48 protein-coding genes are annotated in these 57,671 nt (G+C 40.6%); 24 read left to right on the top strand and 24 right to left on the bottom strand.

Annotation, left to right across the window (positions count from 1 at the left end):
* Positions 1-49: 49 nt before the first annotated feature.
* The 7 genes from H5180_RS16715 to H5180_RS16685 form a co-directional block, all read right to left on the bottom strand.
* A complete protein-coding gene (locus tag H5180_RS16715; RefSeq protein ID WP_182758659.1) occupies positions 50-1,969 on the bottom strand; it encodes a transcriptional regulator in 1,920 nt (639 codons plus the stop codon).
* Positions 1,970-2,315: 346 nt separating this feature from the next.
* Positions 2,316-3,194 carry a TraB/GumN family protein gene (locus tag H5180_RS16710; protein WP_145238356.1) on the bottom strand — a complete coding sequence of 293 codons (879 nt, stop codon included), beginning with the start codon at positions 3,192-3,194 and terminating at the stop codon, positions 2,316-2,318.
* 46 nt (positions 3,195-3,240) lie between these two features.
* Positions 3,241-4,689 (bottom strand): sensor histidine kinase KdpD, encoded by a 1,449-nt coding sequence (locus H5180_RS16705; RefSeq protein ID WP_182758658.1) that lies wholly within the window; start codon positions 4,687-4,689, stop codon positions 3,241-3,243.
* The gene (locus H5180_RS16700) at positions 4,670-5,344 is read right to left on the bottom strand and encodes a response regulator transcription factor (protein ID WP_145238362.1); all 675 of its coding nucleotides are present in this window, start codon (positions 5,342-5,344) and stop codon (positions 4,670-4,672) included. Before H5180_RS16700 ends, H5180_RS16705 begins: the two co-directional genes overlap by 20 nt.
* A gap of 59 nt (positions 5,345-5,403) precedes the next feature.
* On the bottom strand, positions 5,404-7,368 hold the full coding sequence (locus H5180_RS16695; protein ID WP_182758657.1) for an LTA synthase family protein: 1,965 nt from the start codon (positions 7,366-7,368) through the stop codon (positions 5,404-5,406).
* On the bottom strand, positions 7,359-7,733 hold the full coding sequence (locus tag H5180_RS16690) for a diacylglycerol kinase (protein WP_182758656.1): 375 nt from the start codon (positions 7,731-7,733) through the stop codon (positions 7,359-7,361). The genes H5180_RS16695 and H5180_RS16690 overlap by 10 nt, the downstream gene beginning before the upstream one ends.
* Positions 7,726-9,393 (bottom strand): phosphoethanolamine transferase, encoded by a 1,668-nt coding sequence (locus H5180_RS16685; RefSeq protein ID WP_182758655.1) that lies wholly within the window; start codon positions 9,391-9,393, stop codon positions 7,726-7,728. The genes H5180_RS16690 and H5180_RS16685 overlap by 8 nt, the downstream gene beginning before the upstream one ends.
* A gap of 567 nt (positions 9,394-9,960) precedes the next feature.
* Between H5180_RS16685 and ilvG the strand changes: the two genes are divergently transcribed.
* The 7 genes from ilvG to can all read left to right on the top strand — a co-directional run bounded on the left by ilvG (position 9,961) and on the right by can (position 18,483).
* Positions 9,961-11,610: an acetolactate synthase 2 catalytic subunit gene (ilvG, locus tag H5180_RS16680; protein ID WP_182740395.1), complete on the top strand. Its 1,650-nt coding sequence runs from the start codon at positions 9,961-9,963 to the stop codon at positions 11,608-11,610.
* A complete protein-coding gene (ilvM, locus tag H5180_RS16675) occupies positions 11,607-11,849 on the top strand; it encodes an acetolactate synthase 2 small subunit (protein ID WP_145238377.1) in 243 nt (80 codons plus the stop codon). Before ilvG ends, ilvM begins: the two co-directional genes overlap by 4 nt.
* A gap of 115 nt (positions 11,850-11,964) precedes the next feature.
* Entirely contained in the window at positions 11,965-13,821 is a 1,857-nt protein-coding gene (gene ilvD, locus H5180_RS16670; RefSeq protein WP_145238380.1) for a dihydroxy-acid dehydratase, read from the top strand.
* A gap of 2 nt (positions 13,822-13,823) precedes the next feature.
* Positions 13,824-15,374, top strand: coding sequence for a threonine ammonia-lyase, biosynthetic (ilvA, locus tag H5180_RS16665; protein ID WP_182717671.1), 1,551 nt, complete (start codon positions 13,824-13,826; stop codon positions 15,372-15,374).
* 189 nt (positions 15,375-15,563) lie between these two features.
* Positions 15,564-16,598: an ABC transporter substrate-binding protein gene (locus tag H5180_RS16660; RefSeq protein WP_404936348.1), complete on the top strand. Its 1,035-nt coding sequence runs from the start codon at positions 15,564-15,566 to the stop codon at positions 16,596-16,598.
* Between the two features lie 32 nt (positions 16,599-16,630).
* Entirely contained in the window at positions 16,631-17,824 is a 1,194-nt protein-coding gene (locus H5180_RS16655) for a methyltransferase (RefSeq protein WP_182758654.1), read from the top strand.
* The gene (can, locus tag H5180_RS16650; RefSeq protein ID WP_145238393.1) at positions 17,824-18,483 is read left to right on the top strand and encodes a carbonate dehydratase; all 660 of its coding nucleotides are present in this window, start codon (positions 17,824-17,826) and stop codon (positions 18,481-18,483) included. Before H5180_RS16655 ends, can begins: the two co-directional genes overlap by 1 nt.
* 109 nt (positions 18,484-18,592) lie before the next feature.
* Here can and H5180_RS16645 read toward each other — a convergent pair whose 3' ends face one another.
* The 4 genes from H5180_RS16645 to H5180_RS16630 form a co-directional block, all read right to left on the bottom strand.
* Entirely contained in the window at positions 18,593-19,390 is a 798-nt protein-coding gene (locus tag H5180_RS16645) for a helix-turn-helix domain-containing protein (protein WP_182758653.1), read from the bottom strand.
* Between the two features lie 14 nt (positions 19,391-19,404).
* On the bottom strand, positions 19,405-20,190 hold the full coding sequence (map, locus tag H5180_RS16640; RefSeq protein ID WP_182758652.1) for a type I methionyl aminopeptidase: 786 nt from the start codon (positions 20,188-20,190) through the stop codon (positions 19,405-19,407).
* On the bottom strand, positions 20,183-20,389 hold the full coding sequence (locus H5180_RS16635; protein WP_149982600.1) for a ParD-like family protein: 207 nt from the start codon (positions 20,387-20,389) through the stop codon (positions 20,183-20,185). Before H5180_RS16635 ends, map begins: the two co-directional genes overlap by 8 nt.
* Before the next feature lie 112 nt (positions 20,390-20,501).
* Complete coding sequence (locus H5180_RS16630) at positions 20,502-20,774, bottom strand: ubiquinone biosynthesis accessory factor UbiK (protein WP_145238407.1); 273 nt, start codon at positions 20,772-20,774, stop codon at positions 20,502-20,504.
* A gap of 113 nt (positions 20,775-20,887) precedes the next feature.
* On the opposite strand from H5180_RS16630, the gene rep reads away from it, so the two are divergent.
* A complete protein-coding gene (rep, locus tag H5180_RS16625) occupies positions 20,888-22,906 on the top strand; it encodes a DNA helicase Rep (protein ID WP_145238754.1) in 2,019 nt (672 codons plus the stop codon).
* Between the two features lie 47 nt (positions 22,907-22,953).
* On the opposite strand, the gene H5180_RS16620 is transcribed toward rep, so the two are convergent.
* From H5180_RS16620 to elbB, 3 genes are all read right to left on the bottom strand, one after another.
* Positions 22,954-25,527 carry a diguanylate cyclase domain-containing protein gene (locus H5180_RS16620; RefSeq protein WP_392352781.1) on the bottom strand — a complete coding sequence of 858 codons (2,574 nt, stop codon included), beginning with the start codon at positions 25,525-25,527 and terminating at the stop codon, positions 22,954-22,956.
* Between the two features lie 193 nt (positions 25,528-25,720).
* On the bottom strand, positions 25,721-26,113 hold the full coding sequence (locus H5180_RS16615; RefSeq protein WP_145238413.1) for a cytochrome c5 family protein: 393 nt from the start codon (positions 26,111-26,113) through the stop codon (positions 25,721-25,723).
* A gap of 191 nt (positions 26,114-26,304) precedes the next feature.
* A complete protein-coding gene (elbB, locus tag H5180_RS16610) occupies positions 26,305-26,955 on the bottom strand; it encodes an isoprenoid biosynthesis glyoxalase ElbB (protein WP_182735055.1) in 651 nt (216 codons plus the stop codon).
* 567 nt (positions 26,956-27,522) lie between these two features.
* On the opposite strand from elbB, the gene polA reads away from it, so the two are divergent.
* Positions 27,523-30,258, top strand: coding sequence for a DNA polymerase I (gene polA, locus H5180_RS16605; RefSeq protein WP_182758651.1), 2,736 nt, complete (start codon positions 27,523-27,525; stop codon positions 30,256-30,258).
* A 136-nt stretch (positions 30,259-30,394) separates the two neighbouring features.
* On the opposite strand, the gene H5180_RS16600 is transcribed toward polA, so the two are convergent.
* On the bottom strand, positions 30,395-31,204 hold the full coding sequence (locus H5180_RS16600; RefSeq protein WP_182758650.1) for a lipase secretion chaperone: 810 nt from the start codon (positions 31,202-31,204) through the stop codon (positions 30,395-30,397).
* A gap of 3 nt (positions 31,205-31,207) precedes the next feature.
* Entirely contained in the window at positions 31,208-32,128 is a 921-nt protein-coding gene (locus tag H5180_RS16595; protein ID WP_145238425.1) for a triacylglycerol lipase, read from the bottom strand.
* A 437-nt stretch (positions 32,129-32,565) separates the two neighbouring features.
* On the opposite strand from H5180_RS16595, the gene H5180_RS16590 reads away from it, so the two are divergent.
* Both H5180_RS16590 and H5180_RS16585 read left to right on the top strand, forming a co-directional pair.
* Positions 32,566-33,153, top strand: a complete 588-nt coding sequence (locus tag H5180_RS16590) for a YceI family protein (RefSeq protein ID WP_145238428.1) — start codon at positions 32,566-32,568, stop codon at positions 33,151-33,153.
* Entirely contained in the window at positions 33,153-33,674 is a 522-nt protein-coding gene (locus H5180_RS16585; RefSeq protein WP_145238431.1) for a DUF1285 domain-containing protein, read from the top strand. The genes H5180_RS16590 and H5180_RS16585 overlap by 1 nt, the downstream gene beginning before the upstream one ends.
* On the opposite strand, the gene yihA is transcribed toward H5180_RS16585, so the two are convergent.
* Complete coding sequence (gene yihA / locus H5180_RS16580) at positions 33,675-34,337, bottom strand: ribosome biogenesis GTP-binding protein YihA/YsxC (RefSeq protein ID WP_145238434.1); 663 nt, start codon at positions 34,335-34,337, stop codon at positions 33,675-33,677. It lies immediately after the preceding gene.
* Between the two features lie 295 nt (positions 34,338-34,632).
* Between yihA and H5180_RS16575 the strand changes: the two genes are divergently transcribed.
* The 3 genes from H5180_RS16575 to H5180_RS16565 all read left to right on the top strand — a co-directional run bounded on the left by H5180_RS16575 (position 34,633) and on the right by H5180_RS16565 (position 37,118).
* Positions 34,633-35,265, top strand: coding sequence for a cytochrome c (locus H5180_RS16575; RefSeq protein WP_182735060.1), 633 nt, complete (start codon positions 34,633-34,635; stop codon positions 35,263-35,265).
* A gap of 756 nt (positions 35,266-36,021) precedes the next feature.
* The gene (gene yihI / locus H5180_RS16570; protein ID WP_145238440.1) at positions 36,022-36,606 is read left to right on the top strand and encodes a Der GTPase-activating protein YihI; all 585 of its coding nucleotides are present in this window, start codon (positions 36,022-36,024) and stop codon (positions 36,604-36,606) included.
* Positions 36,606-37,118, top strand: a complete 513-nt coding sequence (locus tag H5180_RS16565; protein ID WP_220493132.1) for a DUF2489 domain-containing protein — start codon at positions 36,606-36,608, stop codon at positions 37,116-37,118. Before yihI ends, H5180_RS16565 begins: the two co-directional genes overlap by 1 nt.
* A gap of 61 nt (positions 37,119-37,179) precedes the next feature.
* On the opposite strand, the gene hemN is transcribed toward H5180_RS16565, so the two are convergent.
* Positions 37,180-38,553, bottom strand: coding sequence for an oxygen-independent coproporphyrinogen III oxidase (gene hemN / locus H5180_RS16560; RefSeq protein WP_182758649.1), 1,374 nt, complete (start codon positions 38,551-38,553; stop codon positions 37,180-37,182).
* A 110-nt stretch (positions 38,554-38,663) separates the two neighbouring features.
* Positions 38,664-40,694 (bottom strand): methyl-accepting chemotaxis protein, encoded by a 2,031-nt coding sequence (locus tag H5180_RS16555; protein WP_145238449.1) that lies wholly within the window; start codon positions 40,692-40,694, stop codon positions 38,664-38,666.
* A 126-nt stretch (positions 40,695-40,820) separates the two neighbouring features.
* Between H5180_RS16555 and H5180_RS16550 the strand changes: the two genes are divergently transcribed.
* Positions 40,821-41,594, top strand: coding sequence for an NADP-binding protein (locus H5180_RS16550; RefSeq protein ID WP_182735061.1), 774 nt, complete (start codon positions 40,821-40,823; stop codon positions 41,592-41,594).
* Here the strand turns inward: H5180_RS16550 and hutH are convergent.
* The 3 genes from hutH to hutC all read right to left on the bottom strand — a co-directional run bounded on the left by hutH (position 41,591) and on the right by hutC (position 45,610).
* A complete protein-coding gene (gene hutH / locus H5180_RS16545) occupies positions 41,591-43,123 on the bottom strand; it encodes a histidine ammonia-lyase (protein ID WP_182758648.1) in 1,533 nt (510 codons plus the stop codon). The two genes, H5180_RS16550 and hutH, sit on opposite strands and share 4 nt — an antisense overlap.
* Positions 43,124-43,125: 2 nt before the next feature.
* Positions 43,126-44,799 carry a urocanate hydratase gene (gene hutU, locus H5180_RS16540; RefSeq protein ID WP_145238458.1) on the bottom strand — a complete coding sequence of 558 codons (1,674 nt, stop codon included), beginning with the start codon at positions 44,797-44,799 and terminating at the stop codon, positions 43,126-43,128.
* Positions 44,800-44,902: 103 nt separating this feature from the next.
* Positions 44,903-45,610 carry a histidine utilization repressor gene (gene hutC, locus H5180_RS16535; RefSeq protein WP_145238461.1) on the bottom strand — a complete coding sequence of 236 codons (708 nt, stop codon included), beginning with the start codon at positions 45,608-45,610 and terminating at the stop codon, positions 44,903-44,905.
* A gap of 109 nt (positions 45,611-45,719) precedes the next feature.
* On the opposite strand from hutC, the gene hutI reads away from it, so the two are divergent.
* Both hutI and H5180_RS16525 read left to right on the top strand, forming a co-directional pair.
* Positions 45,720-46,967 carry an imidazolonepropionase gene (gene hutI / locus H5180_RS16530; RefSeq protein WP_182731683.1) on the top strand — a complete coding sequence of 416 codons (1,248 nt, stop codon included), beginning with the start codon at positions 45,720-45,722 and terminating at the stop codon, positions 46,965-46,967.
* A 130-nt stretch (positions 46,968-47,097) separates the two neighbouring features.
* Positions 47,098-48,753 carry a GGDEF domain-containing phosphodiesterase gene (locus H5180_RS16525; protein WP_182758670.1) on the top strand — a complete coding sequence of 552 codons (1,656 nt, stop codon included), beginning with the start codon at positions 47,098-47,100 and terminating at the stop codon, positions 48,751-48,753.
* A gap of 7 nt (positions 48,754-48,760) precedes the next feature.
* Here H5180_RS16525 and H5180_RS16520 read toward each other — a convergent pair whose 3' ends face one another.
* Together H5180_RS16520 and rraA are read right to left on the bottom strand one after the other, a co-directional pair.
* Positions 48,761-49,807, bottom strand: coding sequence for a formimidoylglutamase (locus H5180_RS16520; protein ID WP_182735063.1), 1,047 nt, complete (start codon positions 49,805-49,807; stop codon positions 48,761-48,763).
* A gap of 3 nt (positions 49,808-49,810) precedes the next feature.
* The gene (gene rraA / locus H5180_RS16515) at positions 49,811-50,308 is read right to left on the bottom strand and encodes a ribonuclease E activity regulator RraA (protein WP_145238473.1); all 498 of its coding nucleotides are present in this window, start codon (positions 50,306-50,308) and stop codon (positions 49,811-49,813) included.
* Between the two features lie 218 nt (positions 50,309-50,526).
* Here rraA and H5180_RS16510 point away from each other — a divergent pair, with 218 nt between their 5' ends.
* The 7 genes from H5180_RS16510 (at position 50,527) to H5180_RS16480 (ending at position 57,264) form a co-directional block, all read left to right on the top strand.
* The gene (locus H5180_RS16510) at positions 50,527-51,066 is read left to right on the top strand and encodes a phosphatase PAP2 family protein (protein ID WP_145238476.1); all 540 of its coding nucleotides are present in this window, start codon (positions 50,527-50,529) and stop codon (positions 51,064-51,066) included.
* Positions 51,063-52,091: an MJ1255/VC2487 family glycosyltransferase gene (locus H5180_RS16505; protein WP_182758647.1), complete on the top strand. Its 1,029-nt coding sequence runs from the start codon at positions 51,063-51,065 to the stop codon at positions 52,089-52,091. The genes H5180_RS16510 and H5180_RS16505 overlap by 4 nt, the downstream gene beginning before the upstream one ends.
* Before the next feature lie 115 nt (positions 52,092-52,206).
* Positions 52,207-54,087, top strand: a complete 1,881-nt coding sequence (locus H5180_RS16500; RefSeq protein WP_145238482.1) for a methyl-accepting chemotaxis protein — start codon at positions 52,207-52,209, stop codon at positions 54,085-54,087.
* Between the two features lie 207 nt (positions 54,088-54,294).
* The gene (locus H5180_RS16495; RefSeq protein WP_182758646.1) at positions 54,295-54,735 is read left to right on the top strand and encodes a hypothetical protein; all 441 of its coding nucleotides are present in this window, start codon (positions 54,295-54,297) and stop codon (positions 54,733-54,735) included.
* A gap of 373 nt (positions 54,736-55,108) precedes the next feature.
* Positions 55,109-55,498, top strand: a complete 390-nt coding sequence (locus tag H5180_RS16490) for a hypothetical protein (protein WP_182735066.1) — start codon at positions 55,109-55,111, stop codon at positions 55,496-55,498.
* Between the two features lie 144 nt (positions 55,499-55,642).
* The gene (locus H5180_RS16485) at positions 55,643-56,335 is read left to right on the top strand and encodes a hypothetical protein (protein ID WP_182758645.1); all 693 of its coding nucleotides are present in this window, start codon (positions 55,643-55,645) and stop codon (positions 56,333-56,335) included.
* Positions 56,336-56,778: 443 nt separating this feature from the next.
* Entirely contained in the window at positions 56,779-57,264 is a 486-nt protein-coding gene (locus H5180_RS16480; RefSeq protein WP_182731692.1) for a hypothetical protein, read from the top strand.
* Positions 57,265-57,671 lie beyond the last annotated feature (407 nt).

Here is a 57,671-nt window from a genome sequence, read left to right as displayed (position 1 = left end):
ACCCTTACTAGCTCGATAAAAAAGAGTAAAAAAATTTTAAATAGCGTTTTTAAAGATTAAGCGTAAGTAATTTATCTTTATTATAACGTCGCCAATTCTCACCCGCATGCTCAGTAATATATTGAGAATAGAAGTCGTAATTTTCAGAGTCATTGTTATCACTACATAATAACAACGCAACATCCAAACTCAGGTTTCTGTGACCAGAAAGTTGCGCTTGTTCAAAGGTGCGTTTTGCTAAGCGATTAAAGTCCTTTGTTTGTTTACTGGCTTGGGCAAATAAAGTTTTGAGATAAGAGTTTTGTGGACTATCAATAGATGTAGTCGTTACAGATAAATTATCAATCAATGCCTTGGCTTCCGCCAAGCGATTTTCATCAAGGTAATATTGTAGCAAACTCTTGCGGCTACTTTGCGCAACCCAGTGGTCAGGCGTTAATTTGGTAAAGTCGAGTACTTGTTTAAAATGAGGTTCTTTGTCTGCTGGCGTTTGGGCAAAAATAGCATAATGAAAGGGGATTTTAGCAAAGTGATATGGTGGCAAGTTATACGCTTTCATTTTACGTTCAGCTTGTTGTAAATAAAGGTATTGGTCTGTTGCTTGCTTATTTTTATAAGCTAAAACTGAAAGGTAAGTGAGAGCATCTAATTCACGCAGTATATCGTTAACCTGCAGTGATAATTGCGCGGATTTGAGCAAACTTGCTTTCACCGCATTGTAGTTTTTATTTTGGTGATCTAACCAAGATTGAGCAAACCAGGCATCTGCTAGGCGCTTAGCATCATTAATCTTTTTGAATTGAGAAATTGCGCTGGCGAGTTTTTCTGAACTGAGCTCAAACAATTCTTTTCTTGTTAAAATTTCACTTTGTAGTAATAGGGCGTTACCTAATTGTTGTATGTTTTGTGCTTCAATAGCAAAATTAGCAAGTTTATCAGCCATTACCATGGCTTTTTCAAACTCTTCCATTTGAATATAGAGCATCGCCAACTTGCCTAAGTTAATAAAGTCGTTAGGTTTGCTTTTATGGGCGATAGATAACTTAGCCAGCCTTATTTCAAGTGACTGTGGTGACATTAATAAGTCATAAATGTAATATTGTGATAAGTGCTGTTTTAGCTTGCTTATCACTGCTTGATTGGAAGAACCTGTTAATTGTCCGCGCCAGTCCGTAATAGGACCTTTCAAGATAAAATCTAGATAGGTGAGTGAATTATAGGTACGTACGTTGGCGGTTAGTATCAGTGGATGCTTATCAGCAAGCTTTGGATATTCACTCTCAATCGATGTTTCAAAGTGCAAAGGGCTTAGTTGGGGTAGTTCTGTAAAATCAAAAAATTCATCATCAGCGAGCTTTATAGTGTTGTTACTAAGGCTTTGAGTAAAAGGTATATAAGCAATGCTAATTGCAGCAGGTGCGGCGACTTTATCAGAACTATGTGGGAATAGGATTAAGATTGCTGTGGCGAAAACAACCAGTAAACTTGTGAGCAAAGCATAAAATCCCATAGGCTTTTTTTCTGTAGGGCCAACTTTAAATATATCGCTTGAGTTTATGTCAGACGTTGCGTTAGTACCGATTTTTTGTGTCAATGGCATAGTTGCTATTGGCTTAGCTTTAATTGTAGTAGTCGTAATGTTTACAGATCGAGGCTCAGTTATTACTGCTGTTTGTATTTGGCTTGTATTCAATTGCCATTGATAACCTCGCTTAGGGAAAGTTTTAATCGCGCTATTACCAAAAACAGCTCTTAGATGGCTAATATTTTGAAATACAGCCTGTTCAGACACCACTTTATCGTGCCAAACCTTAGTTAAAATAGCATCTTTACTAAAAACTTGTGTGGAATCAGAAAGCAGTAACGCCAATAGCTTAGCTTCATTAGGACGAATATCAATATCGTCGCCATTTTTGCTGAGTATTAAGTTGTTACTGTCGAATTCAAAATCTAAAAAAGTATATCGCATTATTTAAAGTATTTAGTTTGCTGCTACTATAATCCAACATCATCTTAACCGACCTAATGTTTAAAGGGGAGTATTTATCAATAGCGTGATGACAAGATTAACAGTTACATCATCATCAGCCTCAACTTATCTATGTATTCAAATAAAAGCCTTACCCATTTTGAATAAGTGCATGATTGCGACATGTTGAATTCAGAAATGAAAAAAATGTTCCTACATTTATCAACCAAATAGTAAGGTCAGATATCAGCTACACAACCTTAGCAGAAAGACCTGTCTATCTGCTAAGGAAGTTATATTTACTAATACTTAACAAGCAGCAAAAATAAATTGAGTATCTCTCTATTTATAAGCGAGTTACGCTAAATCCCTGATCTTGAAATTGCTTTAACAAACCGTGTTGTTCTGGCAAATGCAGGGCGCCTACGGCGATAAATAGTTTTTCTTTACCGATGCGAGGCGTGAGCTCTCTTACCCAATTATTGTTACGTTCAATCAGCATTACTTGTTCGCTGATCTCACCGTAGTTGCTGTCGTCAAAGCTTTCATTGTAATACTTAGTTAAGGTCGCCATATCACCATTTTTCCATGCATTAACTAAGCTAATAAAGTAGGTTTCAACGTCGGCAAGCTGTTCAAACGTTTCTTCAATCATTTCGTTACTTAACAACGATAGATTATTAAACATCTCCATTTGATATTCGAGAGTTTCTAATTCGCCAACTGGTATATTGTTGGTTTTTGTATAGGCAAGTACTTGCTTATCAATGCCATATTGATCGGAAAAACCAATATTTTGAAATTCGATTTGCAACATAGTAACCATTACGGCCCATGGCGCCATATTGTTAAACATCGCAATATCAATTGATTTGTTGCTGAAGTATTGGTCAAGCTTCTTATAGTTTTGTTCCGAAAGCTCAGTTTGCAGTGTTTTGCCATTTTTTAGCATCATAAAAGGCATTGAGCGGCGCTGCATTTCCATCGGGCTAATTGCACTAACATTGACTTCAACAATTACTTTATCACTGGCATCAAGCGCGTCGGTTACTTTTTTAGGTAGTCCTTTCATGGTGGCATCACCGACATGCACAGTGCCAAACAAATATGATTTAACACCATTTTTTTCTAATTGCCACAACCCAGGTTCACTGTGGCTAGCAAAACTAATACACAGTAAAAGGGATAAAATAAAGTAACTGCTAATACGCTGAGTGAGGTTCATAATTGTCCTTATTGGTTGGGTATATATCCATATTAAACCAATACGCTTAATTGGGTAACGTTAAAATTAATGCTAAGCGAGAGTTTGGCTTGTTTTTTGCGCTGATGGTAAAGTTATTGAGATTACATAAACTGTTCACTATCGCTAGTCCCAAGCCGTGGCGTTGGTTATTCGTTCGTGAGCTATCAAGCTGGTAAAGGGGGGCAAAAATAGCCTCTAGTTGTTGTTCACTTAAAGGCTTAGCTAAAGCGTTACATAGCGTGATTTTGGTGTGATATTCAGTTTGTTCGACCTGTAAGTTGATAGGTTGGGTGCTAAGCCCATAAAACAATGCGTTATCGAGCAAGTTAGATAAAATGGTATGCAGGCAAAATCGATCCGCGGTGATCATCAGCTCAGTTGCAACATTTAGCAGTAAGCGCTGCTTAATATCGGCATGTTTAAACTGCAGTTCATTGCTTAATTGCGTAATAAAGTCACTTAAATTAACGCTTTCTAAATTGAGCTCTACAGCGCTACTACTAGCGCGCTGTAATAGCAGCAAGTTATTGACGATGGTTTTCATACGCTGAGATATAGCCAATATATCGCTGGTATATGTGGCGCTAATACGCTCATCATCAGGGTAGCGCAGTGCCACTTCTGACAAGCTGATCAGCTCAGAAATTGGCGTTTTCAATTCATGGGCGATGTCGCTGGTTAGGCGTTTTTCATTTTGATAGAGCTGTTGATTGGTGGTAATAAATTTATTCAGCTCATTACGAATAGGTTCAATTTCCTCTACCTGAAAGTCACTTTTGATAGTTTGTGAGGCGCCAGTGATATCGAGTAATTTTATTTGTTCATTTAAGTTGTTCAGTGGAAAGAGGCCACGATTAACGATTCGAGTGACTAAATAACGTACTCCAAAAACTGCGATAATGCAGGTCAGAATAAAAACCACATCAATGATCAGCAATACTTTATTTAATGATGAAATAGGGGCTGCGATAGTTAAAACCATGGTCTTAAAATGACCGCTGCCGCGTGCTGCTTCGTCTTCTTGCTGGGCAATGAAGTGGCTGATCATGGCGCGACCCTCCTCACCGTTAGGCAAAGTGTAATCAATAATTTTAAATTCGTTAATGGGGATAGCGAAATTGGGTAAATCAATATTTTGATATAGTTGCAATGAATCTGATTTTTCAAACGTCTGTTGTTCGTGCCATAGCTGATAAAATTCGCTGGCATTAGCCTGCTCATATTCAGACATAAATTCGCCAGCAAAATCAAACTCTAGTTTGCCATTATGATCTTTTACTAAGGTTTTTAAATAATTAGATTTATTAGTTAACGATTGATGAAATTGGTTTTCAACCCAAGAATCAACGCTCAAATCGACAGTTAAAAAAATAGTAACCAGAATAATCGACAGTACGGCACTAATATTATTGACGAGTTTACGCTTGATAGAGTGACGTTTAGTTTTTGGCAACTCAGTTTTGAGAAGCGACATAACCAAATCCACGTTTATTCTTAATTGGTAGTTCGCCGCCTAGTAGTCGTACTTTTTTGCGGATCGCTGAAATATGTGCTTCTAGGGCATTTTTTGACAGCATATCAAATTGGCCGACCACGGCTTCGCTGATCATCTCAAGGCCTAACACCCGTTCTTTGGCACTAAATAAGCACTCAATGATTTTATATTCGTTGCGAGTAAGGTTTATGGGGTGCTGCTGATAATGCAGTGTTTTTAAGCTCAAATCTAACACGCATTCACCTACACAGAGTGTGTTTTGCTGGTTTTGTAATTGGCCTCGCCGAGACAACGCCAGTACTCTGGCATGTAATTCTTCAAACGAAAACGGTTTCGTTAGATAATCATCAGCACCTTTCATTAAGCCGTTTATTTTGTCTTGTGCTTCAGAGCGAGCGGATAGAATTAATACCCGAGCTTGACTCGAGCTGCTACGTAGTGCTTTGAGAATACTCATGCCATCAACACTTGGTAGCATTAAGTCGAGAATGATTAAATCATAGTCGCCACACAGTGCCATGCTTAAACCTTGTGAACCATCACCGGTACCGTCCACGGTAAAACCGAGATTATTAAGGCCTACGTCTAGGCTGCGCCTTAGCGGTTCAGAATCTTCGATTACGAGTATTTTCATGATCTTAACTTAATTAAATAACACGGTTTGCCTTGCTGCTTTAGCAAGGCATCAGTGCGCTAATGATACCAACCATTTTGATAGGCTAAGTTACCTAAATTGGCATGTGCCAGTGCTTTTTTCACCAATTGTGGGTCGTTGCTGGTGGGCACTAATTTATCTTGTGTGTATATATAAGTGGTTGCTGGTTTTTGTGGTTGTAAAATTACGACCTTATTACCTTGACCACTATTACCGGTTATGTAGGCAAAGTTTTTATCGTATTGCATCATTGCGCGTTGTTTGTTATCAGCGATTGGCTGCGCAAGATCGCGACCTATCATCGGATGTTCACCACTGGCTCCAATTAAGGATAATAATGTTGTCGGAATATCAAGTTGGCTGGCAAGCTGATGGTCACGCTTGGCATTGATACCCTTGCCAAAAATAACCGCAGGAATACGAAAGTGCTCAATCGGCACTAAACTTGCGCCCGATACGCGCGAATCATGATCGGCAATCACTATAAAGACGGTATCGTCCCAGTAACTTGATTGCTTTGCTTTTTCGATAAAGGTGCCTAATGCATAATCGGCATATTTTGCCGCATTATTGCGAGTTTGTTTTTGCTTATCGTATAAGGTGATTTTATTATCTGGAAACTCATAAGGGCTGTGATTAGAGCTGGAAAATACCAAGCTAAAAAAAGGTTTACCTTGTTGTTGTAACTTAGTCAGTTCAATATCTGCTTGGTTAAAGAGATCTTCATCAGAGGCGCCCCATGAGCCATTAAAATCAATATTGGCAAAGTCATTACTATCTACAATGTGTTGAAAGCCATTACCCAAAAAGAAGCTTTGCATATTATCAAAGTGACTTTCACCACCGTAAATAAATTGGGTGTGGTAATTTTGTTTACTTAAAAAGTCAGCAATGGTAAAAAAATCACGTTGCGATTTATCAAGCTTTACTACTGCGCGAGAAGGCGTCGGGGTAAAGCCAGTGATAACCGCTTCTATACCACGTACTGAGCGTGTGCCTGTGGCGTATAAATTATCAAACCCCCAACCTTGCTGATAGAGCTTATCTATATTAGGAGTTAAAGGTAAACCGCCTAAAGTACCTACATAGCGAGCACCTAAACTTTCTTGTAAAATGATGACTAGATTTTTGGGTTTCCCTTGATACGCCGCTTGATGAAAGGTTTTGGTTGGAGCGCTGGCATCGTTAAAAACAGCTTGTTCATTTTGCATACTCGCGCGCACTAAGGCTAATAATTCCTCTTCTGGTATTGCACCATAAAAGTCTTGGCTTGATTTTTCGTTACCGAGTTGTTTAATTGCAAAGGCCACGCTATACAATGAGTTAAGGCTAAGATCATTAAGTAAATGATCGGTTGAAAATGCCACCATTGCAGGGTTTAACGGTCGATGACCTAGTGAGTTACGTGCACCTAGAACGGTTAAGCACAGTAGGCTAATCACCAATAAGGAGTGTTTTATGATTGGCAACTGACAGTGGCTACGCCATTGGCTGGTAAAAACTTTTGTAGCCAGTTTTACTCCGACGATCAAGAATAGTAAAGTGGCGAATACTTCTATTTTATACCCTGCAAAAATCATTCGAGAGACTTCTTTTGGGTATATTAAGTATTCAATAAATAAGCGGTTTGGACGCAAATCATATTCATTAATAAAGGTCGCAGTGATCACTTCAAAGAAGATCAGCAACGCGGTCATTAGCAGTAAATAGTATTTAATAATGCCACGGATAAGGTGCTGTTTAGAGATTAATGTGCTGATAATAATCAACAACAATGCCGGCATTAAAATATAGCTTAAGGTAGCCGTATCAACGCGCAAGCCGCCAATAAAAATATTTAGCCAAGCATGAGAGCTAAATACTCGCTCACCTTGCCATACACTTAAGCTAAAACGAGCCAGGGTTAACATAGTTAGCGATAAGCTAAAAAATGTTAGCAATACCCAATATGGACCGAGTTTATTTTGTAGTTGCGCAACACTAAATTTATCAGTTATGCCCATAAAATAGCCCACCAAACCAGTGTGCTAATCATCATTGCTATAAATACACTGGCAGAGGCAATATCTTTAGCCAGCCCAGAGAGTTCATGATGTTCTGTACCAATACGATCAACCACCACTTCAATCGCGGTATTGACTAACTCGGCGAATAGTACAAACAGCAAGCTGGCAATTAAAATAAGTTTATCGCTGGTGGGAATATTCGCCAGCCACGCAAACACTCCAAGTAATAAAAATAGCGCGAGTTCTTGCTGAAATGCAGCTTCAAATCGCGTCATCCATTTTAAGCCATTAAAAGTATGGCGTAAGGTAAATAAAAGGCGTAGTAGTCCTTGGCGTTTGATTACCGTTTTCGAATTATTCATTATTGTTTTTCACTTTTTTATTAATTGTTTTACAGTTACTTACTAAATCTAAAGGTAGTTCATAGGTTTTACTTTTGATGCCTATTAGACTTATTAATGTATGGAATATATTGTCGTGAGAAGCTGCTTGTTGTTGATCAACACTCTTTAAGCAACTTTCTGTAATACGTTGATTACCTTTGGCAGCCCACATATACATAGGGACATGGGTTTGGCCACTAGGAGCAAAGCTATACGGAAAGCCATGTAAGTAGGCGCCGTTTTCGCCGAGCGACTCACCGTGATCTGAAATATATACAAAGGTTTTATCAATATTGTCAGGTAAGTTATTCAGTTCGGTTAACATTAATGAATTTACGTAGTCGCTATACGCTATGGTGTTGTCGTAAGTATTAACTAACTGCTCAGTGCTACAGTTTTGTATATCACTGCGGTCGCAGGTTGGTGTGAATTGCTTAAATTGATCTGGGTAGCGTTGGAAGTAAGTGGGTCCGTGAGAGCCCATCATATGCAATACAATGACCGTATTGGCTTGGCTTAAATTAGCTAGTTTACGTTTAAGTGGTGCTAGTAACGCTTCGTCATAGCAATGCTGTTGTTCACAAAGTGCAGAGTTATCTACCTTGATGGTAATGTTGGTGACGCGATTACAGACATTTTTACAGCCACTGTTATTATCAATCCACAACACATCAGCGCCAGCGCTTTGGGCAATGTCGAAAATGTTTTGCTGGTTATCAGCTTCGTTACGTGAGAACTCAGCTTGGTTTTGTTGTGAGAACATACAAGGGACCGATACCGCTGTTGCGGTTCCACAGGACGCTACATTGTTCAGGTACGTTACTTTGAAAGGTCGAGTGAAACGGTTGGTATCGCGTGTATAGCCTTGGTAAGCAAAGTTTTCAGCACGTGCTGTTTCACCTACCACGATAACGGTTACTTGCGTGTGTTGTGATGCACTTAGTACTGGCGCTGGGTCTAAAATTTGAAATGGTTCGTCAGAGACCAGCCATTGATCGCGAATATATTTATAGCCACTGCTTAAATATTGGAATGGAATTAACTCTTTCTTTAATAATTGATTGTTACGTCCGGTAGCGGCGTAGTCGGCATAAAAACTCAATACAATTACGGCGATTAAGGCAAAGCAGCCCAGCAGCAGTTTACTCCGGCTCACCAATTCATTGGTAACCAGACGAAAACGAACCTTAGTTTTAATTAAAATCAATAGCGGTAGTAAGGCAAATAAACAAAAGAACATGATAAATTGCAAGTTAAGATAGCTTGCCGCTTCATGACCGTCAGTTTCGAAAGTGTTTTGAATCATCGAATAGTCAAATACCACTCCATAATTTAAAGTGCCGTAAAGAGCGGCGCACGAGCTTAACAATAATATGTAATTAATTGGTTTGAGTAGCCAGCGGCTAGATAATATTGAAAAGAAAATAATTAATAAGCACAGCAACAGTAACGGCACTGAGAGTAAAAATAACCACGAAAAAGAGGGCAATGTGGTGATTGCGTTAAATGCACCATGCATAAAAGGAATATTGATTATTAAGCAGTAATAACATGCTAATGCGATGATAAAAGTATTGGCGCTACAGGTAATGTAGAAGCGCTTTTTAAAACCTGTGCTGAGAAATTGGCTTACCAACATAAATTGAGAACTCAATAATAATAATTTAATACCTGCATAGTAGAGTCCAAGACTTAAGAAACACTTAAGGCTAACTAGTCATTTCCTGAATGAGGTGATTTAAAAAAGAATGATTTATTGTGATTTCGTCAAAAATTAATCAAACCAGTAATTGGTTATAACGAGGTATGAAATATCAATAGCTTCATATATTAGGAAAATTAATCTATTTAGGCTTACATATTGGATTTTTATGCCTTTAAAATTGATTGGTGAGTGTTTTTTTAGATTGATTTTAAGGTTGACTTAGCACTCCCATCGCGGTACTAATATAAAAAGACAGCGGGGGAGTTGCAATTCCTTCGTAAATTAACAAATTTTGGTATTTATTACATGCTTACAAACGCACTAAACCTAGTCCTTATTAACGTCGTGGTGATTATTATTACCGCGGGGGCTACTTAGTGCTTTAAAAATACGTAAAGCATTATAAAAGCCCCCCGCACTTAACCAGTCGGGGGGCTTTTTAGTTTCAGGGTTTAGCAATAGTTAAGTATAGATATGTCACTGAGGAATGAGGATTATTTAATGACAGGCGCAGAGTTAACAATTGATTTATTAGCCAAACACGGCGTAAAAGAAGTATTTGGTTACCCTGGTGGGGCAATCATGCCAATTTACGATGCGCTGTATGGTGCGCCGGTTAAACATTATCTCACTCGTCATGAGCAAGGTGCAGGTTTTGCTGCTGTTGGTTTTGCTCGTAGCACGGGTAAACTTGGGGTGTGTTTTGCGACTTCAGGCCCTGGGGCTACTAACTTAATCACCGCGCTTGCTGATGCGATGATGGACTCAGTACCATTACTTGCGATCACAGGCCAAGTACCAACTGCTGCCATTGGCTCTGATGCGTTTCAAGAGATTGATGTATTAGGTATGTCATTATCCTGCACTAAGCACAGTTATATGGTTGAACGTCCTGAAGATTTAGCCGAAATACTGCAAGAAGCCATGCATTTAGCGCAATCAGGTCGTCCAGGCCCTGTGTTAGTAGACATACCAAAAGATATTCAAATGGCGCAAGTGCCTTTTCATCCTTGGCTTGCGGCTGATGATTACTTACCGATGTTAGATTTAAAGCAAGTGGCTATTGCTAACCAACTATTAAGCGAAGCCAAACGGCCTGTTGCCTATGTTGGCGGCGGTGTACAGGCGGCTGATGCGCAAGTGCAGCTAATGCAATTTTTAGAAAAAACCCAAATGCCTGCGGTTTCAACGCTAAAAGCATTAGGCAGTGTATTACCTGATTACGAATATAACTTAGGTATGTTAGGTATGCATGGCGGCCAAGCTGCAAATTTAGCGGTACAAGAGTGTGATGTTCTAGTATGCATCGGTGCGCGCTTTGATGACCGTGTAACAGGCAATTTAGGCAAGTTTGCGGCTAAAGCAAAAGTGATCCATTTAGATATAGATGCTGCTGAAATTGGTAAGCGTAAACCAGTTAAAGCATCATTAGTTGCTGATTTAAAAACCTCATTGCCGCAATTAGAGTGCTTTGTAACTGAACAAGCATGGCGTGATCATGCCAAAGAGATGATGATTGAACATGCATGGCGCTATGACTATCCGGGCGAAAAAGTATATGCCCCGTATTTATTAAGCCAACTAAGCCAGCGGATGCCAAGTACAGGCGTTGTGTGTTGTGATGTAGGCCAGCACCAAATGTGGGTGGCACAACATATGAAGTTTAGTCATCCAAGCAACCACTTAAGTAGTGGTGGTGCAGGCACTATGGGCTTTGGTTTACCTGCGGCCATTGGTGCGCAAGTAGCTCGACCAAATGATTTTGTGATCACTGTTTCTGGTGATGGTTCAATCATGATGAACATTCAAGAGTTAGCCACTATTCGTCGTAACAATTTACCGGTAAAAATATTAATTTTAGATAACCAACGTTTAGGTATGGTTCGTCAATGGCAAGAGTTATTTTTTGAAGGGCGTTATTCTGAAACTGATTTATCAGATAACCCTGATTTTGTGCAATTGGCTGCCGTATTTGGTATCGCTGGGCAAACGATCACCCACGCTAACCAAGTTGATGATGCAATTACAGCATTAGTGAATAGTAAAGGTCCTTATATAGTACATGCCTGTATCGACGATAAAGAAAATGTTTGGCCGCTAGTACCGCCAGGTGCCGCGAATGACGAAATGATGACGGAGAGTGGAAAATGAAACACAGTTTAACAGTCGCTTTAAAAAATCAAAGTATCGCCGTTGAGCGCTTTTTGCGTGTAGTTCGTCATCGTGGTTTTGATTTAACCCATTTTCAATTGAATATGGATGATGGTCATTACCATGTGGCTATGACGGTCGACAGTGATAAGCCAATTCACTTATTAACCACGCAGCTCAATAAGCTGGTGGACGTTAAGCAAGTAACACTAGAAAATTTACAACAGCAAGCAATGTAGTTTGCTGTAAAAACTAAATCAACAGGGCTATTGGGTCTTTTCCCCTTAGCAATAAAAATTTAAGAATGAGGATGTCAGTTACATATTATAAGTAACTGCAAACACTGAGGTAACTATGGCTAAATTAAGAAGTGCAACAACAACTGAAGGTCGAAAGCGCGCAGGTGCTCGTGCATTATGGCGTGCAACAGGAATGACAGATAGCGATTTTGGCAAACCGATTATTGCGGTTGTAAACTCATTCACGCAATTTGTACCGGGTCATGTGCACCTTAACCAACTCAGTGAGCTTATGGCAGAAACCATTACTCAAGCGGGTGGTGTGCCAAAAGAATTTAATACTATCGCCATTGATGATGGTATTGCCATGGGCCACGGCGGTATGTTGTATTCATTACCATCGCGCGACTTAATTGCTGACTCAGTTGAATACATGGTAAATGGTCACTGCGCCGATGCAATGATCTGTATTTCTAACTGCGACAAAATCACCCCAGGAATGATGCTGGCGGCACTTCGTTTAGATATTCCAGTAATCTTTGTGTCTGGTGGCCCAATGGAAGCCGGTAAAACTAAGCTTGCCAATATTGATATCAAACTAGATTTAGTTGATGCCATGGTAAAAGGTGCTGATGAATCAGTAAGTGATGCTGACTCAGAGCAAGTAGAGCGCTCAGCATGTCCTACCTGTGGCTCGTGTTCGGGCATGTTTACCGCCAACTCAATGAACTGTTTATTAGAAGCAATTGGCCTCGCACTACCTGGTAACGGCACTACACTTGCGACTCATAAAGATCGTAAACAACTGTATGTTGAAGCCGGTGCACGAATTGTTGATTTATGCCGTGAGTATTACCAAAAAGATAATAAAGAAGTCTTGCCGCGTGCTATCGCTAATAAAACCGCGTTTATGAATGCCATGGTGGTTGATATTGCTATGGGTGGCTCGTCAAATACCGTATTGCATTTACTTGCCGCCGCGCAAGAAGCCGGTGTTGATTTTGATATGTCGCACATTGATGCGTTATCTCGTAAAACACCTTTCTTATGTAAAGTCGCGCCTGCAACCGCGCAATACCATATTGAAGATGTGCATCGTGCAGGTGGCATGATGGCAATAATTCGCGAGCTTGGCAAAGCGGGCTTAGTGGATCTGTCGGTAAACCATGTTGCTGGTATGACTATGGCAGAGCTAGTTAAAAAATGGGATGCCACTGATCCAAACAACGAAGCCGCACAAAAGTTTTATCGAGCGGGACCTGCAGGTATTCGCACCACCAAAGCAATGAGCCAAGAATGTCGTTGGGATGAAGGCGATAATGACCGTGAACATGGTTGTATCCGTAGCGTTGAACATGCGTTTCGTCAAGATGGTGGCTTAGCCGTACTATCGGGTAATTTAGCTGTTGATGGTTGTATTGTGAAAAGCGCGGGTGTGGTTGATGAAATGCTACACTTTGAAGGCACCGCCGTGGTGTATGAATCACAAGACGATTCAGTTGAAGGCATTTTAAATGACGAAGTAAAAGCCGGTGACGTAGTCGTTATTCGCTACGAAGGACCGAAAGGCGGACCTGGCATGCAGGAAATGCTTTATCCAACCAGTTACTTAAAATCAAAAGGTTTGGCTGAGCAGTGCGCACTTATAACCGATGGTCGCTTCTCGGGCGGTACGTCAGGTTTATCAATTGGCCACGTTTCACCAGAAGCGGCCAGTGGCGGTGCCATTGCTTACGTTGAAAACGGCGATAAAATTATTATCGATATCGCTACCCGCGAAATCACGTTAGCGTTAACAGATGAAGAACTTGAAGCGCGTAAGCAAAAGCAACTTGCTCGTGGTAAACAAGCGTACAAACCACTCGATCGTGAACGTTATGTATCATCTGCGCTAAAAGCGTATGCGCTACTTGCAACCAGTGCTGATAAAGGCGCGGTGCGTGATTTAGCCAAACTGGAGGAGCTTAGTTAATTATGGTTTCTCAAGAGCTCGATTATTTTCGCGCTATTATCCAAGCCAATATGGAACCACTGGCAAAAGTTACTGAGGTTAGCGAAATGGCTGAACTCAGTGCTCGTCTTGGTAATCAAGTATGGCTAAAGCGCGAAGATCAGCAGCCAGTTTATTCGTTTAAACTGCGTGGTGCATACAACAAACTGGCTAAACTGCCAGCCGGTTCAGTGGTGATCACTGCCTCAGCTGGAAATCATGCTCAAGGGGTGGCGCTCAGTGCGTCACACTTAGGGCATCAAGCAACGATTGTAATGCCAGTGACGACCCCTGAAATCAAAGTCAATGCGGTACGTGCGCTTGGTGGCGAAGTGGTTTTACATGGCCATCATTTTGATGCTGCCAAAGCTTATGCACTAGAACTTACTGAGCAGCGCGACGGCATATTTGTTCCTCCATTTGATGATCCTGATGTAATTGTAGGGCAAGGCACGGTTGCACGTGAATTAATGCAGCAGCTTAATCAACTTGATGCGGTATTTATTCCAGTTGGTGGTGGTGGCTTACTTGCTGGTATGGCCGTGTATATAAAGTCATTGCGCCCAGATATAAAAGTAATCGGTGTAGAAGCTGATGAAAGTGCCTGTTTACAAGCGGCACTTGCAGCAGGCAAACCCGTCGAGCTTGAACGGGTTGGCAGTTTTGCCGATGGTGTTGCGGTAAAAATTATTGGTACCGAAACCTTTCGTTTGGCGCAAAAGTTTTGTGATGAAGTAGTCACTGTAACCGGTGATGAAATATGTGCGGCGATGCAAGATATTTTTGTTTCAACCCGTGCGATTGCTGAGCCATCAGGTGCGCTGGCAACGGCTGGGCTGAAAAAATGGTGTCAGCAAACAGGCCAAAAAGGGCTGCATTTAGCAGCTGTGTTATCTGGCGCAAACTTAAACTTTGACCGCTTACGTTATGTGGCTGAGCGTACTGCGCTGGGAGAGAAAAACGAAGCGTTGTTAGCAGTAACCATCAATGAAGAAAAAGGCAGCTTTAAACAGTTTTGCGCCTCATTAGGTGGTCGCGCAATTACTGAATTTAACTACCGTTACGCAGGCCCTGGTGAAGCGCAAATATTTGTTGGTGTTGCACTGCGCCAAGGTCAGCAAGAGTTAGATGAGCTCACAGCTGATTTAACCACCAATGGCTATCAATTTTGTGATTTATCAGATAACGAACTGGCTAAATTACATGTTCGTTATATGGTTGGTGGTAAAGCACCTGAGCAGATGCATGAGCGGTTATTACGCTTTGAATTTCCTGAATATCCAGGCGCACTGGCGCGCTTTTTAGATACTTTAGGCAGCAATTGGAATATTACTTTGTTTCATTATCGGAATCATGGTGGTTCGATGGGTAATGTATTAGCAGGGTTTGCGATTGAGCCTAGTCAGTATGAGGTATTCAACGAGCATTTAAATCGCTTAGGTTACAGTGTGCAAGATGAAACACTGAATCCGTGTTTTACCCAATTTTTAACTACTCAACGTCCCATCGATAGGGTGAAAGCGGTTAATAATTAAAGATATATACCCAAACCACTTCAAGATACGAATTCTGAATCTTGAAGTGGTTTTAGTATAAGCAAGCACCTCAATTGAGGTGTTTTTTTGTCTATTTGCAAACTTAAAGTCTTGGGTTAATTGAATATCTTATCTATAGTTATAGCAATATTAGCTAACTTATTAGATCACGATTTGTCATTTAAAGGACTGAAACTTAAGCTTTATGCCACTTTGCTTATACTCAGCGGGCAAAGTTTTGCGTCAGCGGATGTGACTTTACAACTAAAGTGGACGCATCAATTTCAATTTTCTGGTTACTATATGGCTCAGCAACAAGGCTTTTACAAAGCGGCAGGGCTAAACGTCACTATTTTACCGGCAGATCCTGATAACCCAGATACCTTCACTAAAGTGTTGGCGGGCCAAGCTCACTTCGGGGTCGGGCACTCAGGTATTTTACAGCAACGGATCGCAGGTAAACCCTTGGTGGCAATGGCTGCTATTTTACAATTTTCTCCTTATTGTTGGATGGTAAAAAAAAGCTCCGATATTTTTCATCCTCGGGATTTTGTCAATAAGCGTCTTAGCAGTATCAGCCGCAAAGAAAATGCCGAATTATTGGTAATGCTCGAACGCAGTGGTATCCAAACGAATAATTTACCTTCTTATGAAAGTGGTAACAGCAGTGCGGATTGGTTAGCTGGGAGTATTGATGCGATGCAAGTGTACGTGACTAATGAGCCGTATATTATGCGTGAGCAAGGCATTGACTATAGACTTATTTGCCCGCAGAAGTATGGAATTAATGTGTATAGCGATATTCTTTACACCACAGAGAATATGCTCGAACAACATCCGCAAACAGTTGAAGCATTTTATCAGGCCAGCTTAAAGGGCTGGCGCTATGCAATGATGCATATGGATGAAACAATTGCATTAACTCAACACCAATACTCACCCAATAAAAGTTTTTCTCAGCTTGCCTATGAAGCTGAAGTATTGAGTGATTATATTTTACCACCTGGCACTAATTTAGGATCTATGTCGATAGCGAAATGGCGGTTGATTGCTGACCTATACGGGATTGAGCAAGACGAATTTAATCAGGCGCAAGATGGCTTTATTTACCAGTATGTTGAACCTGAACAAATTAAAATGTCGTGGATGCTTATTGCGGCAATTATAATTAGTTTGTTATCTATACCACTTTATTTACGCTTGATGTTCAGAAAAAGCGTATAATGCATAAATGAAATGACCATCGCTAAAATCACATGATCCTTGCTGAGCAGTTTACAGCCCTAGATAACTTATTACATAGTACTCGCCATTATTGGCAATGCACTGCATTCGATTTTGATCAGCTGCCATGGCCTGAATTAGAACAACCATTAACGCTGTTGAGCGATCAACAAGTTGCCGATCTCGATAGCAATCAAGATGCCTTGTATCAATTTTTTAGCCCGTATATTCCCGTAGTCAATAACTTAGCTACATTGTGTTACTTACCTCAAGCCTCCACTACGCGTAGCGAATATCCGTTTTGGATCAGCAATGGTATTAAAGGGCGCAAGTTTGCGCAGCTGCAAGATTTTGTTTGTGCGCTTGGCCAAGAATCACAATTACCTGTATTAGAATGGTGTGCGGGTAAAGGCCATTTAGGACGTATGCTGGCATTTAACCGTGCGCCGAGTGTGCACAGCATCGAATTGCAACAACATTTATGTGAGCAAGGCCAGCAAAGTGCTCAGCTACAAGGGTTAGCCATGCACTTTAGTCAAGCCGATGTGCTCAAAGATGATGTAACTGGGTATTTTCAACAATCACAACATGCAGTGGCGCTGCATGCCTGCGGGGCATTACATCAGACGTTTATGAGTAACGCGGCTAGCGCGCAAACGCAAAAAATCAGTCTATCGCCGTGTTGCTATCACTTATTCACCCCGAATGATTATCAAGCTATGAGCGATGCCGGTAAGCGTAGCCAACTGCAGTTAACGCATCGTGATTTAAAATTAGCACTACAAGAGACGGTGACAGCGCCTTCTCGGGTAGATAAAGTTCGTAAAACTGAAGTGCAATGGCGATTGGGTTTTGATGCTTTACGCAAAAGTCTCACCAGCGAACAAAACTACGTCAGTGTGCCCTCAGTTAACAAAGCTATTTTTTCAGATTCATTTAAAGCTTTTTGTGCATGGGGCGCGGAGAAAAAGGCGCTAGATATACCACAAGGTATTGATTATGAGTCATTTTTAAAAAAAGGCGAAATGCGCAAAAAAGTCACTGAACGTATCGAACTGGTCCGTCATGTGTTTAGAAGAGCAATTGAGGTTTGGCTTGTGCTCGATCGTGCTTTATATTTGCAACAACAAGGTTATCAAGTCAGTGTGCAGACGTTTTGCGAAAAACAATTAACGCCACGTAATATCTTGATCCAAGCTACCGTCAAAGACAGAAAAGAGATGTAATGAGAAAATTAAAAAACTTATTTGAAAATAATAAACGCTGGGCTGAACGAACGTGTAAAGATGATCCAGAATTTTTTAAAATTCTATCCATGCAGCAAAACCCAGAATACTTGTGGATTGGTTGTTCGGACTCTCGCGTACCGGCTAATGAAATCGTTGATCTAATGCCGGGTGAGCTATTTGTTCATCGTAATGTGGCGAATGTGGTGGTGCATACCGATCATAACTGCTTATCAGTGATGCAGTACGCCGTTGAAGTGTTAAAAGTTAAACATATTATGGTTGTTGGTCACTATGGCTGTGGTGGTGTTCAGGCAGTACTCAAAGATGCTAAGTTTGGTTTAATTGATAACTGGCTTCGTCACGTCGGTGATGTAAAAGAAAAATACACCTCAAAGATCAATGCACTCGCAGAAAAAGATCGTCTCAATAGCTTGATTGAATTGAATGTAATTGAGCAAGTACGCAATGTATGCCGTACTAATATCGTCCAAGAAGCATGGCAGCGTGGCCAAGAGTTGACTATTCATGGTTGGGTTTATGGTCTAGCAAACGGTCACTTACACGACTTAGAGTCAGTCGTTACTTGTGCCGATGAAGTTGATGTTAACTATAAAAGTGCTGGGCTTAAAGTGTTTGAACGTTACGTAGTAGAATAAGTACGTAACCTAAGCACTGCGTCCTATCTGGGCACGGGCTACCTTCAGTAATTGTAATCTTAGTTTTAAAGGCTAAGTCGATGTGTTTTTTGTGTGGTGAAAACACCCTCTATACTTTCGGTGTTTTTCGCTTGCGATATTGCAGTGGTGTTTCAAAAGTAAAATTATGAAAGGCATGACAAAAGTGAGCATGATCATAATAGCCACATTGCAAGGCTATATCTGTTATCGGTGTTTGGCTGTCAGCTAGAAGCGTGCGTGCGGCTTTTAGTCGGTAAAATTGCTGTAATTGAGCTGGACTAACCCCGGCTTCTTTTTTTAAGCGGCGCTCAAGAGTACGACGTGTCAGGCCAAGTTGTTTGCCTACATAGCTGGTGGAATTATTGAGTTGAATAAGCTGCTTGATCACTTTAATGGTATTGCTTTTTACGAGTTGATTGCTAATTGCTTGGCTGAGTAACCACTGCTCGAGTAAATACAGTTGGCTGGTTAGTGGACTGCTTTGCATTTGTTCAACACATGCTATTAAACTGTGATACCAGCTTGGGGTAAAATCTTCACCGAGTAGATAATTTTCTTCAGCTAACTCGTGTAGCGTTATACCTAATAAGTGATAAGCACCAGTAGGCGCAAAACGAATACTGACTAAATAATCCTGATTGCTGAAAGTTGTTGCCTGCGTTTGACGATTAAATGCGAAGGTAATAACGGGTGTCGCATTGCTAAAATTAATTGTTAGGCTTGCGCCTGCATCAGGGTAGAGCTTTTCTTTAAATAACTGTGCTGCTTGTGTGGTTGTTGAACCTATTTTCCAATAACACTGCACCCAATCAGTTAAGCGTTGATCGGGTGCGAATTTTTGAAAGCTCAAATGGGGCAATGGATCATTTACTAATAAAATGGCCATGGTGTTAACCTGACTTATATCGTCGCAATAGCGATTTCTTCTTCGCGTAAAGTCAGTACCTCATAGCCGTCAGCGGTGACGACAATGGTGTGCTCCCACTGCGCAGAAAGCTTTTTATCACGAGTAACCACAGTCCAGCCATCCGGCTTAGTTTTTACTTTTGCCGCCCCTTGGTTGATCATCGGCTCAATGGTAAAGGTCATACCTTCTTTAAGTTCAACGCCGGTATTGCGTTTACCATAATGTAAAACTTGCGGCTCTTCGTGCATTTGCTCGCCAATACCATGTCCGCAGTATTCACGTACAACGCTATAGCCATTAGTATGGGCAAAATTAGCGATAGCGTTGCCTATATCGCCTAACCTCACTCCCGGTTTTACGAGCTTGATGCCTTGCCACATTGCTTGATAAGTTTTTTCGACTAAGCGCTTGGCCAACGGAGACACTTCACCAAGCATATACATTTTACTTGAATCGGCAATAAAGCCATTCTTCTCAAGGGTAATATCTAAATTGACGATATCGCCTGATTTTAATGCGCGTTTAGAGTCTGGAAAACCATGGCAGACTACTTCATTTACTGAGCTGTTTAACACATAAGGATAATCGTATTGGCCTTTGCTGGCAGGACGTGCAGCAAGTTCATCAACAATATAGCGCTCTACTAAATCATTGATCTCCATTGTGGTGATGCCGATTTTGACCTGTTGATCTAAATAGGCAAACACCTTTGCCAGTAGGCGACCAGACTCACGCATTAGCTCTATTTGTGCGGGAGTTTTAATAATTATTTCACTCATGCAAAGATTCTCCAGCTGTTACATCGGCTTGTGCAAGTTGCTGTTTGATTATTTCGGCGTAGGTCATGGTTGGATTAAGCTCAGCTAGCATGCCTATCTTTATCCAGTATTCAGATTGAGAGTTTATAGATCGTACCATAGTGGTACTGGCTTTGCGGATCTCTTCGTGCAGTTGATCGCTGATTTTTACGATACCCATAACAGTGCCTATATATAAAACGTATACGTATCGTATATAGGTGTTCGCGTGTATGCAAGGCGTAAAACAAATCAGGCAGCCGAAGCTGCCTGAAGTAATAACTAAAACGGTATTATTCGGGTTGCTCGCTTTGCTTATTACTACTGAGTTGTTGCTCAAGTAGTGCAACTTTCGCTTCTAATGCAACGAGCTTCTCGCGGGTGCGAATTAGTACTTGGCTTTGTACATCAAATTCTTCACGGCTGACAAAGTCCATCTCAGCAAGCTTATTTTGAATAGCTTGTTTGGTTTTCGCTTCAAACGTATCGGCAAGGTTTTTAACGCCTTGCGGCATGTTACTGGAAATCTGTTTGGCAATTTCTTCAAGTTTTGCTGGGTTGATCATGTCTGTCCCTTACTGTCGCGTAAATGATAATGGCTAATGTTACCTTATTGGCTAGGCGTATTGTAGTGATTACGTTAAAATTGCCCGTCTTTAATGCAATCTCTTTGGTCGATATGAAACTCAATCCTAAACAAGATGAAGCGGTAAAATATATTAGTGGTCCATGCCTAGTGCTGGCGGGGGCGGGATCAGGAAAAACTCGTGTAATTACTAATAAAATCGCTTACTTAGTACAAAAATGTGAGTATCAAGCACGTAATATTGCCGCGGTGACCTTTACTAATAAAGCGGCGAAAGAGATGCGCGAGCGAGTTTTTCAAACGTTAGGTAAAAAAGAGTCAAAAGGCTTGTGGGTATCTACCTTTCATACCTTAGGCCTTGAGATCATTAAAAAAGAACTAACAACGCTGGGTTTTAAACCTGGCTTTTCATTATTTGATGATCAAGATACCGGGCAATTAATTGCTGACTTAACTGAAGAAGAGCTAAAAAAAGACAAAGATTTACTCAATCTATTAAAAATGCAAATAGGCAGCTGGAAGAACGAGCTTATTTTACCAGAGCAAGCGATTCGCGAAGCGCGAGAGCCACAAAAAGCGCTATTTGCGCAATTGTATGCGCGTTATCAAACCCAGTTACGCGCCTATAATGCTTTGGATTTTGATGACTTGATCATGATCCCCACCTTATTACTGATCAATAATGCAACCTCGCGTGAGCGTTGGCAACAACGTTTCCGTTACCTGCTGGTGGATGAATATCAAGATACCAATACCAGTCAATATCAATTAGTTAAGTTGCTTGTGGGTGAGCGTGCGCGTTTTACCGTGGTAGGTGATGACGACCAATCAATCTATTCATGGCGCGGTGCTCGACCACAAAACTTAGTGTTATTAAGCAAAGACTTTCCAGGTTTACGGCTCATTAAGCTTGAGCAAAACTATCGCAGTGTGAAGCGTATTTTAAAAGCTGCTAATATCTTGATTGCCAATAACCCTCATGAATTTGATAAAAAACTGTTTAGTGAGTTAGAAAATGGCGAGCCGATCAAAGTGATTGGCTGTCGTGATGAAGAGCATGAATCAGAGCGGGTCGTCGCTGAGATCATCTCGCATAAATTTATGAAACGCACCAGTTATAAAGATTATGCTATTTTATACCGTGGTAATCACCAAGCGCGTGGCTTTGAAAAGTCGTTAATGAGTAACCGAATACCTTACAAGATCAGTGGCGGAATGTCGTTTTTCTCACGCTCTGAGATCAAAGATATAATGGCGTACTTGCGCTTATTGGTGAATCAAGATGACGACAATGCGTTTCTACGTATTGTGAATACTCCGCGCCGTGAAATAGGCACAGTTACGCTGGAAAAGTTGGGTACCCTAGCCAATGAAAAACATGCCAGTTTATTTGCCACCTGTTTTGATAATGACTTAGGTTATCGCTTAAAAGGTCGCGGTTTAAACTCGTTAGCGGGATTTGCACGTTGGGTGGTTGAGCTGTCAGATAATGCGGTACGTGGTGATACCCTTGAAGCGGTAAAAGATTTAGTCAGACAAATAAATTACGAAGCTTATTTATACGAGTCATCACCGAGTGCGAAAGCTGCAGAAATGCGCATGAAGAATGTTTCTGAGTTGTACCGTTGGATCACCGATATGCTCACAGGTGATGCGGATAATCCGCCGTTGACGCTTGCTGAAGTGGTGAGTAAGTTAACGTTGCGTGACATGTTAGAACGTAACGAAGAAGAAGATGAAGCCGATGCAGTGCAATTACTAACGCTGCATGCCTCTAAGGGCTTGGAGTATCCTTACGTATTTATGGTAGGCATGGAAGAGGGGTTATTACCGCATCAAGTAAGTATTGATGAAGAAAACGTTGATGAGGAACGTCGCTTAGCTTATGTGGGGATCACTCGTGCTCAGCAAGAGCTGACCATGACCTATGCGAAAATTCGTCGTCAATTTGGCGAAACATCACAAACAGAGTTGAGCCGCTTTATACAAGAGCTACCGCAAGATGATTTAGCATTTGAAAATAAAAAAGCGCCAAATACGCAAGCCGAACGAATGGAAAAGGGCCAAGCCAGAGTTGCTAATTTACGTGCTATGCTGAAAAAGCCTGAGTAGTTCATCTGAGCTGCGGATAATAAACTGGTTATCCGCGACGCATATCGTTAATTTAAAATTTGCTCGTTCGAAGAGTCAGCTGGGAGTGTTGCTGTAGAACTAATTGCATGCTGCCTACCAATAAATAGTGATAAACCATGAGTGTCTAGTAAGGCTCTATAATTTAATATTGAAGGGCCTTTCGCGATTACTTTTATTTGTTTTATCTTAGTTATTGCTAGTACACCTTGTAGTTGTAAATCAAAGCTTTGTTGTTGTAACACTCGTTTACTAAAGGTAGAGCTAAGTAATAAATAATCGAAATTAATATCGCATAGTAAATTAAGTTCGCAGCGATCTTTAGCAAAATCATTTAAGCCAATCGAATAGCCTTGTTTACTCAATACTTTTAAATTACTAATTTGTACCGCTGAGGCGTAACGGATCTCTTGTTCATTAAACAATAAACAAATTTGTTTCGTTATGTTGTGGTTTTGCATTGTTTGGCATAACGCCTGGAATTCAATTTTTTCCAGTAATAAGCCCGAGCAAGGGAATAACACCATCTGCAGTTGTGCCGTTTGGATTTGTTGACACGCTTTAGTTAATAACTGTAATTCCACTTCCAGCTGTTGTGCTTTATCAGCGGCAAACTTCTTTAATATTTCAAAACTAGTGCTACCAAGTACTGGGTGTTCACCAAATGCTTCAAGTAGCGACTCTGACTGATGCTGTTCATCAAGTGTAATAATTTCAGAGCAGCGAAAATGCATTGGTAAAGAGTCTAAGTGATGACTGGTTTCTAACTCATACGGGCTGGTGCCGGCACTAAGCAGTGGATGGTAAAACTCGAACCGGCTGCGACCGGCATTTTTTGCATAATACATGGCAGCATCAGCATCACGAATAATTTCATCCGTATGCTTGTAGTTTGTTTTCGAATAGGTAATACCGACACTGGCACCACTTTGTACACATATACCTTTCATGCAAAATGGTTTTTTCATTAGTTCAATTAATCGCTTAGCAACATCTTCGGCTTGTTGACGATCAGTTAAATGAGTTAATAAAATAACAAACTCATCGCCGCCTAAACGCGCAAGTAAATCGTGCTCCCTAATACATTGTGAGAAAGACTCACTGACGCTAATTAAAAACTGATCACCAGCTTGGTGACCAAGTTGATCGTTAATATCCTTAAACTTGTCTAAATCAATAAACAGCACAGCAAACTGTTGTTCAGGGTAACGTTGATAATGCTGTAGAGTTTTTTCTAATTGGGTTAAAAATAAACTGCGATTAGGCAAGCCAGTAAGTGGATCGTGGTGGGCATCATGATACAGCTGTTGCTCTATTTTTTTACGCTCTTCAATTTGCATTTGTAAATGCATATTGGTTTGGCGGATCTCTTTGGTTTTTTCAGCAACCCGAAACTCTAATTGTTGATGACTTTGTTTTAAGGCTTGAGCAGCCAAATGTGCTTGTAATACAGTCGCTATCTGATGTGATACAAAGGTAATTAATTCAAAGTCGTCTTGATTGAAAATATGCTTATGGTTGTAGGCTTGGCAAGTTATTAAGCCAATTACACCTTGCGCAGTTTTTAATGGTGCACCTAACCAGCTGGTTGCTGAGTTTGAGTCAGAGACTTGTCCAAGTCGCTCGACTTCGCCTGACTTGAGTAGTTTTTGTGCTCTAGTACAATCAATAAGCTGAGTTTGTTCGGTACGTAATACTAATTCGCTATAACCTTTGGCGAAAGGACGCGGTTGGGTATTATCTCTATATTCATCCACACAGTACGGAAAGTTTAACCAACCTGTTTCGCGATCATACAATGCAATGTATAAGTTTTCAGCGTAAGTTATTGATTTTATTATTTCATGTACTTGTTGATATACTTCATTGATATGCTTTGTTTGCGTCGCTAACTCTGAAATTTTAAACAAAATATGCTGGCGTTCGAGGGTTTTTTTATGTTGTTCTACTTCGAGGTTAAGCGCTTCATTGCTCTGTGTTAATGCACGAGTTCTTATTTTTACTTCAGACTCTAATAGTTCGCGTTTTTTTACTCGTTCGATAGCTGTTGATAAATAGAGCGACATTACTTCTAATAGCTCGATTTGTTGTTCAGAGTAGCTTTGTTGTTTATCGTAACTTTGTGCGACTAGCACTCCAATAATACTTTGCTCTCGGTATACCGGGACGCCTACCCAATGTTCTGCTGGTGTGCCAAGTAACTTAAATAACCCCTTGTTGGCAGCAGCCTGCATTTCATCACCTTGGAAGTAGGTGGTTTTACCTTGCTTAAACACATACCCAGTGACACCTTGGATAAAATTATTATCTTGATTAAGTGGCACAGATATACCATCTTTTTCATCAGCAAAGTAAGATAGTTCAAGGGTGTTACTAAATTGATTTAACAGCACCACGTAAAAACTTTTACTTGGCATATAATCTTGCAAAATATCATGAATCGCAGGGTAAAGTAGCGTTAATTCGGCAACAGAACTAGCTTGCTCTGATAATTGGATCAGGGCATTTTGTAAGTGGTGGGATTGCTTATACTTTTGGACTAGAGCTTTTAAACGATTATTTTTATGCTCCAGCTTATGTAGTAAAGCTGTTATATCTTCCAGTGACATTAAACCGATTTTTATTATTGTATATTTATTGGTCTTATATTTTCACTTTTTTGCTGAATCGTCAAGCGGACAATAGTATTAGAAAATGATAATAATAAATAGTGATAAAGGTAGGTTAATATTTATTTTTATAATAAAAAAGGCTGAAAAAATCAGCCCTTTATAAAAAAAAGTACAGAATTAAGTATTATTTTTTGCTCATGAAATCAATAGCTGCGCTTATTTCATCATCTGAGCAGTCCATGCATGTACCGCGTGGTGGCATTGCGTTAAAGCCATTAATTGCATGGTTTAATAGAGTGTCTGCGCCTTTAGCTAAGCGTGGAGCCCAGTCATCTGCTGATTTTGGTGCACCAAGTGCGCCAGTACCATGACATGCAAAGCACGCCGCTTGGTAAACTTGTTCACCGGTACGAGGACCTGTTGGCACTTCAGCAACTGCTGCTTTATCGCCTTCAAAGTAAACGGCACCTATAGGCGCGATACGTTTTTTGATCGCATCTTCAGTCATAGAGTTATCATATGGCTGTGCGTATGCGGTGGTTGCTAGCAATAATAATGCTGCTGATAGTTTTTTCATTTTGCCTTGCTCACTTCGATTTGAACGTGATCAATCACGATAGATGACGGAATTTAGAACGATTATAACGCTAAGCCGCAATTTATAAAACGCTACGATGTATTTTTCTTATGAAAAAACACTATTTTTTGCGTCAGCGCAACAAAGCACCTACTTTAGAATGACTGATTTGCGGTTTTTGTAGCACCTAATTAGCTCATTTTCAAAAGCGCAGCGACTAGTTTTTCAATACCTGCATCAGCATCTAAAATTGACTGCGCTAACATATAAGCTGGAGTGCTTACGAGTTTATGTTGCTCATCAATTACAATATCATCTACCGCACAATCAATGTGTTGAGCGCCTAAACTTTGTAGTGCGTTAGCAGTATCAACATCATTACCAATAGTGGTTTTTACGCCAGCACTGTAGATCAATGGGATCATTGCTGGAGCAATGCACATATAGCCTGCTGGTTTTTTGGCATTCGCAAATGCTTTAGCAGCACGGAGCATTTCAGGGTTTAATTGTGCTTGCGCACCATTGATCGCAAAATCACACAGGTTTTTAGCTGCGCCAAATCCACCAGGCACAATCAAAGCATCAAAGTCATTAGCATCTAACAGTGTTAACGCTTTGATATCGCCACGGGCAATGCGTGCCGCTTCGACTAATACGTTCCGGTTAGGGGTCATTTGTTCCCCATTCAGGTGATTGATCGTGTGCAATTGCTCAATATCAGGGGCAAAACACTGGTAGCTTGCTCCGGCTTTGGCAATATGTAATAACGTTAATACGGCTTCGTTGATTTCTGCACCGTCATAAACTCCACAACCTGCTAAAATTACAGCTATTTTTTTCATATACTATGCCCTTATTTATTATTCATAAAGTCAGTTTAGCATGACTTTTGCTGACTGTTATGGCCTTATTAAGATCATTTTGTGATCATCAATAATGATGAGTTAAAGATTATTTTTATTCGATCAATCCACTCGAGGCAGAGCAAAAACACGCTATATGCTTTTTTTAAAGTTGGCTAATAGGAAAAAATTATAAAGGATCGCTATGATCTTTGATCCATTGTGGTAGAATGCTCGTCCGGTTATTTATAAGGAATGAATTAACCGTTTTTTAGTTGTAAAAAGCCACAATCAAGCAAAGCAATAAAATGTTTTTCCACATTGTGATAAAAATAATAAAAAAAGAACCTCGTATTATCTTTTTAAAACAAAACATACACTTAACTTGTTTCTAAGTAGTTTTAAATTACTTTGGAGGAATAGCTTGTGGGTGTTATCTACATAGTTATCCACAACTTACTCTTATTTAACGGTTTAAACAAAGCTTAATTCACAGTCGTTTTATGCGTGCCCTTATGGCATGCTTACAGATATTTCGTTTTCTCTCATTTAGGATCCAATTACATCATGGCTCAGATCCCTGAAAATCCACTTATTTTAGTCGATGGCTCTTCCTACTTATTCCGTGCATATCATTCACCACCGCATTTAACTAACTCAAAAGGTGAAGCAACAGGCGCTATTTATGGCGTTGTTAACATGATGAAAAGCCTGATCAAACAGTATGATCCAAGCCATATGGTGGTGGTTTTTGATGCTAAAGGTAAAACTTTCCGTAATGATATGTACAGTGAGTACAAAGCCAACCGCCCGCCAATGCCCGATGATTTGCGCACGCAAATAGCGCCACTGCACGATATTATTAGGGCGATGGGTTTTCCGCTTATTAGTATTGAGGGTGTTGAAGCTGATGACGTGATTGGTACATTCGCCCGTATTGCTTCAGAGCAGCAGCGCCATGTATTGATCTCAACCGGTGATAAAGACATGGCTCAGTTAGTGAATGAGCATGTCACTTTGATCAATACCATGACCGACAGTATTTCTGATCCAGACACTGTGGTTGAAAAATTTGGCGTTGGTCCTGAACTGATCATCGATTACTTAGCTTTGATGGGCGATAAAGTAGATAATATCCCAGGTGTCGATGGATGCGGCCCTAAAACGGCGGTTAAGTGGTTACAAAAATACGGATCATTACAAGGTGTGCTTGATCATGCCGGTGAGATCAAAGGTAAGATCGGCGAAAAGCTTGCCGCCGCAGTCGATCATTTACCGCTAAGTTATGAACTGGCTACCATTAAATGCGATGTTGAAGTTGAATCAGACTTAGATACCTTTAAATTGCAAGAGCCAAATCGTGATGAACTGATTGCCTTGTATGGCGAGTGTGAGTTCCGTCGCTGGTTAGCTGAGTTATTAGATAATCCAAAAGATGCAGACACTCACTTGGCTGTCCCTAGTGAAGCGAATGAATTACCGCAAGTAGCTGATGCTCATTATGAAACAATCCTGACAACAGAGCAATTAGATACTTTAGTCGAGCAATTAAATGCCGCTGAACTATTTGCCTTTGATACTGAAACAACCAGCCTTGATTACATGCAAGCTAAACTTGTCGGGATGAGCTTTGCTGTTAAAGCTGGCGAAGCCGTGTATTTACCGGTTGCCCATGATTATCCTGGCGCGCCTGAACAGTTAAGCTTAGAGACGGTGATGGCGAAGATCGGGCCAATTTTAGCTGATGAAAACAAAGCTAAAGTTGGTCAAAATTTAAAATATGATAAGAGTGTATTGGCTAATGCCGGTTTTGAGCTAAAGGGTATTAAATTCGATACTATGCTTGAATCTTACGTATTTAATAGTGTTGGTACTCGCCATGATATGGACTCGTTGGCGCTAAAATATTTAGGCCATAAAAATATCAGTTTTGAAGACATTGCTGGTAAAGGTAAAAAGCAGCTGACATTTAATCAAATCGAACTTGATAAAGCGGCACCTTATGCCGCAGAAGATGCGGATATTACGCTTCGTTTACACCAAGTATTATGGCCGAAACTTGCAGCCGATGAAAAGCTTAAATCGGTATTTGAAGATATAGAGATGCCGCTTGTCAGCGTTATTTCAGATATTGAGCGCACCGGTGTTGCGATTGATAGTAAAATGCTTGCCGCGCACAGCCAGCGTTTGGGTGAACGTTTAATTGAGCTGGAAAAAGAAGCGCATGAGATTGCTGGTGAACCATTTAACTTAAGCTCACCAAAGCAATTGCAAGTATTGTTGTTTGAAAAACTTGAACTGCCAGTTATTAAAAAAACGCCAAAAGGCGCACCTTCTACAGCTGAAGAAGTACTACAAGAGTTGGCTCACGATTACCCGCTGCCTAAAGTTATTATTGAGCACCGAGGTTTATCTAAGCTTAAATCAACCTACACTGATAAATTACCACTGATAGTGAATGAGCAAACGAAGCGTGTGCATACTTCTTACCATCAAGCGGTAACGGCAACTGGCCGATTAAGTTCAAGCGATCCTAATCTGCAAAATATTCCTATTCGTTCAGAAGAAGGACGCCGTATTCGTGAGGCTTTTATTGCTGCAGATGGCTATAAAATAGTGGCTGCCGATTACAGCCAAATCGAACTACGTATCATGGCGCACTTATCGCAAGATATAGGCTTGTTAAATGCGTTTGCCAATGGTCTTGATGTACACAGTGCAACTGCTGCGGAAGTGTTTGGTGTTGAGTTAGAAGATGTAACCACGGATATGCGCCGTAAAGCTAAAGCGGTTAACTTTGGTTTAATTTATGGGATGTCAGCATTTGGTTTAGCACGTCAACTTGATGTACCGCGCCATGAAGCGCAACATTACATTGATAAGTATTTTGAACGTTTCCCTGGTGTGCTTGAGTACATGGAATCAACCCGTGAGAAAGCTGCCGAAAATGGCTATGTTGAAACTATTTTTGGTCGTCGCTTACATTTACCAGAGATCAACGCCCGTAATGGCGCGCGCCGTAAAGGAGCCGAACGTGCTGCGATTAATGCACCAATGCAAGGCACCGCTGCTGATATCATCAAAAAAGCCATGCTAACAGTCAACAAATGGGTGTATGAACAAGCACCGAATACGGTTAAATTACTGATGCAAGTACACGATGAATTGGTATTTGAAATCAAAACTGAGTGTGTTGAGCAATACACCGCAGAAATTTGCCAGTTAATGTCTGATGCTGCGAAATTAGATGTGCCATTAGTGGTTGAAGCTGATAGCGGAGATAATTGGCAACAAGCCCATTAATCACTGAGCTTTTTAAATCATATAAGCGCGGCTGCATTGAGTGAAGCCGCGCTTTTTTATGTCTGTGAATAGGGTAGTCAGTTTTTTAAAAGGTGGCCATTCGGCTACTTTCTTAACGCTATAGTAGGTCACTCATTTAATGCAATGGATATAACACTAAAAACCGTCGCTTTTGATTTGTGGTTAAATGCTCATCAAGTAGCTGGGTAATTTTTTGCTCTGCTTGTTGTGGCTCATAGTGTTGTTTTAACTGTTTAATTTGTTGTTTGAGTTGCTCACTCAATGTTTGCCATTGCTGGCGCTGCTGCACTAGAGCGATTAACCTTGTTGCCGCAGCATCGCCAAATTCCGCTGCCAGTTGATTATAGTCTTGTTGTTGCAGGGCATCTTTTAGCTCAGTGTTTAAAGCTTTTAGATCGTTACTAGGTTTAAGTGCCTGGGTAATACGCTCAGGTTGCTCGCCCTCTAAATTAGATAACAATTGTTGCTTTAATTCATCACTAATATGGTTGTTCTGATTAATTTCAAGCTTGGCAATTGTATAGTGCTGCCACTCATTATCATCGTTAAATAAAAGAGTGATTTCAGCTGCATTGAAGTAGCGTTGTTGAAAAGCGATCATTGCAATTAATTGTTCGCTTAGCGGCAAATGAGCGAGTTGTTGCTGCAGCTCTGCCAGCGCTATTTTAAAGCTGAGGTAGCGATTAAATAGCTCACTATTGATTTCGCATGCAGCTAACTTTTCGCACTGTTTTAGAGCCTGCGAAGCACTAAACTCACCGGACTCTTGGCTAGCTAAAATAACGTGTTCAAAAATGCTATCGATTGCCATCGGTTGATCGACATGTGGTGGCGTTGCACTTGTAAGCTTATCGTCGCTGAGTAAAAAAATCATAGCTGTGCTAGTGATAGATATCACTAACACTAAAATGAGCAACTGCTTCATTGTTTATAAGCCTAATTTTTTCAAGCGATTAGCATGTTGACGGTAGACTGTCAGTGGATCGGTTGCAAATAAATGATGAAAGCCAATCAGTTGATTCACTTCATCAAGGTGATTCATGCGGTAATTATCTTTTAATACATAACCTAAATGGCTACTACAACGAGAGACTAAGCCATCGTCATCGCCTGGGATCAGTATTGCAGTGATCGCCAGTGCTGCATCTGATGGGTCAAATATATTTGTTAAAGTTCGAGTACCACTCCAAGAAAAGTAATATACGCCATTACTGGCATACATAGGTCCTTGCTGGCATTGCTCAGCAGGTAGGCCTTCTGGATATTTTTGATTAAAGGCCAGCGCGCCCTCAGTGGTTAAGCTCTCCAGTGCACCAAGCGCATCTTGTGGTAACTGACTATTGCCAGAGAGTAATGCGATTAACCCGCCAAATGCATCAAAGGCTGTTTTAGCTATACCTTCTAGCTTAGATCCAGGAGTCAGTCCTTGGCGCACCACATCAGCAACAGGGCTACCAAAATTAACACCGCCAACACTGGTCGCTGAGGCAACTAAGTCGGGGCGTAGTGAGGCAACATAGCGAATACTTTGCGCACCTTGACTATGACCAATGAGATTTACTTTTGTTGTACCAGTTAGTGCAATAATCTGTTCAACTTGCTGTAGTAACTGCTCGCCTCGTTGTTCAGAATTATTCAGCGAGGATACGGCCGTGACGAAAACCTGTGCGCCATCACGACTGAGGCTTGCTGGTACCCGATAAAAATAATCGACACCTAATACATCGTCAAAACCCATCAAGCCATGTGCTAATACAATTGGGTATTTAGTTTGGGTATAGCCTGCATTAGCGCTATTACTGAAGATAAATAGCAGGCAGCATAAGTATAGAGTGGTTATTTTTTTCATGATCAGTGCTCTTTTATTGTGTGTGTTTGATCACGCTTTGAACTGCTGTTTACAGACAAAGTGTGTGGAGTTTTTATTCTAATTAGTTAATAGAGCAAATTTTGAGCTGAAATTCAATGTTAATATTAAGTTAAATTAACATGCAATTTGTAGTATTAGTTATATGTTTATCAATTCGACTAGTTAGTACCTGTATTTAGTTTATTTATCATGGTTAGTTTGGTAAAGTCCGCGTCGTCCTCATCCTGTAGGACATCCTGTTGATGATGCACTCGAAAGGGTGCTCGTATTGATAGCTTCTCCCCAGTTTGCTATACCGGCCCAGCATTAATTTGTTGGGTCGTTTTTTTGTCTCTGTTATTTATTATGCTATTGATTGCACTTCATAGAACAAGTGATACCATTGAATCTCATTTTCATTTTGAAAGGAATGCGTGATGGTTAAATCAATTGCGATATTAGGTCTTTCGTTATCAAGCCTATTAGTCTCTGGTGTTGCCTGTGCTGATTGGCAGGTTAACAATGATCAAAGCAAAGTAAGTTTTGTGTCTATTAAGTCAAATAGTATTGCTGAAGTGCATCACTTCAAAAATGTGTCAGGTAGTTTAGCTGAAGATGGCTCTTTCTCAGTTGATATTGATCTGAGCTCAGTTGAAACGATGATCCCTATCCGTAATGAACGCATGACCAAGTTGTTATTTGAAACAGCGAAGTTTCCAACCGCAACCATAACAGCTAATTTAAGCACGCAATTAAAAGCGCTTAAGCCTGGCCAACATGTATTTAAAGGTATTAGTGCTGAACTTGATTTTCATGGCGCTAAGAAAGAGATTACACTGGATGTTATAGCCAACTTGTCATCGCAAGGGGATATCAGCGTTTCATCAATGAGCCCAATTATCATAAATGGCGCAGACTTTGCTGTCATTGATGGCATTATGCAATTGCAAAAGTTAGCAGGTTTACCATCGATAGCAACGGCAGTACCTGTTAGTTTTTCATTAACGATGAACAAGCTTAAATAATGCACTCTTTGAATGAGCTTGCCACTGCACTTGAGCAGCCAAGCAAGCCATTTTCTCAATGGCAGCCGCAGCATTGTGGCGAGCTGCCAATTATCATCAATCAGCAAGGTGAGTGGTTATACGGTGGCAGTAAAATTACTCGTATCGCTATGGTTAAGCTGTTTGCCTCAGTTCTTTGCAAAGAGCAGGATACTTTTTACTTAAAAACACCAATCGAAAAAATAGCTATTACTGTCCATGATGCTCCCTTTATAATCGTAAATTGGCGCTTTGAAATGACAGAGCAAGGGCAAGTGTTATGTTGTGTGGATAATTTACAGCGAACTTGGCTAGTAACCTGCGAACAACCTTTAGTAGTACAAGATTATCAGGGCAATGATGTGCCGTATTTACAGTTACCGTATGGCTGTAGTGCTCGGGTATCAAGAAGTGTGTTTTATCAGTGGGCAGAAATAGCACAAGCTGATAAGCAAGGCTATTTCATTCAATCTGCGGGTCAGCGTTTTTACTTAAACGTGTGATTAAGCATCTGATTCAGGCGTTTGTTCAACATCAGTAGGTGGTATTGCAACAATTGGCCCTAGGAACCATTCATCTAATTTCTTAGCAACTTCAGGTAATCCTGTGCCTTTTAAAGATGAAAACGCGTGAACGGTAATATCACCCTCTAAGCTGCTTAACTCGCGACGAACTTGCAGCACCTGTGCTTTACGTGCACCTTGCTTTAGTTTGTCGGCTTTAGTTAATAGTGCCAATACTGGAATTTCACTACCAATTGCCCAATTAATTAAATCGCGGTCTAAATCTTTAAGAGGATGACGAATATCCATTAAGATCACGATACCTTTTAAACTTTGACGTTTTTGCAGGTATTCACCTAATGACTTTTGCCATTTCTTTTTCATTTCGATCGGTACCTTAGCAAAACCATAGCCAGGTAAATCGATTAGACGCATATCATCAACATCGGCTAATTCAAATGTGTTGATCAGTTGCGTACGGCCAGGGGTTTTACTAGTACGTGCCAGCTTTTGGTCAGTTAATGCATTTAGGGCGCTAGACTTACCGGCGTTGGAGCGGCCAGCAAAGGCAACTTCAATTCCCGTATCAGCAGGCAATTTAGTGATATCTGGAGCGCTGGTAACGAACGATGCAGTGTTATATTTGATACGAGATTTGAGCACAGGCTCTCCTAGAAACTTAATTAAGTATTACAGCGAGTAAACTTTACTTAATTAAAGTTCACTTAAGGGGCGCATTTTATACTATTACTACACTATTAAAAAGCGCATTTGGACTAAGATAACAGCCTAAAATCAACTAAAATGATATGGTCAAAGCTTAATCTAGGTCAAAACCCTATAATTTATAAGTTTAATATGAGTAGAAAACGTGCCAGAGAATTTATTATCGTGTAGAATATATAAATCACAACATCCATATTGTAGATGATACAGGGTCGGAAACAGAGAATTCACCATGAAAAAAATAGCACTATCTTTAACTATATTGCTTGGTGCGTTGTCAGCAAGCAACGCAACAGCATTTGATGGCGATGTAAACGCAGGTAAAGAAAAATCAGCAACGTGTGCGGCTTGTCACGGCCCAGACGGTAATGCGCCGGTTAATATCTACCCAAAACTTGCAGGCCAACACGCGGATTATATTTATAAGCAACTTACTGAATTGAAGTTAGGTATGACTTCAGGTGGTAAAGAGGGTCGTATGGATCCAGTCATGAGCGCGATGGCAATGCCATTAAGCGATCAAGACATGAAAGATTTGGCTGCTTATTTTTCGTCACTTAACATGTCTGAAGGTGAGACACCTAAAGATATCGTTGACGTTGGCGCCATGCTTTATAAAGCAGGTGACGCAGAACGTGGTATTCCAGCATGCGCAGCATGTCATGGTCCACGTGGTAATGGCTCATCATTAGCTAAGTTTCCAAAAATTTCTTTTCAACATCCAGAATACATCAAGTCACAGCTTGAGAAATTCCGTGATGGTGTGCGCCATAATGATTTAAATGGCATGATGCAAGATATTGCCAAAAAGCTAACTGACAAAGATATCGAAGTGCTTTCTAAGTACTTAGGTGGACTACACTAAAGTAGTATAGATTAATTTTATTATTAATCCTAAAATCTATAGTGGTTACAAAAAGCAGCTCAGGCTGCTTTTTTTGTATTTTTTGTTTTGTCGATATTACCTCTTTCCTTGTAAGACATTGACCATATCCTGCTGTAAGCCAAATCCTATTTTTATTTTTGTTTTTATTATAACTCATTGTAATTTAATGTTTTGGTTATGTTGCAATTTGTATTGCGTAAGAAAAATTATATAAATTAGTTGTAACAAAATTATTAATGCGTAAATTAACCCCTGTCGCTGAAACAATAAGAACAAAATGGACTAAACTACACGGAAAGTAGTGTGACGTGATTATCGGGGATAAGACATCGGTTGATGTCACCGAAGGAATATTAAAAAAGAGTCAATGAAGACCGAGAATAATAAAATCTCACGGAAGTTTAAAATAAAAACAAAATGGAATGTTACACGGAAGGTAAAAATAATAACAACATGGAACAACAAAAATAATAACAATAATAAAGACTAAAAAGTCGAAGGGAGAAGTGTCCAGTTAAATGGCGCTCAGATTAGCAGGCGGTAGAGATGTTTTCTCTACCGCCTTTTTATTTGTCCTGTTACAATAGCCATTGTTTATACTTAAATGTATAGAAAGTGCGCAAGTAGTCGAGTTACCCAACCTCAATCCGCACAAACCGAATTCTTCTGGCAAGGCCAGCATCGCAACGCTAAAATGCGCGTTGCTCAAAACCTCTTAAGTGAGATGATCAAGATATGAGTAGAACTAAAAAGTCACGTAAAATCCCGTCTAACGGTCCTGTTCGTTTAAGCAAAGATAAGCTTAAAGAAATGCGTGCATTGAAAGAACAACGCGTTAAAAAGACCAAAGGTGCAAAGCCAGGTTCACGTAACTCGATAGACGCTTTACAGCCTGAGAGTAATAGTAATCAGCAACATAAAGATAAACGTGTTGGTAGTAAAAAACCAATCCCTTTAATTGCCGTTGCAGCTGAACCAGTTATTGAGCTTAAACGTAACTTGAAGCCACAAGTTGAACTGAAAAAAGTAGTTCAGCCTGAACTTTCACCAGAGCAAGAATTAGAAGCGCTAGAAAATGATGAGCGCTTATTGAAGCTGGTTGAGTTACATGAAAGTGGCCAGTTATTAACAGGTAAAGATGCTAAATACTTCAACAGCCGTATTGCACGTCATCAAGTGTTATGTGAATTGCTTGGTATTGAAGACGAAGCTGACGATTTTGATGATGAAGAGTTTAGCGAAGAAGCTAATAGTGACTTTGATCATTACTTGTCGAATGATTTAGCCAATGAATGGTTAGATGACGAGGACGATAAATAATGAACATAATGATCTTGGCTCTGAGTGTTGGCGCTGTGATCATTGCGGGGCTGGCATTTTATGCTGGCCAATTACTGTATAAACTCAGTGCGCAAAAAAAACTGATCGCGAAAGAGCAGGTAAAGCAGCAAGCTAAGTTAGCTAAGTCACGCTTAGAGCGAAATGCCAAGCTCGCAGACAGCATTCATTTAATCGCCCGTGCTATGCACCAAGAGCAATGTGAGTTCTCAGAAGGGAGTTTGCGTATTTGGGTGCTAATGTCGCAATACAGCTTTGAGGATGACGAAGACCTTCCAGGGCGTTATCCAGGCATATTTGCGATGTATGAAGTGGTAAAAGAAATGCCAACTCATGACGCTCGTAAAAAATATTCGAAAAAAGAAATATTTAAACAAGACAGCGCTCGCTGGCGTGCTGAAGAAACTCATGCAGAGCAAATTAAAGCTGACTGTGAGAAAATCATTGAAGAGTTTAAAGCAGCCCCTGGTAGCGAAAACGTGGTGTTTAACTAATTTTATAGTATCAATAAAAAAGCAGACCTCGGTCTGCTTTTTTTATGCTTGTGCACTCAGATTAAATTACCCGAGAGAACCGAGTCGCGTTAATCTGTTTTTGTAAATGAGCATCAAAACACATACAAATGATACGAATAAACAAATTGCCGCGTGCTGTGACGGTTATTAAGTCTGCATTGATAGTTACCATGCCATCTGCTATTAGCGGCTCAAGAGCTTGCAGTGAGCTGGCAAAGTAATCTTTAAAGTCGAGTTGATAGCTATTAGCAATACTTTGCATATTCAGTTCAAAGTGGCAAATAAGCTGTTTTATCACATCAGCGCGAATAACGTCATCATTATCAAGTTTCATACCTTTGCTGATTGCACTGCCAAGCTGATTATCAATCGCGTGATAGTAATGCTTTAACTCTTTTTGATTTTGCAAAATAGCAGTGCCAATTTGTGAAATTGATGACACCCCTAAACCCAGTAAATCACAGTCACCATGAGTGGTGTAGCCTTGAAAATTACGATGTAATTGCTGACTATTTTGTGCAATAGCTAACTCATTACTGGTTTTTGCAAAGTGATCCATACCAATAAACTGATAACCTGCGTTACTCATTTGTTCTAAGGTATTCTTAAACATGGTGAGCTTATCGTGAGCGCTAGGTAAATCTGCATCCTTAATTTTTCGCTGAGCGGCAAAGCGATCCGGTAAGTGCGCGTAATTAAATACCGATACACGATCAGGACTAAGGGCAATTAATTGCTCAATAGTCTCTTTAAAGCTCTCAGGGGTTTGCAGTGGTAAGCCATAAATCATATCTGCATTGATTGATTTGAAGCCGAGTTCACGCGCTTCACCAATCAAACTTTTTACTGCATCAGCACTTTGTGGACGGTTAACGGCAAGCTGTACATCATCATTAAAGTCTTGAATGCCAAATGATACACGGTTAAAGCCAAGGCTACGCAAGTGGCTGAGCATGTCAGTTGCCAGTGAGCGAGGGTCTATTTCAATGCCACGCTCCGCATCGGGAGCAAACTTAAAGTGCAGCTCAAGTAGCGCGATTAAACGGCTCATTTGGCTGGTTGTTAAAAAAGTGGGCGTGCCACCGCCTAAATGCAGTTGCTGTACTTGATAGCTATCAAATAGCAGCGCTTGAGCGATGATTTCTTTTTCAAGATAATCTAGGTATAAGTCAGCTTTTGATTGATGGCGGGTTATTACTTTATTACAGCCACAGTAATAGCAAAGCTGACTGCAAAACGGAATGTGGATATATAAAGATAAGCTGCGACTGCTTGATGAGTTAATTGCACTGATCAAGTCTTGTTGTTGATAGCCATCATTAAACGACAATGCTGTTGGGTAGGAGGTGTATCTTGGTCCAGACACATTGTACTTATTTATTAAGCTTTGATCCCATTTGGGTAAATTAATCATCACGCGCACCTTTTATATCATTTTCGTTAGTATAAAAAGGATGCGTCGAGGGAATATTGATCTACAACAAAAAAGAGTGCCGGAGCACTCTTTTGCTTATCAATATTGGCTTACTTAAGCTTAAACTGATTAACGGTTTTATTTAGTAAGCTGGCAAGCTCGTTAAGGTCCCTGGCTTCATCAGCAAGCTCAAGGGCATGATCTGCAGTGCTGTTCACTAAGTGATTAATTGCCGCTAAACTATTATTTATATCTTCGGCAACCACCGTTTGTTGCTCGGTTGAGGTGGCAATATGATGACTTTGATCTTGTACTTTAGTCACTGAGTCAGCAATGTTTTGCAATGCATCTAGTACTTCTTGAGTTTGTGTAACCGAGCTTTGCGCGCGCTCTTGTCCTTGTTGCATCATAGTTGAAGCTTGCTGTGCAATTTGCTGTAAGCGTGAGATCATGTTGCGAATATCATCAGTTGACTCTTGTGTGCGACTGGCCAACGAGCGAACTTCATCGGCTACGACCGCAAAGCCACGGCCTTGCTCACCAGCACGGGCGGCTTCAATTGCAGCGTTCAGCGCCAGCAAATTGGTTTGCTCTGCAATGGAATTGATCACATCAACTACGGCGCCGATGTTACCACTTTCTTGCTCTAGGCCTGCGACCACTTTAGCAGCTTCGCCAATATGGTCAGCTAAGGCGGTCATCACGCTTTGTGCATTTTGCGAGCGAGTGGCGCCATCTGCGGTGATTTGTTGGACTTCCTCAGCTGCATTGTTGGTGTGTTGTGCATTACGCGAGATCTCCATAACCGTGGTCGCCATTTCGGTTACTGCAGCGCTAACACTATCAACCTGCTGTTTTTCTTGTTGAATTTCGTCATTAGTTTGTTGCGAAACCGATTTTAATTGTGCCGCCGCATCGGTAAGTTGTTCAGCCTGTGCTGCGGTATTAAGCATCATAACGTGCAACTTATCAATAAAGGTATTCATATGATGAGCTAACTGGCCAACTTCATCTTTGCTATCAATAGTAATTTTTTGGGTTAAATCGCCATCCCCAGAAGCAATATCGCGCATGATATGGGTCAAGGTGATGATCGGCTGTGAGATCATTTTTGTAGCCCACAAAATCATTGCCATGATGATTAATAAAATAATAATGACCGAGCTGGTGGTGGTCATGACCGCGTCATTTACTGGCTCATCAATCATAGTGCGTGGCACTAAAATACCCACGTACCAGTTTAGATAAGGATGCTCTAATTGTAAGCGGTTATAAACCACAAAGTACTCTTGTCCTTGTAAGGTTACCTTGGCATCACCAGCGACGTTATTTTTCATTTGCTGGTTGAGCGAACTGAAGCCTTGCGTGTCGCTAAATTGTTTTTCAAGTACTTCTAACCCCTCTTTACCGTTAGGACCTTCATCGGTGATTGAAAGTTTATGGTTGGTACGTTTTGATAAATGCACCACTTTTTGGTCGCCATCGAGTAAAAAGCCAAAACCTTGACCGTTAAAACGAATATCTTCGACCATTTTATTGATTTTATTCAGTTGTAAATCGACGCCACCAAAACCAATTAGTTCGCGTTGCTTATTATAAACAGGCTGTTGCACAACCGCAGAGGCATTACCTGTGGTTAAATCAACTGAAATGGGCCCGACATATAAACGGTTAATTTTTAATGCATCTTGCCACCAACCACGTTTATAAGCGTAATACGGCTGGCCATTATAGTGGGTAGTACGTTCATGCTCTTTAAAATATTCACCGGTTTTGGCGGAAGCAAAAAATGCCGAGAGAATATTTTCATCATTGCCACTAATGCGTATAAAGTCTTGATTTACTTCTTCGTAGCCTGGCGCGCCTTGGAGTGTTTGGTCGCGTTTATCCCATGCGTCAAACCAGTTAACGAGATGAGGATTATTCACAAAAGTTTCTACAACTTTGCCATATTGAGCAAAATAGCTCTGCATTGACAGCTGTTCGCTTTGTAAGTAGCTGTATGCTTCACGTTCAATACTTTGACGAGACAAGGCGGCGATATGGTTCACAAAGTAAGCCGAGGCAATAAGTAACAGCACACTGATAGTGCCACCAATTAATAACAGGATTTTTTTTCGTAATGATAGATTTCGTAACATAAGTGCACACATTCTTATTATTTAGTAGAGTAAGCACTCTTATCTAATCATATCTTTATCTTAATCGCTATTGTGTGCGATGAGAGAAGTGAACAAATTTCTATTTAATTGTAAGGGTGATGTTACGTGGCGGGTAAAAATAAAGACCAATTAATAGTATTGGGCGCAGGTTGGTTGGGTCAGCCATTGTGCTTACAACAGCTCGCAAAAGGTTGGGATGTTCAAGGCACCCATCGCAGCGCAGAGCATCAACATGCTTTTCAGCGCCAGTTAGTATTTGCAGATCAGCAATTAGCTCATCAACTAGATTTACATAATGCGTGGTGGGTGTGTGCTATACCACCACGTAGTCGCCACGCTGATAGCCATTATTTAGCCACGTTAAAATTAGCCATTGAACTGGCAGGCACCATGAATGCAAAAGGCTTTTTGTTGTGTTCATCAACGGCTGTGTATGCTCAAGATAATCTAACCTATACAGAGCAAAGTGAGATTAAAGTAAGCACTGCACGCCAACAGCCATTAATTGATGCTGAGCAACTGGTATTAAATGCGGGTGGAAAAGTACTTAGACTCGGTGGTTTAATTGGGCCAGAGCGAGAGCCTGGGCGTTTTGTGGCAGGCAAAGAACTACAAAGTTCGAGCAACCAAACCGTTAATATGGTGCAGCAACAAGATGTTATTAATGCGATTGTTACTGTGTTGGAGAATTGGCAAGTTGCAGCGTCAATTTACAATGTAGTCAACCCAGCTCATCCAACCAAAGCAGATTACTATCAGCAAAAATGCCAGCAATACGGAACAACCCCCCCTACATTTACGAGTGACGAAAGCGCCGAACGCATCATTGATGGTTCGGCTATTGAATCACTTGGTTTTAACTATCAGTTTGCTATTTAAAACGACGGTAATACGCCTTTAGGTAATAAATTACACAACTCACCTTGCTGTAATAATAAATTAGCTGCTTCGATATCTGGGCCAAAATAACGGTCTTTATCGTAGTAGCTCACTTTTGTGCGCAGTGTTGCTTTAGCTTGTTCAACTTTGGCTGATGCCTGCAATGGCTTTCTAAATTCTAACCCTTGCGCAGATGCCAACCATTCAATTGCCAGTACGCCTTGCGTGTTATCAGCCATTTCTTGCAGACGACGTGCTGCAAAAGTTGCCATAGAAACATGATCTTCTTGGTTAGCTGAAGTTGGTAAGCTATCCACAGAAGCAGGATGCGCCAATGATTTATTTTCAGACGCTAATGCTGCTGCGGTTACTTGTGCAATCATAAAGCCTGAATTAACGCCGCCGTTTTCAACTAAGAAAGGTGGCAACTTTGATAAGTTTGAATCAATGAGTAACGCAATACGACGCTCAGCTAGTGCACCAATTTCGGCAATCGCTAATGCTAAATTGTCGGCTGCCATAGCCACAGGCTCGGCGTGGAAGTTACCTCCCGAAATAATATCGCCTACATCAGCAAATACTAATGGGTTGTCGGTTACACCATTAGATTCACACAACAACACTTCGGCTGCTTGGCGAATTTGCGTTAAACACGCACCAAGTACTTGTGGCTGACAGCGTAGGCAATACGGGTCTTGTACTTTTTCACAATCCACATGAGCTTCGCTGATCTGTGAATGTTCACCGAGCATATCGCGAAACATTGCCGCGGTATCGATTTGACCAAGTTGGCCACGAATTTCATGAATACGTGCATCAAATGGCGAGCGACTTCCCATTGCTGCTTCAATACTAATTGAGCCAATCGCGCAGCTTTGTGCATATAAATCCTCAGCCCGAAATAGCCCTTGAAGCGCAAATGCGGTAGAGGCTTGAGTGCCATTTAACAAAGCCAAGCCTTCTTTAGCAGCCAGTGTTAATGGCTCAAGACCGGCTATTTTAAGACCGTCAGCAGCGCTAATGAGTTTACCTTGATAGCGCATTTCGCCTTCGCCGAGCAGTGGTAAACACATATGTGCAAGTGGCGCTAAATCGCCAGATGCACCTACCGAGCCTTTTTTTGGCACGCATGGATAGACTTGTGCAGCAAGTAACTGCATAAAGAATTCGATCACTTTTAGGCGAATGCCAGAAAAGCCACGTGATAATGAATTAATTTTCAATACCATCATTAATCGTACTGTGCTGTCATCCATATAAGCACCGATGCCCGCAGCATGGGAAAGTACAATGGATCGCTGGAGTAACTCTAATTCATGTTCAGCAATTTTAGTATTGGCGAGTAAGCCAAAACCGGTATTAATGCCATAAACCGTTCTGTGTTGATCAATCACGTCTTGCACGGTTTGTGCACTGGCTGCTATTTTTATCTCGCTATCTTTGGCGAGCGTTAACGTCACTGGTGATAAATTAATTTGGCGCAGTGTTGCTAAATCGAGCTTTCCAGGTGTTAGGGTGAGTTTAAACATGATTATTCCTTATTTAACATTGGCAGGTCGAGGCCTTGCTCGGTCGCACAATTAATTGCAATATCGTAACCTGCATCCGCGTGGCGCATAACGCCCGTTGCAGGATCATTCCATAATACGCGGCCAACCCGCGCAGCTGCTTCGTCGGTGCCATCAGCAACAATGACTACGCCAGAATGTTGGCTAAAGCCCATACCTACACCACCACCATGATGAAGTGACACCCATGTTGCACCTCCTGCGGTATTCAGTAATGCATTAAGTAATGGCCAATCTGATACTGCATCTGAGCCGTCTTTCATTGCTTCGGTTTCACGGTTTGGACTCGCAACTGAGCCTGAGTCTAAATGGTCACGGCCGATCACAATCGGTGCTTTAAGCTCACCATTTTTGACCATCTCATTAAACGCCAGCGCTAAACGAGCGCGGTCTTTTAAGCCAACCCAGCAAATACGAGCAGGTAAGCCCTGGAATTGAATACGTTCACGAGCCATATCAAGCCAGTTATGTAAGTGTTTGTCGTCAGGAATAAGCTCTTTCACTTTTGCGTCGGTTTTATAAATATCTTCAGGATCGCCTGATAATGCCACCCAACGGAATGGACCAATTCCTTCGCAAAATAATGGACGAATATAAGCTGGCACAAAACCTGGGAAATCAAAGGCATTTGTTACGCCTTCGTCAAATGCCATTTGACGAATGTTATTGCCGTAGTCAGTTGTTGCAGCACCAGCTTGTTGTAGTGCTAACATTGCGTTGACTTGCACAGCCATCGATTGCTTAGCTGCTTTGACAACCGCTTGTGGATCTTGTTCACGCATTTTAGCCGCGTGTTGCATGCTCCAACCTTGCGGTAAATAGCCATTCAACGGGTCGTGAGCAGAGGTTTGATCGGTCACTACATCGGGAGTAATAGCTCGGTTAACAAGCTCACTAAATACATCAGCGGCATTACCAAGTAAGCCGACTGACAGCGCTTCGCCTTTGCCACACGCCTCGTTGATAAGCTCCAGTGCATGATCTAAATCGGTTGCTTTAACATCCACATAGCGGGTTTTGATCCGAAAATCGATACGCGTTTCATCGCATTCAACTACGAGTGCGCTAAATCCCGCCATGGTTGCCGCAAGTGGCTGCGCGCCGCCCATACCGCCTAAGCCACCGGTTAGCACCCACTTTCCAGCAGCGTCACCATTAAAATGTTGTTTTGCCATCGCTACAAAGGTTTCGTAGGTACCTTGTACTATGCCTTGTGATCCAATGTAGATCCATGATCCCGCAGTCATTTGGCCATACATCATCAAACCAAGTTTATCGAGCTCGTTAAAATGCTCCCAATTAGCCCAGTGAGGTACTAAGTTTGAGTTGGCAATTAATACTCGCGGTGCATTACTGTGAGTTTTAAATACCCCAACAGGTTTGCCTGATTGTACGAGTAGCGTTTCGTCGTCTTCGAGTCTGTCGAGAGTTTCGATGATTTTATCAAAGCAAGGCCAATCACGCGCTGCACGACCAATCCCACCGTACACAACTAAAGCATGTGGATGTTCGGCTACTTCAGGATCTAAATTATTCATTAACATGCGCTTAGCTGCTTCGGTGAGCCAGCTCTTAGCGCTGATTTTATCGCCGTGTGGGGCGCGGATAACGCGAGATTCATCAAGTCTGTTGTTCATAGATTACTCCTGTTGTATATACAAGCTTATTGGTTTCAAAAAATACGCTGTGAAGCGCATCATTTTTGATTTTTATATTCTTTCTAATGTTATTTTTTACATATTACTTTTTAAAAGTTAAATGTCCGCCTAAGCGATACTTACTACCCGGTGATACTAAACGGGCAAAACTAACAATCCCAGATGATGACCAAGTACGCCTAATCACCTGTAAGCATGGCTCTTCATGGTATAAATTAAGCCATTGGCACATTTCGCTGTTAGGCATTATTGCTTCTACCGTATGGCGCGCTTCCGTTAATGGTGCGACGCTCGATAAATATTCGTGCGGAGTTAACGCAGTAAAATCTTGTTGAAGGTAGCTTGTTGCTAGTGCAGGGTTAACAAAGCGCTCCTCAACTTGCAGTGGCTGTTCGTTTTCGTTATGCACTAATACACTGCGATACACCACGCTATCTACTTCAACACCCAGTGCAATCGCAATTGGCGCAACGGCGCTGATAGATTCAAGCACTAATACTGTACAGCTATAATTGCCGTTACGGGCCTTGACTTCATCTGCTATATTTTTGATTTCAAGCAATGATGATTGCGATTTAAAACTGGCAACGAACGTGCCTAAACCTTGACTACGAGTCAGTATACCCGCTTCGGTGAGCTCGCTTAATGCTCGGCGCGCAGTCATTCGACTAACACTAAATTGTTCTGCTAATTCATTTTCAGAAGCCACACGTTGGTTTTCAAGCCATGCGCCGCTGCGGATATTATCAACAATAAATTGCTTTATTTGTGCGAACTTAGGTGTCGTCATTTGAATTATTATGGTCTTTTAAATTTGTTATTAACTATAAGATGGCATATTTACCTTGTATATACAAGATGACTTGTTAGACTGATAAAAAATAATTTTCGGAGTTAATATGACAACAATCACTGCAAATGATCCGGCTAATGACTGGGATTTATTGATCACAGATGCCAATATCGCAACTATGGATTGCAGTATTGCAGCCCCTTATGGCGCCATCGAAAATGCAGCATTGGCTATCCGCAAAGGTGTCATTGTGTGGTTGGGTAAACAAGCCGATTTACCTAAATTCGACGTATTAGCAACGCCGATGCTTTCAGCAAAAGGGCAGTGGCTAACACCTGGTTTAATTGATTGTCATACCCACTTAGTGTTTGCCGGCTCAAGAGCTGAAGAGTTTGAACAGCGTTTACAAGGTGTTAGTTACGAGCAAATAGCAGCGCAAGGTGGGGGGATCGCTAGTACGGTAGCAGCAACACGAGCTGCGGATCATGAGGCTTTATTTGTGCTCGCGAAGGATCGTCTCAATGCCCTCTATGCCGAGGGAGTGAGTACCGTTGAGATCAAATCTGGTTACGGACTTGATTGCGAAAATGAAGTTAAAATCCTCGAAGTGGCACGTTTGTTAGGTGAAAATCACCCGATTGATGTAAAAACGACATTTTTGGGGGCGCATGCCCTACCTTTGGAATATAAAGGTCGCAGTGATGAGTATATCGATCTGGTTTGTAATGAGATGCTTGAGCAAGTGGTTACTGCAAATTTAGCCGATGCTGTCGATGTGTTTTGCGAAAATGTTGGTTTTAGTAATGAGCAAACTCGCCGAGTTTTTAATGCCGCAAAAAAACATAATTTGCCAGTGAAATGTCATGCTGAACAGCTTTCAAATCAGCAAGGAGCACAATTAGTCGCTGAATTTAATGGGTTATCTGCTGATCATATTGAACATTTAGATGAAGCTGGAGTAAAGGCCATGGCTGCAGCAGGCACTGTGGCGGTATTATTACCCGGGGCATTTTATTTTTTACGCGAAACCAAACAGCCGCCAATTGAGCTATTAAAGCAGTATCAAGTACCAATAGCGATTTCGACAGACTTTAATCCAGGTACATCACCCTTGTGTTCTTTGCAATTAATGATGAATATGGGGTGTACTTTATTTCGCTTAACTCCTGAAGAAACTCTCGCCGGAGTTACGCGTAATGCCGCAAAAGCATTGGGTTTAACTGATCGCGGAGTGTTAAAAGTCGGCATGCGTGCCGATATAGCTCATTGGCAAATATCCCACCCAGCACAATTAAGTTATCAATTTGGCGTGAATAAACTGTTAAATCTGTGGATTTTGGGTAGACTAAATTAGTCTGTTGTAATGTTGTACTCAAAAAATGATTTTAATTGCGCTATTAACAAATACGGGACTTGAATATTCTGCAGGGAGCGCTTTTTTAAACAATATATTGACGCCTACTTTTTTAGCCGGCGCTATTTTTATGGCGATGATCTGTGCCTTGTGCGTGGTTAAAAAGCCATTACTGCGCTTTAGCTATCTCAGCAATGGGGTACTTGGGTTGGCAGTATTAAGCGGCGGCTTTAACTTTTTGGAGTTACTATTTGCACTGAGTATTGGTTTGCATTTATGGCTGGCATTTTCGCAAAATAAGTGGACTATGCTCACTTTGAGCTGTTGCTCAGCACTCGTATTTACGGTGTGCTTAGCGGCTCATTTACTACTTGAGTTACCTCTTTATTTAATTGTACTGGCGAGCATTGTACTGGCGATGTCTGGCTATTTTGATGATGAAGAACTTGTTGCTGAGGCTGATGACGCAGCGCATATAAATCACTTTATGGAGCCTGCGCCGTTATTAAATCTTCCCGATATTAAGCAGTTACGCCAAGGCTATTACGACTGGCGTAAAAACAATCAACAACGAGCTGCGTTGGTGGTTATCCGGTTGGAGGGGTTTGCTCAGGTTAATCAGCATATTGGCCGAGACTTTGGGGATTTACTATTAGCGCAGTCTGCAAACCGTATTAAGCAGCTACTGCTTATTGAAGAAGTGATTAATTTAGCTGGGGAACAAAAATTAGCTCACCTTGGTGGCCTAAATTTTGCGTTTATATGTAATTTAGCGCAGCAAAAACATCTACATGAGCAATTAATCAATCAAATACTAGGGGCCACCTTGAAGCCGTTTAATGTGGCTAATTGCACTATTAAAGTCAATGCACGGGCCAGTTTCGTTGATTGCGATGAACAAGAAAATAGCTTTGATAATTTAATTTCGTTTGCTTACCTCGCTTTAGATAGCCAGCCAAAACAACAAGTGGTGGTGTACCATCAACAAATGAGAATAGAGCAATTAGAACAGCAAGCGCGTTTGAAAGAATTAGCAAATATCGATTTTTCTAGCGAACTTGAATTGTATTTCCAACCCATCATTTGCAATCACGATGAAAAAATTGAATTTTTAGAGTTGTTACTGCGTTGGCAACATCCCAGACAAGGGATTTTATCGGCTAATCGATTTATTGATGATATACGTGTTGCAGGGCTTGCTTATCCATTAGCCACATTTGTTATTGAACGCGCCGCAGAGCTTGCAATGGCACTGCGCATGGAAGGCATAACGATGCCTTTGAGTATAAATTTATTTGGCTCTGAAATGCTAAATGAAGAATTTATCGAATTCCTTGATCACATTTTTATCGAACATCAACTACAAGCTGGCGATTTAATTGTCGAGTGTCCACTTAATCTGTTTATGAGTTTAGATGAGCAAGGTAAAGCAATGGTCGCACGCATCAATAGCATTGGTATTAAAGTCTGTGTGGATGGCCTTGGTGATAGCCCTATTTGGCTTGCTAAGTTACCAAATTTAGCCGTTGCATATGTAAAAATAGCGCCTTCATTAACTGCTGATTTCAGTCATCAAAGCCATGTTCGTAGTTTGATAAGTGGTATGGTTGATATGCATAACCAACAAAATGCGAAGGTAATTTGCGAAGGGGTAGAAACACTGGAGCAGCTTAATTTTGTAAAAAGTTTAAACGCCTATGCCGCGCAGGGTTATTACTATAGTCATCCACTTAGCAGTGTTGGCATGATCTCTTGGTTAAAACAATGGCAAATAGAGCATCCGTAATCGTTTTTTAGTTTGCTTTGGCTTGTAAATAAGCATTCACGAGAGCTGTGATTATTTGCCCTGCATCGCTCATTCCGGCCTGTATACCACTAGGATGTTGGTTGGGGGCTGCTTCACATAAATGCAAGTATTGGCTGTTTACTTGACTGGCAGCTAAATGCACAAAGTGTTCGGCATCGCTAACACTAAAACCACAATTGGTATACGCACTGACGGGCATTAATGAAATGCTATCAAGATCCACTTCAACCCCAAGTGGTGCATCAATTAGATTATATAGTGCCTGCTGGCATGCTTCAGTTAAGGTTTTTTCGCGCCTAACTTGCAGCGCTTGGTAGCTATCATAACTAAATTGGGCAGCAGCTAAAGCATCAATAATTGCTTGATTGTTTTTCAGCTCGTGCATGCCAATAACATGATAATTATTTAAGTGTTGCTCGTTATATGCATAGCGAAAACCATTACCACTATGGCGGCCTTCACAGTCACGGAAATCGGCATGAGGGTCAAAGTTGATCGCGTTTATTGGGCGCTGTTTATGCTTGCTTAATGCGCGAATAATACCAAGGCAGTTATTATGGCCACCGCCAATAACGATTGGCTCTAACCCTGCAGTAAAAATTAAGCTCAGCACTTGCTCAACACGTTGATCAAGTTGGGCGCATAACTGGCGTAATTGTGTTAGTTGCTGAGGATTTTGGTTTGATAAATCGCGCGCCGCAAGAGTCAAATCGCTGATCGCGACTTCGCCTAATAACAAAACTTTTTCGTTCGCTAAAAATTGGTTATCAGGTTGATTTAAAAAGCGTTTAAGAAATGCTTGCCAGCCATCTTCGGCACCACCATTGCCTAAGTTGGCGCGTGGCCCGATATCTTCGCAAATACCTAGTAATACATACTTAATACCAAATTGCGCGGCATCGTGCATGGCTTGTAAAGGATCAACACCAGTGTCAAGTAGGGCTATTGACTGCCATGCTTTTCTTTCATTAGCGCGACTGCTACACCAAGGTTTTACAGTCGCTTCATCATAGATATGTAGGTGGTTTGACACTCGTTATTCTTCTACGATTTCCAGTTCAAGTTCTTCACCAGATAATACAATACCGGTGCTATCTGCATAGATAAAGTCGTCATCAAAAAATGATACACCAGCGAAGTTAACGCCAATGCCGTCTTCACCAGCCCCGGTGCTGTCTGCTGCAACAGGGATTGAAGCAATTGCTTGAATACCTAAATCAAGCTCTTCAAGTTCATCAACATGACGTACTGCACCGTATACCACAATGCCTTGCCAGTTATTTTCTACAGCTAGTTCAGCAAGCTCGATGTCGATTAATGCGCGACGAGTTGAACCACCCCCATCAATTAATAATACACATTCTTCGCCGTCTTGAGAGAGTATGTCGCGGATCAGTTCATTATTTTCAAAACATTTGACGGTTTTAATACGGCCACTAAAATTGTGGCGACCACCAAAGTTAATAAACATAGGTTCGAGCACATCGACCACATCGGCAAAGTGATCGCATAAATCTGAAGTGCTGTAATCCATTTTTCTATCCTTTCTAAAGATACGTGAGCTGATGTTCAGTATACCTTTCTTAAATGCAATAACAACGACTTAATAACAGTAAATTGCGCTCTTTTTAAACAATTATTGCGCTAAAACAGGAAAAGCAATATTAGTGTCTTAAAAGCGTCACTCAATTGTTATTTTCACCGCCTAAGCTGAATTTGTGTACAGAGTTTGCACAATTAAAGGAGCAAGTAATGAGTGAGAACAACATGCTAAAAAAAGTTGTCCAACTGGACCAAAGTTTGTTTTTGATGCTATTTAATGGCAATGCCCCAAAATGGTTAAAAAATTCAGCTTTAGGTTTCTCAAAAACAGGCAATGGAGGGCTTTATGTATTAATCGCTGTTGGTTTTGGCTGGCTTAGCAGTGAAGCTGAATTACGGCTTATGGCGATGACTCTATTGCTGGGCTTTTTAATTGAGCGACCCATTTATTACGTGGCTAAAAATAGTTTTGCCAGAATTCGGCCATGTGATTGTTTAGTAAAAGGCGCTTACATTACGCCCAGTGATAAATTTAGTTTACCGTCAGGGCACAGTGCTGGCGCATTTTTAGTGGCCGTTATCTTAGCGCAGTATTTCCCGCAATTCGCAGAGTTATGTTTTTTGTGGGCAACTGGGGTCGCAGCATCGCGGGTGTTACTTGGGGTACATTTTCCTGTTGATGTAGTGCTTGGTGCATTGATGGGGGGAAGCTGTGGTTTATTGGCAATCTTGATAGTGGCTACCTTATGAAAATACTTTATGGCATTCAAGGAACTGGTAATGGTCATATAACCCGAGCACGGGGGATGGCGAATGCGTTTAAGCAAATGGGGATTGCTGTAGATTATGTGTTTTCAGGGCGAGCCCAGCAGAATTACTTTGATATGGACGAGTTTACTAATTATCGCAGCTTTCGGGGGTTATCTTTTACTACTCAAAATGGTCAAGTCAATAGTTACCAAACAGTGAAAAATAGCCGTATATGTAGATTACTAAAAGACATTAAACAGTTAGATGTATCGGGTTATGATTTTGTGTTTAATGACTTTGAACCGATCAGCGCATGGGCAGCAAAACGCCAAGCAGTGCCAGTCATAGGCATGAGTCATCAAGCTGCATTTTTATCACCCAAAGTACCAATGTTTGGGCATAGTTTGCTGCGCCGCTCATTCATAAAATATTATGCTCCTGCTGATACCTACTTAGGCGTGCATTGGCAACCATTTGCGCAAAATATCATTCCTCCTTTTATTGCTCATCATCAGCACGATAATCCAGTCAATGTTGACAATAAAGTATTGGTATATTTACCTTTTGAAGAACTGCGAAGTGTGATTGATTACTTACAAGAGTTTCCTGAAAAAGAATTCTATTGTTACCACCCGCAAGCACAAAATAGTTCAACCGCGAATATTCATCTACGAGCCCCTTCACGTGGTGGCTTTTTAAATGATTTAGCTAATGCCAGTGGTGTGATCGCAAATGCGGGTTTTGAGCTCTCTAGCGAAGCACTAAAATTAGGTAAAAAACTGTTATTGAAACCATTGTCAGGGCAGTTTGAACAAGACGCCAATGCACAAACATTATTAGCAATGAAAGCCGCGCACGTAATGAATTATTTAAACCCCAATGCGTTGGATGATTGGCTCAATAGTACCTCACAAAAACAGATTAATTTTCCAAGTGATCCACAGCCATTAGTTGAGTGGTTAGCTGCAAGACAGTGGCATAACACACAGGAATTACATCAAAATTTGTGGTCTTCGGTAGGCTAAATTTAAAATCAACTGATTTTTTAAAACACTGTAGAAAAAACAATAATAATGTAAGCCAATTGTTAGTTATTTAACTATACTATCTTGCAGTGATTTATTTTATAGGCTGTTGTTAATGAGTTTACTCCAAAATTTGACTATTAAACGTCGTTTACAAGTCAATGCATTAGTTGTTGGTCTCGCTATGGTCGTTATGTTGTGCGTCATTATTTATGAGGCACGCATTATGCTAAAACTAAATGAAACGATTCAGTATGCTGAAAAACTCGATATACATGAACTGTCAATGCGCAAGTACGAAAAAGACTTTTTGTTTTATAAACAAGAAAGCAGCTTAGAGTTATTCGATCAAGAATATGAACAGTTGCAGATTAAAATTAAAAAATTGGCTCAATTATCAGCCGAGCTTGATATTGCCACTGTGCAAGTAGAGCAATTTGCAGTACTTGCTAAGCAGTATAATGATGATTTTCAAAAGGTTGTGCAATTACAGAAGAAAATAGGCTTACACCCCAAAGATGCGCTTTATGGCGAACTGCGAGACGCAGTACATAAAATGGAAACGTTGTTAGACAAACAAGATAACTATCATTTACTCACTTTGATGTTACAGCTTAGACGCTCTGAAAAAGATTTTATGCTGCGTTTTGACCTAAAATATTTAACTCGTTTTGAAGACGGTGTATCGGAGCTTGAGCGCCAAATTCGCAACGAAAACTTAGCTTCAAGTGACCAGTCAGAGCTGTTACGTTTACTTGCTATTTATAAAAGTAAGTTTAAATCGTTAGTTGATGAGCAAGTTGCATTAGGTCTGGATTTAGGTTCAGGTGCACTTGGTAAAATGAGAGACAGCGTTAAACAAAGTGATGATTTAGTTACTTTAATTACAACTGCAACTAAGCAACAAGTTGAGTCTACTGCTGCAAAAACGCAAATGCTCGCAATAATAATTTTTATTGTTGCCAGCTTGCTGGTGATGATCTTGGTGTACTTTACAAGTCGTTCGATTATCGTCCCAATTGAACGGGTGTATCACACCATCAATGAAATTCGTCGAAATAATAATTTAAGACTTGTTATAGAACACAGTGGTAAAGATGAAGTAACCACCATGACAATTGATTTTAATAGTCTTATAAGTGACTTCAAAAAACTCATTTACGAAGTAAATACAGCTTTAACGACTTTAAATATTGCTACCGATCACTTATCGGAGAGCACCGCAGCAACGAGCTCGGGTATGCAAGAGCAGTTGCATGAAGCTGATATGGTTGCAACCGCCGCGACGGAAATGCAAGCCACCATTCAAGACATTTCTCATAATACCGAGGCCGCAGCCAAAAAAGCAGAATCAACTAATCAAAGTGCTCAACAGGGGCGCAAAGAAGTTGAAGCAACGGTTAAGCAGATCAATCAATTATCCGATTCACTGGGTAATGCCTCTACCGTAGTATCACAGCTTGAAAAAGACGGTGAAACTATTGGCTCAGTATTGGATGTTATTCGTGGTATCGCTGAACAAACTAATTTACTAGCACTCAATGCCGCAATCGAAGCTGCGCGCGCCGGAGAGCAAGGCCGAGGCTTTGCTGTTGTTGCTGATGAAGTGCGTTCACTTGCACAGCGTACTCAAGAGTCAACCAAAGAGATTGAGAGTATTATCTCGATTTTACAAGGGCGTACTCAAGAAGTCGTAAGCATAATGCAACGATGCCGAACACAAGGCGGCGAAAGCGCAGCACAAGCAACAAAGGCGGGTGAACTACTGAACTCTATTACCGAAGATGTGCAAACTATTATGGAAATGAGCACGCATATTGCCACCGCAATTGACGAGCAAAGCCAAGTTGCTTCTGAGGTGAATAAAAACGTCGTGCGTATTCGTGATATCGCCGAAGATGCCTCAGCTCATTCATCAAGAAATGCACAAACTAGCGAAGAGGTATCAGAGCAAGCAAGAGTGCTTTACGCCGCGATAGATAAGTTTAAGGTTTAAAAACAGAAGCTAGGTTCTAGGGTTTAGGCTCTAGGAGTTAGCTGAGCTTTAAGCGCTAAGCCATAAGTTTTAAGCAGCCCTGAGTTGTTTGAAAGTTATGGCTTTTTTGTTTTCACACTTTTTTATTTTTATTTTTATTTTTATTTTTAGGTTAAAGGTTACTCTCAGTTTTATTTCTCGACGATAAACCAGTTAATTGGAGCCTCTTTGCTAAAGTGTAATCAGTGTGCGGCTAAAAAAGATTTCAAAATACATTTTTGGATGTCAAAAATAGACATGGTTGGGTTTATCTTTCTCAGCCTTTGTTTATCTATACCCATTGGGATTGTGGCTTTCTTAGCTGAGGAGTCGCAAAGTTTTGCTCGCTTTATTGCTTTTGCCGTTCTAATTTTTGCCGCAATTAAAAAACACGAAAAAGTGGTTGCACTTTTAATCGTTGAGTTTGTTATTGACTGGGCTCTTGATAAGGCTGGAATGTATGAGTTTAACTTAATGGTTGCAACAGCATTTATCCTCACATTCATAAAAATTGGCAGTAAGGTTTATGGATTCTTTTTTCAATGTGTGAATTATAAGTTTGATTTAGACATCTTTTGTCCAAAGTGTAATAAAACATATAAAAAAGTTAGGCTACCAGAGAGCAAGTGATAGCTAACTTAAAGTAAATAGGCAAGGGCGATATCAATCTTTTTACTCTAAAGTGCAGTGCTTTAAATAATAGAAAAGTTATGATTATTTGTAGTGGCTCATATCTTATCTTACAGTTTCGATAAATAGACTTGGACTTCACCTAACTGGCATTTATGAGCAAAAGCGGTCGCTGGTAAAAGTTAAACTTAGTCCTGTTTTGATGAGTAGGATCCTAATTTTGTCTGATAACATTATTAACCGCCGTTTTGATGCAAAATAACAAGCTTTGAATTTTAGCTATTTTAATTACTTGTTTACAAAGGTAATTATTGGTGGAATTATAAGAGTATATAATATAAACCGTTTTGGTGTGTTATAAGCACGGATGGATATGAGAGCACTTTATTTACTTTTATTTTTAGTTTCTATCAATGTAAGTGCTGATGCTTACTTTCCCAGCTGCTTTGAGTCCTCTACTTTTGAGAGGAATGGTAAAAAGCTATTTATTACACCAGATGATTTGTTAAACCGTCCTAATTGGGGCTTAGGTGATGGCGAACCACCAATATCAATTGGTAGTGCAACAGAAAAAGTTATGTCATTTCTTCGTGATAAATACAGTGTTGAAGAAGTGATTTTTGCATTTGTTCACCTAAAGAGCCAAGTTTGTTCAATAGACCAGGAAATGCAAATAGTTTGGTTTTACGTTTTCGCTGCTGACTCACCAATTAGTCTTGTTGGTATCTCAATGACTGGACGATTGATTGAGGCCGTAGAATGACATTTTGGAAATATGCTTCTAACAAACCAAGTCATCGGAAAATCACTCACTGGCTGCGCTAAAACGTTCGTGTGTTTTCCGCTGCTTGTGGCATTATATTTCATGAGAATTTTGCTTTCATCTATGCTATCAAAGGGGTTATATATGGATCTTGAAAAACAAATCAAAGTATTTAAAGATTTAGGCTACGAATTCGCAGAAGGTGTAACTAAAGAGCTAATTCTTCGTGATGTATATGAAATGACATGGGAAGAAGAAACGGAAAAACATATTGAAGAGAACCCTTTTTCAATTTTATATTATTTTTATGGATGGAGAGATTCTGCTGTAAAAGGACGCAATTATACAGATGATTGTATTTGGTACGATTTAGAGTTCTTTGATTCTAGATCTGAATATAAATGGTTTATGGAAAGAATGGGAGTTATTACCCATGGTGATATGATTTTTTCAGATATAACAATAGATACAGATTCAGATGATTGGGAATGGATTGATTTTAAAGTTAACGGTATACCTAAGCGATGGAAATTGGAGAAAACGGGCATAATACCAGATCATTTTGTAGAACGTTTTTCATCTTTAAATAAAGAATTAGGTTTTTCGCGACAGTTTACCTATTACGATAATGGCGGGCAACAATGGGTCATTGATTATGCTAACAAATCAGAACAAAAAGAATTTAATGAAAAAACAGGTTTAAATAGAGAGTGGCTAGGTGAAGGAAATCATTTTAAAGCTCTTCCAGAAAGCCATGATGAAGTACCATCTAAAACTCTACAGCAAAAATTTGTGAGTATATATTCAAAGTTAGCTAGTAGATTTCAAAGTCAATAACAAAAGAAATATAACACTTATGAGCCTTAACTCTGTCAATAGGCACTAGTGTTCTTTTTGACCGTCAATTCTAAATCAATAAATAAATTTGTTTACTTCGTCTGACGATGTGGCAGTTAAGCCAGTAGCTTACGGCAAACACATATAAGGAGCGCTGCAATATCCTTACGTTATTGTCACTGCATTTGCTTGTTTTCCTCTAAAGCGTAGCGTCTCTAACCTCTTTGTGAATAATTCAATTAAAGATCTTTTGCACAAAGAGAAGGGAATGAGCAGTAAATGAGGGTAACGTAGCGCTTAGTATTGGCATGCTTAAATAACTGATAATCTAACATGAATATTACTAAGCGATTGAATCAAAATAGCAACTCCGCTATGGTTAAACCATCAATAACAATAAAAACGAGTTATTCTACAGGCTCGTGAGCTGTACTAGGTAAATTTTGAGTCCTTATTTTGAAATTAATATAGATCCCAGCGTGGATTACTTTTTGTGGGTGTTCCCCGCTTTATTGTTGTTTACTATTTTGATCAGGTTTTCGGCTGTTTCTGACCTTGCAACGAGTTTAGTAAATATTTCTCGCAATTGGCTTTTAACAATTACCGGGTTCATTTTTTTCATAGGGTTGTTTGTAACATCCTCAGAGTTGAAACAAGACAGCGAGATTAAAAAACAGATCGATGCGGGAGATTTTTCAGTTGTATCAGGCTGCATTCAAAACTATAGGTTAGATAAAGTTAAGAGGCAAACAGCCACATTCGAAGTTGAGGGGGTTGAGTTTTCATTTAATAGTTACACAAAAACCCCTTTTTTCTATGAAAAAGAGTTACCTGGTAAAGTTGTAAAAAATGGTAGTTGCTTAGAAGTTAGCTACTTATCAATAACCAAAGAAAACAAAATCATAAAAATCGTAAAGCTAACAAAGTAATTAAAAAAGGACAGATAACAGTTGGTTCTTGCTCCGTCTCACTTATTTTAACCAACTGATGCTTGTCTGTTTTTAGTCGTTAACCACTTGATATAAAAGTACAAACTCTGCTATCAAATTTTCTTGAGACTTATTAATATGACAGAACAAGTTAAAGCTTATTCAGACCATTTTAGGACTCAAAAAACCTAGAACCTAGTTACCTAGCGAGTTCTCGTTACGCTTCGCTGTAATCAACCAGAATCACCAGTTACCTAGCGCTTTCTCATTACGCTTCACTACACTCAACCACAATCACATAGTGAGCTTTAACGCCGAGCTGCGCTAACTTTCACCTTGAACCTTTTAACTCGCTAACTATACTCTCGCAAACTCGCAAACTCGCAAACTCGCAAACTCGCAAACTC

The sequence above is a fragment of the Pseudoalteromonas sp. SR41-4 genome (assembly GCF_014163985.1).
Taxonomy (GTDB): Bacteria; Pseudomonadota; Gammaproteobacteria; order Enterobacterales; family Alteromonadaceae; genus Pseudoalteromonas; species Pseudoalteromonas rhizosphaerae.
The sequence above is the reverse complement of the archived record's forward strand: the minus strand, read 5'-3'. Positions and strand labels throughout refer to the sequence as shown.

Coding starts and splice junctions, on each gene's coding strand:
- rraA (WP_145238473.1), bottom strand. CDS start 50,308: ATGGATTACAGCACTTCAGATTTATGCGATCACTTTGCCGATGTGGTC.
- H5180_RS16705 (WP_182758658.1), bottom strand. CDS start 4,689: ATGTCGCTTCTCAAAACTGAGTTGCCAAAAACTAAACGTCACTCTATC.
- rep (WP_145238754.1), top strand. CDS start 20,888: ATGAAACTCAATCCTAAACAAGATGAAGCGGTAAAATATATTAGTGGT.
- hutU (WP_145238458.1), bottom strand. CDS start 44,799: ATGAACAACAGACTTGATGAATCTCGCGTTATCCGCGCCCCACACGGC.
- hemN (WP_182758649.1), bottom strand. CDS start 38,553: ATGATTAATTTACCCAAATGGGATCAAAGCTTAATAAATAAGTACAAT.
- H5180_RS16505 (WP_182758647.1), top strand. CDS start 51,063: ATGAAAATACTTTATGGCATTCAAGGAACTGGTAATGGTCATATAACC.
- polA (WP_182758651.1), top strand. CDS start 27,523: ATGGCTCAGATCCCTGAAAATCCACTTATTTTAGTCGATGGCTCTTCC.
- H5180_RS16525 (WP_182758670.1), top strand. CDS start 47,098: ATGGCGATGATCTGTGCCTTGTGCGTGGTTAAAAAGCCATTACTGCGC.
- H5180_RS16600 (WP_182758650.1), bottom strand. CDS start 31,204: ATGAAGCAGTTGCTCATTTTAGTGTTAGTGATATCTATCACTAGCACA.
- H5180_RS16565 (WP_220493132.1), top strand. CDS start 36,606: ATGAACATAATGATCTTGGCTCTGAGTGTTGGCGCTGTGATCATTGCG.
- H5180_RS16710 (WP_145238356.1), bottom strand. CDS start 3,194: ATGAACCTCACTCAGCGTATTAGCAGTTACTTTATTTTATCCCTTTTA.
- H5180_RS16690 (WP_182758656.1), bottom strand. CDS start 7,733: ATGAATAATTCGAAAACGGTAATCAAACGCCAAGGACTACTACGCCTT.
- can (WP_145238393.1), top strand. CDS start 17,824: ATGAGAAAATTAAAAAACTTATTTGAAAATAATAAACGCTGGGCTGAA.
- hutH (WP_182758648.1), bottom strand. CDS start 43,123: ATGTTTAAACTCACCCTAACACCTGGAAAGCTCGATTTAGCAACACTG.
- H5180_RS16575 (WP_182735060.1), top strand. CDS start 34,633: ATGAAAAAAATAGCACTATCTTTAACTATATTGCTTGGTGCGTTGTCA.
- H5180_RS16655 (WP_182758654.1), top strand. CDS start 16,631: ATGATCCTTGCTGAGCAGTTTACAGCCCTAGATAACTTATTACATAGT.
- ilvG (WP_182740395.1), top strand. CDS start 9,961: ATGACAGGCGCAGAGTTAACAATTGATTTATTAGCCAAACACGGCGTA.
- H5180_RS16715 (WP_182758659.1), bottom strand. CDS start 1,969: ATGCGATATACTTTTTTAGATTTTGAATTCGACAGTAACAACTTAATA.
- hutC (WP_145238461.1), bottom strand. CDS start 45,610: ATGACGACACCTAAGTTCGCACAAATAAAGCAATTTATTGTTGATAAT.
- ilvA (WP_182717671.1), top strand. CDS start 13,824: ATGGTTTCTCAAGAGCTCGATTATTTTCGCGCTATTATCCAAGCCAAT.
- H5180_RS16590 (WP_145238428.1), top strand. CDS start 32,566: ATGGTTAAATCAATTGCGATATTAGGTCTTTCGTTATCAAGCCTATTA.
- H5180_RS16635 (WP_149982600.1), bottom strand. CDS start 20,389: ATGGGTATCGTAAAAATCAGCGATCAACTGCACGAAGAGATCCGCAAA.
- ilvD (WP_145238380.1), top strand. CDS start 11,965: ATGGCTAAATTAAGAAGTGCAACAACAACTGAAGGTCGAAAGCGCGCA.
- H5180_RS16700 (WP_145238362.1), bottom strand. CDS start 5,344: ATGAAAATACTCGTAATCGAAGATTCTGAACCGCTAAGGCGCAGCCTA.
- H5180_RS16615 (WP_145238413.1), bottom strand. CDS start 26,113: ATGAAAAAACTATCAGCAGCATTATTATTGCTAGCAACCACCGCATAC.
- H5180_RS16685 (WP_182758655.1), bottom strand. CDS start 9,393: ATGTTGGTAAGCCAATTTCTCAGCACAGGTTTTAAAAAGCGCTTCTAC.
- H5180_RS16490 (WP_182735066.1), top strand. CDS start 55,109: ATGAGAGCACTTTATTTACTTTTATTTTTAGTTTCTATCAATGTAAGT.
- H5180_RS16695 (WP_182758657.1), bottom strand. CDS start 7,368: ATGGGCATAACTGATAAATTTAGTGTTGCGCAACTACAAAATAAACTC.
- H5180_RS16500 (WP_145238482.1), top strand. CDS start 52,207: ATGAGTTTACTCCAAAATTTGACTATTAAACGTCGTTTACAAGTCAAT.
- H5180_RS16585 (WP_145238431.1), top strand. CDS start 33,153: ATGCACTCTTTGAATGAGCTTGCCACTGCACTTGAGCAGCCAAGCAAG.
- elbB (WP_182735055.1), bottom strand. CDS start 26,955: ATGAAAAAAATAGCTGTAATTTTAGCAGGTTGTGGAGTTTATGACGGT.
- H5180_RS16645 (WP_182758653.1), bottom strand. CDS start 19,390: ATGGCCATTTTATTAGTAAATGATCCATTGCCCCATTTGAGCTTTCAA.
- ilvM (WP_145238377.1), top strand. CDS start 11,607: ATGAAACACAGTTTAACAGTCGCTTTAAAAAATCAAAGTATCGCCGTT.
- H5180_RS16485 (WP_182758645.1), top strand. CDS start 55,643: ATGGATCTTGAAAAACAAATCAAAGTATTTAAAGATTTAGGCTACGAA.
- H5180_RS16510 (WP_145238476.1), top strand. CDS start 50,527: ATGAGTGAGAACAACATGCTAAAAAAAGTTGTCCAACTGGACCAAAGT.
- map (WP_182758652.1), bottom strand. CDS start 20,190: ATGAGTGAAATAATTATTAAAACTCCCGCACAAATAGAGCTAATGCGT.
- H5180_RS16595 (WP_145238425.1), bottom strand. CDS start 32,128: ATGAAAAAAATAACCACTCTATACTTATGCTGCCTGCTATTTATCTTC.
- H5180_RS16555 (WP_145238449.1), bottom strand. CDS start 40,694: ATGTTACGAAATCTATCATTACGAAAAAAAATCCTGTTATTAATTGGT.
- yihI (WP_145238440.1), top strand. CDS start 36,022: ATGAGTAGAACTAAAAAGTCACGTAAAATCCCGTCTAACGGTCCTGTT.
- H5180_RS16630 (WP_145238407.1), bottom strand. CDS start 20,774: ATGATCAACCCAGCAAAACTTGAAGAAATTGCCAAACAGATTTCCAGT.
- hutI (WP_182731683.1), top strand. CDS start 45,720: ATGACAACAATCACTGCAAATGATCCGGCTAATGACTGGGATTTATTG.